The organism is Psychrobacter sp. FME5 (assembly GCF_014861375.1).
In the GTDB taxonomy this organism is placed as follows: domain Bacteria; phylum Pseudomonadota; class Gammaproteobacteria; order Pseudomonadales; family Moraxellaceae; genus Psychrobacter.
Map to the genome: position 1 here is coordinate 1 of NZ_RRYX01000014.1, position 45,160 is coordinate 45,160.

The following is a 45,160-nucleotide window of genomic DNA, read 5'->3' on the forward strand; positions in this document are numbered from 1 at the left end:
ATGATAAGCTTAAAGCCAGCTATGAGGCTGCCGTAATTCTCGCTTGTGTCTTTATCTGGCTGCCGCTGATTTGAATTCTATACAGCCCCTAGTGTTTAATGGTTTTCTTTGGCATGGTTAAGGGTATATTTAGGAATCTCGATGGTTAAATCGTCTTCATCAAGCATTACCTGACAAGATAGGCGTGAGTCAGGCTCTAATCCCCAAGCGCGATCCAATAAATCTGCTTCGATATCGTCCATCTCTTCTAGGCTATTGAAACCCTTACGTACTACCACATGGCAAGTAGTACAAGCCTTTGACATCTCACAAGCATGTTCAATTTTGATGCCTTTTTCTAGCAGCGCTTTACAAAGGTTCTCACCAGACTCTAGCTCAACTTCGGTGCCTTCAGGGCAAATTTCGTGATGGGGTAGTACGGTAATCTTTGGCATAAATATTTTATCCGATGCTAATCAATTTAAAAAATGAAAAATCAGCTTAGTAAAGGTGCTAAGCGGTAATTTTAACGTATTTGTTACCAGTCTTGGGCGCTAGTACCTGCCATGCTGGTTTTGACGCTTTGATTCATAATACGAGCGGCAAAAGCATCACTATGGGGTTTAAGCTTGGCTTGCTGTGCTTCGATAAGCGCTAAGTCATCAGTGCTGAGTACGGTTTGTAGCGCTTGTATTTGCTCTGCTAATGCTTGCTGCTCTTCAGGCGATATTAATGAGGCAAACTCTTTAAGGGCAGACTGTAGTGCCAATACTTCGCGCTCAGCCTCTACTTTGGTCTCGATTAAAGAGCGTGCATTTTTATCTTCTTCTGCATGCTTGAATCCTGCCACCAGTAATTGTTCTTTTTGCTCATCTGATAAACCATAAGCAGGTACAATTTCAATTTTGCTTTCTGTCTTGGTGGTGGTCTCTTGAGCACTGACGGTAAGCTGCCCATTAGCATCAATACTAAAAGTCACTTCAATGCGCGCAAATCCAGCCTTCATTGGCGGGATGCCATATAGCTCAAAACGCCCAAGTGAACGGCAGTTTTCCACGGTTTCGCGCTCGCCCTGTACTACATGAATCACCATACCTGTTTGACCATCTTGATAGGTCGTAAATACTTGGCGTTTTTTGACAGGGATTGGAGTGTTGCGTGGGATAAGCACTTCAACCAGACCGCCCATCGTTTCAAGACCTAGCGATAGTGGTGTTACATCTAATAATAGTAGATTGTTGTCACTGTCGCCATTGATCAATTGATGCGCCGTTTGAGCAGCGCCTAAAGCGACTACTTCATCTGGATTAAGACGACAAAGTGGTTCTTTGCCAAAAAAGTCTGTCACGACTTGCTGTACAGCAGGCATGCGTGTAGAGCCACCAACCAAAATGACTTCATCTAGCTCTTCAGCAGATAGTTTGGCGTCACGTAGCACTTGTTCGCATACGCTTAGCGTACGGCGGCTAACTGGTTCTGCGATAGCCAGTAAATCTTTGCGGTGTAATACACCTTGAAAAGATTGCTCATTGACAGTGATGTTGATAGCAACTTGCTCAGCATCAGTCAATGCTTGTTTATAAGCTTTGGCTTGTTGCGCAAGTATCGATTTGTCATGACGACTCACGTCTTTAGGGTCGATGTTTAATTGTTTGATAAGCCAGTTGGTCATAAGACGGTCTATATCATCACCACCCAATGCACTGTTACCGCCGGTCGCCAATACTTCAAAGACGCCATCAGTCAGCTTTAAAATAGACACATCAAAGGTACCGCCACCCAAATCATAGATTAAATAATAGCTTTCTAACTCATTGCTTTGTGTTGTCTGGTCGAGACCGTAGGCAACGGCAGCAGCAGTGGGCTCATTCAAGAGACGTAAAACATTGATACCTGCCGCTTGCGCCGCATCTTTTGTCGCTTGACGTTGAGCTTCATCAAAATAGGCTGGAACGGTAATGACCGCGCCTTCGATGCTATCTGCAGGCAATGCACTTGCAGCACGTTGCTCAAGCGCTGCTAATATACGTGCTGAGACTTCGACCGGAGAAACATCCCCTTGGCTGGTCACGAATGCTGGCATATCGTCTTTGTTGCCACTCAACTCATAAGGGTGAGAGAACTTAATATCCGCTTGACTACGGCCCATAAACCGCTTAGCCGAGACGATCGTATTTTTTGGATCATCCGCTAAATGGGCTAGGGCATCATAGCCAACAAGAGGCTTGCCTGTACTGGGGTAATAAACAACAGAAGGGAGTAAGGTATCTGTACTTGTGCCTGCTTCTAAGACCTGCGCTTTGCCTGAACGTACCACTGCCACTAATGAGCGTGTGGTACCAAGATCGATTCCCAGACCAAAATGATGCTGGTGAGGTTGAGCGCTTTGATTGGGTTCGGCAATTTGCAATAAAGACATAAGATAACTCAGAGATAAAATGAATAAGTGAAATGGAGCAAATACAACATACGCACTACCGCAGCTATCTTACTATAGAAACAGAAAAGCCGATCGGTTAAGAGTGCTTAAAATAAAATATTAAACGTATAAATCATCGTCATCTGAATGTTCAGTAGTAGCCACTTCATCAAGTCCTGTGGTTACGTCAGCATTCAATTTTACTAAAAACTTGAGTTTTTGGGTCGCATCGATCGCTGTTTGCCAGTCTTGATTTTGGTAGGCACTACTAAAGCGTTGAGACTGTTTAGCCAGACGTTCAGTAATCTGTGGATGTAGCTGTTGTAAGGTTGAACGATTTTTATCGTCAATGGCTTCATCTAAATCAATCCGCATCTGCATCGCATCTTCTAAAAAATCTAAGTCTGCGATAGAGTGCTCCACATTCTGTGCTTGGCCTGCCATATCTAATAGGTAGCTTGCCCGGCTATCGGGGGCGCTTAATGCTTGATACGCTTGGTTGATTAGCGCAGAAGCTTGCTCAGATTGCTGTTTCGCTTGTGCAGCATCTGTGCCGTTTTTGACGACATTGTCAGGGTGATAACGTTTTTGTAGCAGACGTAAATGTTGGTCGAGGTTGTCTTGATTGACTTCAAATTGTACAGGCTGCTCAAATAGGGCAAAGAAGTTATCAAACTGTGCTTCTTGAGTAATATTTGTCATGTCATGCGCCTTACTTTTTTATTTGTTTTTTAAGTTTTTCAGACTAAGGACTTGTTTACGACTGGGTTCATTATACCGTTGTAGCTGTAATAGTTCATCGCTTGAGCTTAAATTACCAGCTAAGCTTAAACACAAAGTACGAAAGCCCTAGACTGTAAAGGACTCACCGCAACCACATTCACCCTTTTGATTGGGGTTAGTGAACTTAAAACCTTCGTTTAAACCTTCTTTTTCATAGTCCATTAGTAGCCCGTCTAAATATACTAGGCTTTTAGGATCAATAAAGATACTAACATCGCGGCTTTCATAGCGCGTGTCATTTTCGTCAGGCGTATCGACGAACTCTAAAACATAGGCTAAGCCTGAACAGCCAGCCGTACGAATGCCCACTCGAATGCCTTCACCTTTGCCGCGGTTGTCCAAAAAATCTCGAACATGCTGGGCGGCGCGTTCTGTCATTTCAATCATGCCAACTCCCATTGATTATCAATAATAGAGGTATTAACTTAATTAAGAAGCCATTAATAAAAAAAATATGTATTATAAAATGGTGCCGAGATAGATTCTATCTAAACTGACAATATAAAGTAAAAGGTGACAATTGCATAAGCGTCATTGTCACCTTTTTAGCGTCAGTCGCTTTCAGTAATTCGTTAACACTGTACTACCATAAAGATATAGCGCACAGGCTAAACGATTTAGCTGGTAGCTTCTTCTGTAACAGCGTCAGCTGCTGCACTATGCTTACCTTTATAGTCGCTGATAGCGGCTTTAATGGCATCTTCTGCTAGTACAGAGCAATGCACTTTTACTGGTGGCAATGCCAATTCTTCAGCGATATCGTTGTTCTTGATTTCGCCAGCTTGATCCAAGCTCTTGCCTTTAAGCCACTCGGTAACGAGCGAGCTTGATGCAATTGCTGAACCGCAGCCATAAGTCTTAAAGCGTGCATCTTCGATAACACCGTTGTCATCGACTTGGATTTGTAGACGCATCACGTCGCCACAAGCTGGGGCACCAACCATACCAGTACCGATATTTTTGGCGTTTTTATCAAAATTACCAACGTTGCGTGGGTTTTCGTAATGATCAATAACTTGGTCACTATAGGCCATGAGGTTTTCTCCTAGTTAGATGATGAGCAATAACTGATTAGTTTGAAGTGTTATTTGCTCATCGATAATTGGGGTCAAACACGTAATTTAATTGTCTGATCAATCGTTTGATGGCTACATTTAATAGCCATGTTTATATTCTCAATAATTTTAGTGCTCAGCCCATTCGACTGAGTTTAAATCAACACCTTCTTGGTACATATCCCAAAGTGGTGATAGCGCGCGTAATTTATCAACGGCTTCATGCATTTGCTTAATAACAGTTTCGATATCTTCTTCAGTGGTATAGCGACCGAAGCTGAAACGTATCGAGCTGTGTGCCAATTCATCTGGGCGACCAATAGCACGTAGTACATAGGATGGTTCAAGTGTCGCTGACGTACAGGCCGAACCTGATGAGACAGCTAAGTCTTTTAGCGACATCATTAATGACTCGCCTTCGACAAAGTTAAAGCTGATATTTACGATATTAGGTACACTGTTCTCTAAATCACCGTTAAGGTAGATCTCTTCGATATCTTGTAGACCGTCCCACAGTTTTTGACGTAGTTTCGCTGCGTGAGCATGGTCTTCTTGGTAACGCTCATTGGCTAAGGCAAATGCGGCACCAATACCAACGATTTGATGGGTTGGCAAGGTACCAGAACGCATACCACGCTCATGACCACCACCGTGTTGTTCGGCTTTCAAACGAATACGAGGCTTACGGCGAACAAATAGCGCACCGATACCTTTAGGACCGTATGCTTTGTGACCTGAAAAACTCATTAAGTCGATTTTCATCTCTTCGAGATTAATCAGCACTTTACCTACAGACTGTGCGCCATCGACATGGAAAACCACACCGGCTTCACGAGTGATATCGCCAATAGCAGCCACATCAGTAATCGTACCAAGTTCGTTGTTTACCATCATCAGTGAGACTAAGATAGTGTCTTCACGCAAAGCATCTTTAACTTGTTCTGGTAAAATCAAACCAGTGCTTGGCTGTGGCTCAAGATAAGTAATGTCAAAACCTTCTTGCTCAAGCTCACGGCAAGTATCTAATACTGCTTTGTGTTCAATTTTACTGGTAATGATGTGTTTGCCACGAGACTGATAGAAATGAGCTGCGCCTTTAATGGCTAAGTTATCAGACTCTGTTGCACCAGAAGTGAAGACGATTTCGCGTGGATCAGCGTGGATCACTTCAGCCACTTGCTGACGCGCTGTTTCTACCGCTTCTTCTGCTTGCCAGCCATAGCCGTGCGAGCGCGAGGCTGGATTACCAAAGATGCCATCTACAGTCAGATACTCGCTCATTTTAGCAGCTACTGACTTTGCAACTGGCGTGGTGGCGGCATAATCTAAGTATATAAGGTTGTTATGTTGGCTCATGCTGGGTTTGCCTCGCTGTTCGATAGGGTAATAGTATTGATATCTTTTATAGAAATACTTTTAGTGGGTGTGTGCTGACGTTCTGAGACTAATTGCACATTTTCCATGTCTAGTAATTGCGCTAATGTTATATTTTTCAAGTACTGTTCGATATGATTGGACAATGCACACCATAAATCATGGGTTAGACACATTGTACCACCTTGACAGTCACCGCGTCCTTCGCACTGCATTGCATCAACTGATTCGTCGACAGCAGAGATGATGCTCATGACATCTATCTCGTGCAATGGTTTTGCGAGGTGATAGCCACCTGCTGCACCGCGAATACTAGTAACGAGACCACGTTTACGTAGTTTAGAGAATAGTTGCTCCAGATACGAGATAGAAATCGATTGCCGTTTGGCAATATCAGATAATGATACTGCACTGTCTTGTTGACTGGTTTGTAGTGCCAAATCCAATAATGCAGTAACGGCGTATCTGCCTCGGGTAGTCAAACGCATGTGTTATCTCCAAACTTTTATGTTTTTTATATTTAACAACGATCTTAACGAGAGGGTATCTGTAGGCACTATTGAAATAACATGAGAGTGGCCTATCAGAGTATCTACATATCTACCGCTAAATTGTGTTCTATCGTCATTAAACAACAGATGGTGCACCCGATGTGTGTAACGATTAATCCAATTATACTTAATCCCGAGTAATTTAGTCAAGATTAAAATGTGGTTGAATGGTTAATGCAGCTTATAACTGTGATTGATAAAAACAATGTGATCAATAGTGTTAATAATAAGGGCAATAAAAGAGGGGGCAGTGCGAGAGGAATGTTGATGTTTAGAGCAATTGGCATATGAGTATAAAAGCCGAACAAAGCGTTTAATATCTTATTACAGGCATTAAGCGCTCAATTCATCAAACAATATAATAGTTGCAGTTAAATGTATTTTTAGTATTGCCGAACTCGGCATTGCCTAAACTAATTCATTAATAATGTGATGATTGATCCAACCATAACAACGAGCGCGACCACCGTCACGATCATGAATGTTTTTTGCTTGCTTTGTAATTCTTTAACCGTGGTTTCAAGTTCGCGGTTTTTGATGGTCAAGGTATTGATTTGAGTTTGTTGTTCTTTAATGCGTAGCTTATAGCTTTCCTTCTTATCTGCCATTTCAGCTTCTGTAGGTTTGGATTTGCCTTTGCCACCTTTTATCTTTTTAATCAAGCCTTGGATTAAGCTACCAAGACCGAGTTGCATAATAAACTGCTTGACTAGCTGTACCTGAACGGACTCCCCACGCATCTGTAGCTTTTCCGTGGTTTCGCTATCGTGAGTGGTAATCGCGTTGATTACTTGAAGACTATAAGCATTGATGACGACGTCAGGCTCGCTACGCCCGATGGGTAAATTGGAATCGAGCAACACACCTTTGGTACTAAAAGTGGCGAAAACCTCTACATGTGGTAAATATAAGCGCAGAGCCACGACAGTACCTTGCTTGGCAAGTGGATAAGCGGCTTTACGTAGCTCGGGGTCTAGACGTAACAGTAGGGTCAGCGCCGACTCGATGAACACCAGAATAATATTGAAAAAAGAGTGAGACAACGTAGAACGCTTCATGTAAGTAATCCGTTTTTTATTTGGCAAATCAGAGGCAAAAGACAAACAAGAGTCGAAACCCATCCAAGATGTGCAGTGATATTTTGCTTATATTAACGTCTTTATAATAAAAAGTAACGCTAGTTTCTATTAATTCGCTACCAGTGGGTAAATTATTACCTTACAATTCGGCAGTCGATAAAGACACTGGTATTAATGACTGGTAATGTATTAATATTGCCTGGCAACGGCTGAAAACCATAAATCGACACAGTTCGGCTACGTAAGCCGAACTCATAGTAAGCTAAAGTGATGAGTAGTTAGAACCGTTGCAGATGTTTTGCGTAACATTGAGTGTCAAATACGTAGTACAGTACACAAAAATATGTAAAATCGCTTGCGCTCCCTATGCTGCCTTGATATAAAGACGATAACAAAGTGAAACTCGTTAATATGTGGGTCAGGTAGTTTTTATTGCTTAAGTGCTATGAGAGCGTTACAATACTTGGCGTGAGCATTTATTATCCCCTTAAACTTGAAGGAAATTTTATGAATAAGTCAGAATTAATTGATAGCATCGCAGACAAAAGTGGTCTAAATAAAACCCAAGCTGGTGATGCATTGAATGCTGTTATGGAAAGTGTTGGTGAAGCGTTAGAAGCTGGTGATAGTATCTCATTGGTTGGCTTTGGTACTTTTAGCGTAAAAGACCGTAAAGCCCGTACAGGCCGTAACCCTAAGACTGGTGAAGAGCTTAGTATTCCAGCAAGCAAAGTACCAAGCTTCAAAGCTGGCAAAAACTTAAAAGAGCGCTTAAACTAAGAAAGTTTATTTCTATTATAGATAAGCGCTATATAATGAACGTGATATACGAATAAAAATAGCGTTTGTTAGCAGTAAAATAATAGACAGTCGCTCATAGCGTAGTTCACAATAGAAGCGATAAAAAAGCACCTAATATTTAGGTGCTTTTTTAGTGCTATAGTTTGCATCATATAACGTGAATATTTTGAGTCTGCATTAAAAATCACGTATCATAGGGCGCGCGATAGACGCATTGTCAAAATCAGGTTGCTGCAACACAACCTATATAACATGTACATGTTCTTACTCTTACCATTGCCTGCTTAGATAGCATCGATATTAATAATAGTATTACAATGGTTTTTCATCAATATAGGTTAATAAAGTAGAGATAACTATGGATAAATTGCGCGATTTTTTAAAAAGCTGGCCAGGTCGCATTTTATTGATTTTATGCCTATCGCCACTCGCTCTATTGGGTGTCGAAAGCTATTTTGGCGGTGGCGTTGATCCCAACCAAGTTGCTCAGGTGGGTGATGCAAGTATTGGGCTGTCAGAGTATCAGACTGCCGTGAATAACCGTCGTACCGAAATATTAGAGCAGGTTGATGATGCCAGTCTATTAAATGAAGATGTACTGCATGAGCAAGTATTAAAAGGGCTCATTGATCGTACCTTATTAGAGCAGCAAGCGGGCAAGCTTGGTATGACCGTTTCTGATGACACGATTAATCGTCTGCTGCGTCAAGAAGAGATATTTAAAGATGCAGAAGGCAACTTCTCTAACGATCAGTTTTCGAACTTTTTACGTCAGCGCAATATGACAAAAGATCAGCTGTTTGCTGAATTTCGTAATCAATTAAGTCTCGACCAGCTCAATGCCAGTATCGTTGGTACCGCTATTTATCCGATGCAAGCGGTCAGTCAATTAATCGATCTACAGCTTGAGTCGCGCAACATCTGGCTACATCGCTTTAATTGGCAAGACTATCAAGACAAAGTGAAATTGAGCAAAAATGACATGCAAGCGTATTATGATAGTAATAAAGAAACGCTAAAAAGTGCAGCAATGGTCGATTTGGCTTATCTGCAACTGAGTCCGCAAACCATTGAGGTGAGCGACGTTACTAAAGAAGATTTACAGCAGCAATATGAAGCATATAAGCAAGGTCTTGCGATCACTGACGAGCGTAAAGTTAGCCAAATCCTATTAACTGGTGATAACGCTAAGGCTCGCGCTGATAAAGTGAAAGCGCGCCTAGATAAAGGTGAATCATTTGCCAAGCTTGCTAAAGCAGAGTCTGATGATCCATCAGGAGAAACGGGCGGCGATATCGGTCGCTTTAACGCGGCAGTATTTGGTAATGACGCCACTGCTGTTGAAAAGGCCCTAGAGGGTCTAAATGTTGGTGATGTCACGGCACCTATTAAGACCAGCTTTGGCTATCAAATATTTACGGTCACCGAAGACAATGGTAGCAAAACGCCAAGCCTAGAAAGCATGCGTGACGAGTTGACAGTTAAAGCAAAAGAATATAAGCGTCAGGAAATATATGCCGATAAAGTGACGTCGATTAATGACTTGGCCGCAGATGGTTTTAGTATCGAAGATATTGCTCAGCAAGAGAACGTGACGCTCAAGCATATCAAAGATTACCGTAAAGAAAACAACCAATCGGTACTGTCTCAACCAGCAGTAATCAAGCAAGCGTTTGATGAATTTACGATTCAAGATCAAGCAGTAACTGCAGGTATAAAAGTTGGGAATGGTACGGTATGGGTACAGCCGAGTAATTATCGACCGACTAAAGTATTAACCTTATCAGCGGCTACACCGATAATCACTCAAGTATTACGTCAACAAAAAGCCACGGCGTTGGCGCTAAAAGATGCTCAAGCAGTTGCTGCTGGGATTAAAACCACTGCTGATATCAGTAAGCAACCAGTCAGCTTTCAAGCTTTGGGTGATGTGAACCGTCAGACCACAGTATTGACAGAAAAAGAGCGTGGGCTAGCGTTCAGTAAGCAAGCGGCTGAAAATGCTGTCGTGGCCGTTGCTAGCGAATCTGAGATGGGTGCGACGGTATTGGTGGGCGATCGTATTAAGACGGAGCAGCAATCACCATTGTCTGATATGCAAAGAGCACAAACCGCGACCATTATTCGTGATAACTTAGGTCAAGACCAGCTACAAGATTATTTAGATTATCTACGTTTGGTGTATAAAGTTGAGATTAATGACTCTAATATGGCCAGTGCGCAGGGACGTTAAGCGTTTGGCTGGTCTTTAAACTTAAACAGCCATAAATATTTGATATGAAAAAGCCACTGTAACTATAGTTACAGTGGCTTTTTTCAATACTTAGATTAACACATGAAGTGCTGTTTAGAGCATATCAATGACGGAAATGACGCATGCCAGTGAATACCATGGCGATACCATGCTCATTTGCCGCAGCGATGGTCTCATCATCACGCATAGAGCCGCCTGGCTGAATGATAGCAGCGATACCTACTTCAGCTGCATTATCAATGCCATCACGGAACGGGAAGAAAGCATCAGATGCCATTACCGCGCCTTCAGTGGCAAGTCCTGCATGCTCAGCCTTGATAGCAGCGATACGGGCTGAGTTAATACGGCTCATTTGACCCGCACCCACACCGATAGTGCGCTGACCTTTGGCATAAACGATGGCGTTGGATTTGACGTATTTTGCCACATTCCAGCTAAACAGTAGGTCAGCAATTTGTGCTTCAGTCGGCTGCACGTCAGTGACAATTTTTAGATCATCTGCTGTAATTAGACCAAGATCTTGTTCTTGAACAAGCAAACCACCGTTGACACGTTTATAGTCAAGCTGGCCATCGCGCTGATCTGGTGTTGGTAACTCACCGCATACCAATACGCGGACATTTTTCTTTGACGCAGTCGCTTCAAGAACACCGTCTTCAATGCTAGGGGCAATAATAACTTCTACAAACTGATTGTCGATAATGGCTTTAGCAGCCACCAACGTCAAGGGGCGGTTAAAGGCAATGATGCCACCAAAAGAAGACTCAGGGTCAGTGCTAAAGGCAGTGCGATAAGCGGCTACTTGATCGTTATCCACTGCAACGCCGCAAGGGTTGGCGTGCTTAACGATAACGCAGGCAGGCGTACTAAAGGCTTTAACGCATTCAAGCGCTGCATCAGTATCGGCAATATTATTGTACGATAACGCTTTACCTTGCAACTGCTTAGCGGTCGCAATAGAGGCTTGTTGGCTTTTTAACGGCTGATTTTCAGTATAAAAAGCGGCGTTTTGATGCGGGTTTTCGCCATAACGTAGGTCTTGAACTTTTTCAAGCTGAACATTAAATGTACGCGAAAAATTCTCAGGTTCTTGATTTTCATTAACACGGCTGCCTAAGAAATTGGCAATCATACCGTCGTATTGGGCAGTATGTTCAAATGCCTTGACCGCTAAGTCGTAGCGTAGGGCCGTTGTCAACTCAGTGCCATCCCCTAAGGCTGCAAGTATGCGCTGATAATCTGCTGGATCGGTAACGATACCTACGTGAGCATGGTTTTTTGCCGCCGAACGCACCATCGTAGGACCGCCAATATCGATGTTTTCGATGGCATCATTCATGGTAACGTCGCTACGAGCAATGGTTTGAGCAAAAGGATATAGATTTACTACAACCAAATCAATACGCTCAATCGCGTGCTCATTCATCACTGCATCATCGGTACCACGGCGGCCTAAGATACCACCATGAATTTTCGGATGCAGCGTTTTAACACGGCCATCCATCATTTCAGGAAAGCCAGTGTAATCTGACACTTCGGTCACATCGACATTGTTTTCTGTGAGTAGCCGATAAGTACCGCCAGTAGACAATAAGCCAAAACCTGCTTTAATGAGGCCTTGAGCAAATTCAACGATATTAGATTTATCGGAAACTGATAATAGAGCAAGTGGGGTTGTACTCATAAAAAAACTTCCATAAAAAAAGCCTGACATTGATGTCTGGCAAGGTGATAGCGACAATCATTGCAGACATGGTCACCATGGATAAAGTCACGATAGATAAGGTCATGAATAATGAATGGCCATGCATAAGAATTGTCAGTGAAAATAGGTAGACTCATATAGCCGGTGCTACATTAAATCATAAGTTTTGAGTTTTTTGCGTAAGGTGCCGCGATTGAGACCTAAAATTTGCGCACATTTGGTTTGATTGCCCCGAGTTTTTTCAAGGACGACGGATAGCAGGGGTTCTTCGACTTGTCTTAAGATAAGCTCGTATAGGTCGGTGGGCATCTCATCGCCTAGCATCGAAAAATACTGGCGTACCACACGCTCAACATGTACCCGCAGAGGCTCTTGCGCATGACTATTATGGTTGTCTGGAGCGTACTCAACATCTTGAGTGGGGTGAAGGCAGTTTTCTTTAGTATAGTCGGCAGGATGCTCAGAGCTTTTGGCAAAATGATTGGCATTATGCTGTACATGAGGTGCCATAAGATAATGTCCTTTGGGTTAGAAAGAGTCAAACCGTAAGATGTTAAGGCATTATATCAAATTAACATCGTCTAGCACCGAAAGATTGGTCACTATCTTAGCATTACCGTTGATTTGCCTCTTGTCTGGATTAGACTTTGATGAATTAGGGCGTAACCTCAAACTGAACGAAAGCGAGTAAATGGGCTAGAGATATTATAGCCTATCCAAAAAGTATAAATAAAAATAGGCTTAATACAGAGCATTTAAGGTCACTTCGCGAATTTGTGCATTAGCAACAGGTATTGTAAACAGTAGTTTTCTGTCACTATTAGCGGCTAATTGATTCTGCTTGCTCAATAGATAATCGTCTGGTGCCGCGATAAATTCACCAATCAGATTGTCTGCGCCGTAAACGCTGACCTTAACATTAGGGTATAGCTGCGCGGTTGCGCTCTGATTACTCAATGTGGCGCTGACATCGCTAAACCTGCCGGTTTGATTGATTTGACTGGGTTTGTGACTGGGGTTGTTAATAGTAAATGCCATTAGATCTGCACTGGGTAAACTACAAGCCGCGATCGAACATATGGCTTGAAGGCGCTCTGCATGAGCGGGGGTTTTTACCAAGGTTTCTAAGTTGAAAATGACATATTGTGCAAAAAGCAACATGGCTAATACCAAGCATCCGAGTATCCACAGTAACGATGCGACCGAGCGCCTTTCAGGAGTTGAGCTGTGATGGGCTGGTGGTTTTTTTACAGCCCCTCTATTTACAGTCCCGTTAGTAGCAGCACTGTCTTCATGTTTGAGTGGCACACCCATATCGAGTAATAACTGCGATAAATCTGTATCATCTTGCGGTATGTTTTGGTCTATATTTTGGTCTTTAAGGAGTTTTTCGAGCCAGGCGTTGTCAGTGGCAGCATCAACGTTTGCACGAATATCATTAGCGGCTGCCGAACTTAGTGCAACCTGTGCGGATGATGAGTGGTTTGTTACAGTGTTAGAAGTTGATTTCACCAATGAATTGGCGTTTTTATCAGACGTTTTAGCGCGGCTCTTTGAGGGGGTGTTCGTTGTTGTAGAGCTAAGACTGGCTTGAGTCAACCAAGCATCCATACTATCTAAAGAGTCATACTCCAAACCGCTCTCTTTTGACTCATCGATATCCATATCATCATAAATCAAGTCGTCATGAATCAATGTATCGGATGGGAAGTCTTTTGATGACCGTGTTTTAGGTTGAGTAGAGTCGATATCTGCTTGAATAGTAGTGTCATTGGGGGAGTTAGGAGTGACGATTAGATGCTTATTGACCAAAAAATTTCGCTGGCATTGATCACAGCTAACAGTGGCGTTGACTTTATTTAACTGAGTTTGTTTTACTTTAAAGCAAGCTTGGCAATGAGGGCACTGGGTTTTTATTGGGGTGGTCATAGGGTTGAATCCAAGAAAGTATGGTTATCACTACCGCTGAGCCACTCACTAAAAGCTGCCTATGGTGCTAATACTGCCATTTAAAAGCTCTAAAATTCTATGAGTCATGGACAGAGTGGCGTCAAACACATAACATTTGACTGCCCTCTATCGTAACAGATGTAATTAAATGTTGCTAGCCTGTAAATATACCAGATAAACGCTGCCAATGTTGGTCTTCTTGTGCCGTAAAAGCATGTTTTGCATCAAGCGTAAAATAAGGTTGGTAAGCCGCCGTTACTTGTTCGGTTTGCGACTCGATTAAGCCTGCCAATACAATGCGACCTTTCGGTGCGATTAAGGTGGCGAAATAAGGGGCTAAGCCGATAAGTGGTTTGGCCAAAATGTTGGCGATGATAGCTTCTACAGGTAAGACATCATTTTGCGAGCAGTAATCAGTGAAGTCTTCTGGCAAAAACGCTTGTAGACGATCACCAACATGGTTGCGTGCTGCATTTTGATTGGTTGCGAGCACTGCTTGGGGATCAATATCGACTGCGTAAACTTGGCGTGCACCCAATAACAAAGCGGCGATGCCTAAAATACCTGAACCGCAACCGTAATCAATCACGACTTTGTCTTTTAAGTCTTGTTCTGTTAACCAGTCGAGGCATAAGCGTGTGGTGGCGTGATAGCCAGTACCAAAGGCTAAGCCAGGATCCATAATAATGTTAGTCGCGTCAGGATTGGGCGGCGTTAGCCAGTTAGGCACAATCCACAAGTTATTGGCACATTCTATTGGGTGATAGTTGCTCATCCATTCGCGCTCCCAGTCTTTGTCATCGACAGCACTTAGCCAAAGTCGGGTGGCTTGTACTTGTGCGGCGATGTCATGACTTAGCTGCTCGATGGCCTGACGATTACCAGCATCGGTAGTGGCATCAAATAATCCTGTTAGGATGACCTCATCCCACAGTGGTGACTCACCAGGAAGTGGCTCAAACAAAGGTTGATCACCTGCGTCGTCTAAGGCTATTGATAATGCGCCTGCCTCTAGTAGCAGCGCCTCAGCCAAATCGACGTTTGCTTTTTCACATTGTAAATGCAGTTGTTGCCATGCCATAACGATAACCTTAAGCTAAAATAAAAATGAATGTATGATTTGGATAAATAATGAGGGTGCAGAATAGAAAAAGTGAGTATAGTCAGTTGGAGATTAAAGTCGACACATTAATAACCATGCACTACTGGAGTAAGTTTTTCTGGCTTGCTGTGCCTACGCCGACAGAGGCTGCGAAAAATTTACTCCAGTAGCGCTTGTATCTATTCTAAAGTGATTTAACTATAGATTACAAAGTTATAAACTTAGTATCGATTCACTTCGATATGTCTTGATATTAACGCAATGCTTGTTTGGCTTCACTGACCACACGCGAGTTGCCTTGTGCTTGTCCTGACTGCAAAATTATTTGCCATAACGCACGCCTGCGATTAGCATCTTGAGAAACGCTCAGTCCACGGCGTGCCATGGCTTCTGCCTTGCGAGGTTGGTTCTTTTTCAGTGCTACTTGGGCCAAATAAAAATAAACCGCAGACGACTTGGGTGCCATGCGTTGAGCACGGGTAAAACTGTTTTCAGCATTGGTTAGTTGGCCAGATTTTAGCTGACTGATTCCCGCTTGCATCAAATTGCGAAATGCTGGTAGATTGCTGTTATTAATGACTGGTTGCTGGGATTTTTGTTGTGAGTTTTTTCTGGCACGCTCCAACAGCTCATTATGTGAAGGCGCTGATGGCTCAGAGATTATATAGTCTTCACGAGAAGGCGCTATTATAGTCGTGTCAGGCTGGGTCGACATTGGATTAGACGGTGCGAATACAGGCGTTTCTTGCGTCAATGGATTTGTTGACTCAGATGTAGGGTATGGCTCGATGGGATGATTGTTTTCGTTATCTGTTCTAACCATATCTGTATTAACAATGGGCGCTTGAGTGACCGTCGTTGTGGACGTTTTTGGGGTTTGTGAGGATGGCACCGTTTGAACGGTCGAGGTTTTCATCGCAGTGGGCGTACTTGGTGCAGTTTGACAAGCACTCAAACTTAGCATGCCAATCACAGCACTGGCTACGAGTAACGTATTGGCTGCTGTGTATTTTTTTAACGGGTTAATAATAGCTTCTTTAACCGATACAGTTTGTTGTAGAGGTAACACCATCTCGAGATCCTTTTTGATTTTTAATAGCAATTTTAGAACCATTCAACTGCGCGGTCGTACCAAGTGTCAGCACGATTGGGTGTGTCACCATTTTGCTCGGCACTATCGTCATCGTCTGTTTCAACGGCGTCACCATTTGGATTTTCTAAGTTTTCACGGCGGCGTTGCTGATCGGTCGCGCCCCTCTGATTTTGCCACTGCATCTGCTCACGAGCACGCTCTTGTTGGTATAAGCCAATGGCACAGCTGCTGGCCTCTTCTGGTAAATGTGCTGACATCACTGGCAGATAGCGGGCGTCGGCACAGCGCTCATTAGAGAGTTTGCCTGAGTTGTTCTCTAACCATAACCATTCGATACCCTCAGGCTCTGGTAGTGCCACAGGTGTCAGTTTTAAGCGCTTCATATAATCAACCCAAACTGGCAACGCGCCAGTGCCACCGCTTAGACCAATCGGCTTGTTATCATCACGGCCCACCCAAACCACGCTGACATAGTTGCCACTGTAACCGGCAAACCAAGCATCACGATAATCGTTCGTGGTGCCTGTTTTACCTGCCAAGTTTAAGTTACTACCAAGTGATTGTACCCGTCTAGCAGTACCGTTTGAGACCACTTGTTGTAGCGCATAGTTTGTCAAAAAGTTTGTCTCAGGTGGAATGCTGCGCTGAGTATTTAGGCCAGTACGCTGCAATATGCGGCCACGATCATCGATTACGGTACGGATACTATGAATAGGTGTGCGGAAGCCACCGGTGGCAAAGACTTGGTAGACACCGAGCATATCCATTGGGCTAAGATTGACAGAGCCTAATAAAGCCGAAGGATAGGGTGGTATTTTTTCTTTGACCCCCATGCGTTGTAACTGTTTGGCAAAGGTGTTGACCCCAAACTCCATACCCAAGCGTACCGCACTATGGTTATAAGATTTAGACAGGGCCGTGGTAAAGGGTACATAGCCATGGTCACGGTTGTCGTAGTTTCTTGGATTCCATTTTGTACCGTCGCTTAGATTGACAGTAATCGGCGAATCATCTACTGAACTGGCTAGATTATAGCGTCCGCTTTCAAGCGCGGTCATATAAATAATGGGCTTCAATAATGAACCTACTTGGCGTTTGGCATCGACGGCACGGTTGAAGCCAGTAAATTCACTGCCGCTACCTACCACAGAGACCAGCTCGCCAGTTTCTGGATTGGCACTCACCAATGCACCTTGTAGATCTTTGGTTTTGCTACCTTTACGACGTAGTTCACCTAATTTCTTATCAACGGCTTTGTCTGCGGCCAATTGCGCGATAGGGTCCAAGGTACTGATGATAATCAAGCCTTCATTTTTGAGGTCATCAGAATAGTAGACGGTGTTTAATTCGCGTTTGACGATATCCAAAAAGTCGGGGAACTGACTCTTGCCTTCAACAGGCTTATCGACGATACCTAGCGGCTCTTCTAAGGCTTTGTCGTAGTCTTCTTGGCTAAGTGAGCCAACGGCTAGCATATTGCTAAGCACCACGTCACGGCGTGCTTTTGAATCATTTGGATGGCGACGCGGGTTATAAACACTAGGACCTTTTGCCATACCGACCAGCATCGCTTGCTGATCTAAGCGCAACTCTTTTAAAGGTTTGTCAAAATAAAACTGTGAGGCCAAACCGAAACCGTTAATAGAACGGTTGCCATTTTGCCCTAAGTAAATCTCGTTTAGATACGTTTGTAAAATTTCATCTTTGCTATAATGTAGCTCAAGTAGTACCGCCATAAATGCTTCGTTGGCTTTGCGTTTTAGGGTACGGTCTGAATTGAGATAGAAATTTTTGATCAGCTGCTGAGTGATGGTCGAACCGCCTTGTCTAGAGCCACCAGAAAAGTTGTTCAGTACGGCGCGAGCAATACCGCGTATAGAGACCCCTTTGTGCTCATAAAACGCGCGGTCTTCAGTAGCGATTAGCGCATCAATCAACGGCTGCGGCACGTCATCTAATGAGACGACCATACGGTCTTCATTGCTGTCTGGATAAATACCACCAATATTGACAGGCTCTAAACGAATAATACCGCTTTTGGCAGGCAAGGTGCTTTGTACCGACTCAATTTTATTGCCGGCAATGGTCATTTTGATGACTTGCTCTTTGTCCACATCGTTGGCGCTATAACTAAAACCGCGAGTGTGGATAAAGTAGGTGTTGCCTGATTTGTGATAGGTGCCCGTGCGATCATAGGCTTTATTGCTTTGATAATTAAGCAATTCCAGCCAGGTCTTCATCGTATCTTTATCAACACTAGCACCTTGGTATAACTCAAGCGGCTGTGAGTATACTTTGGCAGGAATATCCCAGCGTTTACCCTCAAACTTATGAGTAATGGTGCGATCAAGTTTGATTAAATATAGCGCCAATAGCACCATACCAGCGATAATAACAATTAATATCAGACTACTAAATACCAAGCCACGCTGCTGTGAAGGTAGCGTGTGTTTAACAGACTTAGATGACTGTGATAATTTGGTATTTGGTAACTTAGAATTGGATTTTTGCACTGATGTCGCACCATTTTGGGATAAAAAACTGCCTCATAATGACGCAAATTGATAAATTTTTCAATCTATCATCGTCAATGTGGGCATTCATTGGTATTCAACTATGAGTGGTTATCCTGCTCACAGCACTGGCGTATAGTATAATGGTTATTAATACGAAAGCCTTAAAAGCTTTTAATTGGCCTAATAAGTGCCATATAGCATAGATATTCACGATAGCAGTTTAAGATTGCTATCATGATGTGTTTTTTATAAATTAGCGGTTGTTGTCTTTTACCTTGTTTGAAGACACGCCCTAGCTATTTTAAATAATCATTGAGCAGTATTAACGGTAGCCAGTTTACTCAAAGCGAATAGGGTTTGAGCAAACCTGTCTAAAGGAAATAAGTGCGATTATGTCCAGTGTCCCATCACCCATGGCATCAACCTCCAGTCATCACTACGAAGACAACTCCATCACTGACGGTTTAGTACTGCCACTTGCTGGTCATTGCTTTCATTGCGGTGATCCAGTCCCACAACCGCCGTTTCATGCTGAAATACTAGGCAAGTCTCGTGAGATGTGCTGTATGGGCTGTCAGTTAGCGTCAGAGAGTATCGTAGAGGCTGGGCTTGAGCAGTATTATCTGGACCGCTCAGAAATTAACCGCACGGCCAGCTTACCGACGCAGTTGACTCGTCTTGAAGCTTATGACCATGACGAAATAAAATCACAGTTCGTCTATGCGCAAGACGGCATGTCAGTTGCAGAGTTGTCTGTCAATAACTTACGTTGTGCGGCCTGTACTTGGTTGATTGAATCGCGGTTAGATGAGCTGGATGGTATCAGTCAATGTCAGGTCAATTTAACCAATCAGCGTATGCGCGTGATTTGGGATGAGAGCAAACTGCCTATTAGCCGTATTCTCGCGGTTATTAATGAGATTGGCTATGAAGCCAAGCCTTATCGGCAGGATACCCACGAAGCCATGCTGGCGCGGCATAACAACCAAATGCTAGTTCGTTTAGGCATCGCCGCATTGGGTTCGATGCAGGCAATGATGTATGCAGTGCCGATGTATTTTGGCGCGAGCAGCGATATGTTGATATTTCAACGTGATTTTCTGCGCTGGGTATCGTTATTTGTCAGTACACCGGTATTCTTTTATGCTGGCGTGCCTTTCTTCACCTCAGCATGGTCAGCGGTTCGTGCGCGTCAAGTCAATATGGATGTGCCGGTTAGTATTGCTTTGATTGTAACATTCTTTGCCAGTCTTTATGCCACTATCACTGGACAAGGGGAAACCTATTATGAATCGGTCAGCATGTTTATATTCTTCTTACTGGCTGGACGCTATATCGAGCACAATGCGCGCCTAAAAGCAGCCAGTATGGCCAATGACTTGGTGGTGGTTGAGCCAGTACTGGTACAAAAGATTGCAGAAGATAAAGAAGCTGCTGAGCGTATTTTGCAGCGACTAGAACAAAATGTCCTTAAGCAACAAGCCTTTGATAAGCAGTCTGAACAAACCATTAATCAGGCGGAGGGTTTGGCTGTTGATAAAGTAACTACTACTGTTTCATCAAAGTCTGTGCCTGACTTTATGCAGAGTATGGATAGCAATATCCATCAGTTGACATCGGATATCGCCCAAAAATGGCAGCGAACGAAAAATCAACCAGCAGACTTCTCAAAACCAGCCGACCTCTCAAAACTAGATGCGCTCTCAAATGTAGAAGGCGACGCGGAAGAAAAGAAAATGGTAACCGCTCATAGCTTACAGGTGGGTGACATCATTTTGGTTGAGGCTGGCTCGGAAATTATCAGTGATGGTATTTTGCTGAGTCAGGCTGCCACAGTATCGCAAAGCTTGCTAACGGGCGAGGGCGATTTAATCATTAAGTCGCAAGGGGATTATATCGTTGGCGGGGCGCAAAATGATAGCCAACCGTTTGAGATGTTGGTGACAGCGCTGCCAGAAGACAGCCAAATTGGTCTGATTGATCGGCTGATGAACCGTGCCATGAGCGAAAAACCCAAACTGGCACAGCAAGCAGATAAGCTGGCACGTTGGTTTGTTGCACGGATTTTAGTGCTGTCAGCCTTGGTGTTTATTGGCTGGTACATTGTCGATCCAAGCCAAGCGATTTGGGCAACCGTTGCTGTATTGGTTGCGACATGTCCTTGTGCGCTGTCTTTGGCGACACCGATTGCGCTCACGGTGGCGACCAATCGACTGGCAAGCTATGGGTTTTTGACCACGCGTGGACATACGCTACAAACTTTAGCAGAAATCACCCATGTGGCTTTTGATAAAACAGGTACGCTGACTTATGGCAAGCCTAATTTATTGAATATTGCGCTAGTAGAACCTATAGAGCAACATAAAGCTTATGAGGTGAACGATTTTGGAAATGCCGAACCATCTGAGCAAAAAGATCATCTATTAGCAATTGCCGCGGCACTAGAGGTAGGCAGTCGGCATCCGATTGCGCATGCCTTGCTAACCGCTGCCTATCAGCTGCATCTACCAGCCACGCAAGCATTACAGCACTATCCAGCTGGTGGCGTTGAAGCTATGATTGATGGGGTGTTATATCGCATCGGTCATGTGGATTTTGCCTTAGACAGCACTAGTAATCCCACTGCAAGCAATGATTTTACGATTGACTTGGCCGCTGAGCGAGCAAGCTCAGCAGTGGTACTATCTTGTCAGAAAACTTGTCAGAAAAATGAATCAGCCACTTGGCAAGCGCTGGCGTGTTTTTATTTTAATGACAAGGTGCGTGATAGCGCCAAATCGATGCTCGATACACTAAAAGGGCTGGGGATTGAATCGGTGATGCTGACAGGTGACCCAAGCCCGCAAGCAATGGTAATGGCGGAAACTTTAGGTATGCAGTCCGCTTATAATGGTCTATCACCAACAGACAAGGTTAACCATATTCAGCAGCTGCAAGCTAACGGTGCAGTGGTGCTGATGGTCGGCGATGGTATCAATGACGCACCCGTATTGGCAGCAGCAGATGTCTCAACCTCGATTGCTGGCGCGGCAGATTTGGCGCAAGTATCGAGTGACAGTATTATTTTAAACGGACAGATTGAGGCCATTACTGCGGCCAAGCGTATCGCTAATAAAACGGAGCGCATTATCAAGCAAAACTTCCGCTGGGCACTTATTTATAATGGCAGTGTATTAATACCAGCGGCTTTAGGTTATGTACCACCTTGGCTCGCTGCTATTGGTATGTCGCTAAGTTCATTGTTTGTGGTGCTAAATGCGCTGCGCTTAAAACGTGCTTAATAGCATTTTTAGGTGTATGGACACTTTTTATATGATAGTTAAAGTACTTTAAGAACGCTACGATACTGCTTGTATAGTTTTTTTGCAGCCCCTGTCTGCGAAGGCACAGCAAGCAAGAAAAAACTATACAAGCGGTATGTGGTGTATCGACACTACTTTTTACTGATTATATTTAACTTTACCCATAAAAAAACCGTCTTAACTATATATAAATAGTTAAGACGGTTTTAGTTTTTATGCAGAATTTTTATTGATTGGCTTATTAACTTAGTCTTGTAAGTAGCTAAGCAAGCGCATAAATTCGATATACATCCAGACTAGTGTTGCAAGTATACCAATACTGAATAACCATTCATAGTCCTCAGAGACACCCATGGCAACGCCGCGATCAATGTTGTCAAAATCTAACAAGAGCGTGAAAGAGGCGATAACGATCACAAATAAGCTAAAACCGATAGCAATAGCGCCACCTTCAAACAAGAAAGGCAGGCTTGAACTAAACACCAAAGAAAGTACCCACTGTGCCACATAAACGAGCATGATAGCAATCAATGCTGAGGTTACAATGGAGCGGAATTTTTCGGTAACCTTAACCAGACCTGAGCGATATAACCCTAGCATGACCGCTGCAGTCACAAAGGTTGCACACATAGCGGTGACCGGTACGGTTGGATACATTCTCATAAAGAACAGTGAGATACCACCTAAAAATATACCTTCTAAGAGGGCGTAAGGTACCGCGAAAGTTTTGGCTTTCTGTGGTTTAAAGGTAATAAAGATGGCGAGACCAAAAGCGGCAAACATACTACCAAAGGCTGCCATGGTGATAAAACCTTGCGATAGACCAGCCATTAGTGCGTAAAAGAAAAAACCCACACCAGTGATTGCTGATAATCCAAGTAATAGACTGGTCTTTTGAATCACGCCCTTGACCGTCATTGGATTACCGCCGATCGCAAGTTCTGCGCGACTGACAATAGGATTGGCCATACATGTGTCCTTAATAATAAAATATAAGTAATATAGATGTCAGCTACTTTAGCAAAACCGCCATTATTGTCAACTGTGTTTACGTGACAGCCATCAAGGCTTCGCGTCACTCAACAACCATCTAAATAGCCGATTGGCTCATAGATAAAACGACCTTGTGTAGCCAAACAAACACGTTTGAAAATAGCGTGTGATGGCTTGTATATTGGGTCGATTACGACAGTTAACAACGATAAATCATAAACATGCTAGTCTAAGCGCTCATTTATCGCTATCATTACTCTGTATTTTACCGTTATACCGAGTCGTTTTATGGAAAACTCAGCGCAGTCTGCGAGATTGCCACATTTACATGAGTCAGAGCTGTTCCACGCTATCAAAAACCCCGCTTTTAGGCGCATTGGGCTGATGGGGCGCGCCGGCAAGCGCAGTGTCACTCAAAGTTTGGTACAAATTGCGCAAACCATCAATGAGATGAATCTCACATTGATTATGGATGTGCAAACAGCTAATTTGCCCACACTGAATTTTACTGAGATTGAAAAAGTCAAAATCGTTAAACGTAGCCTAATTGGTGAGATTTGCGATTTAGTCATCGTCGTTGGCGGTGATGGTTCGATATTGCACGCCGCTGAAGCACTGGCGCGTTACCGTGTACCCGTACTCGGCGTCAACCGTGGTCGTTTGGGGTTTTTAGCCGATGTAAAGCCTGATGAAGCTGAGTTTAAACTACGCCAAGTATTGATGGGTGATTACCAGTTGGATCATCGGTTTTTATTGACCATGGAGATACGAGAAGGGCGCAATATCATCCATGAAGACATGGCGCTCAACGATGTGGTGTTGCATGCTGGTAAATCCGTGCATATGATTGATTTTCAGATGAAAATTGACGGTCAAGATGTCTATCGTCAGCATAGTGATGGTTTAATCGCTGCCACGCCTACTGGCTCGACCGCTTATGCATTGTCTGGCGGTGGCCCTATCATTCATCCGAGCATGGATGCCATTTGTCTAGTGCCTATGCATCCACACACCTTGTCTAGTAGGCCAATCGTGGTCAGTGGTAATAGTGAAGTGTGTATCCGCATCCATGAAGACAATCGTACACAGCCGATGGTCAGTGCAGATGGCAAGCCAAGTGTGCCACTTGAGCAAGAGCAAAGGCTCTACATACGCAAGCATCCTGATAAATTAACCTTGTTGCATCCGCCAGGGTTTGATTTTTATGAGGCGTGCCGCACAAAGCTGCACTGGAACGTCCATGCCGAAGAATTCAGTCTGGATGTCGATGATGATATTATGGATGATGAATAAGCGTGGCTGTTATATAAAAACATTATATGGAATATATGATAGAAAACAATGGTGGAGAGTAGGCAAGATGGATAAACAAACGATATTAGCAAGCTTAACGCCAGAAGTGGTTAAAAAATTTCGTCTGGCAATTGAGCTTGGCAAGTGGCCTGATGGTCGCAAATTAACCGCTGAACAGCGTGACACTTGTATGCAAGCGGTAATGGTGTGGGAGCATGAGCATCTACCACCTGTCGAACGTACTGGCTACATTCATAAACCCGTAAAAGATGATGGTTCTATCGTTGGCGCTGAATGTGATGTCGAACATGAGCATCATTACCCGAATATGCCCAATCCTAAAGGTGCGGTGCAACCCGTCAAGTTTCGTAATAAATAGACTTCCGAATAAAGTCAGCCCCAAAAAAATCCACGCTATGATAGCGTGGATTTTTTGTTATTCGATTAAAAATTAAAGCGCGGTAGTATCAACACTTGGACGTACGGTTAATGGGTTTTTTTCCATCAAAAACCCTTGCCAGCCCCAATGTAAAAAATTGCGGATATTGGCATGATCCGTACCCTTAGGGGTGGCTTGAATTTTGGTGTAATGTTCACCAAATAGTTTTAGCGTATCTAATTGATTAAGACCATGGTGCTTGGCAAAGCCAAAAATCTTCGCACTGTCTTCGTTTTCACCCGCTGCATTATGTACCATGCCGTTGACAAAAGGGGCAGGTGCATAGCGATAAAAATCATCAATAAAACTGATGACATCATTGAATCCAATGGCTTTTTTATTTAAACCATTAAGTAGAGCCGATACATCTGATTGGCGGATACTCATAAATAAATGACCTCAGAGCAGATTAATAAAGCAAAATATAATACGTATAAAAATACAGTATTATAAAAGTAACATGCTTCTATATGCTCAATAATTATTAGTAATTAAGCGTTAAGTCTTACAGCTTAGCGATTAAAGTAGTCTTCGTCATCAAATGAAGGCGCAAAGTTGCCTTGCTCAAGATGCTGCATTTGCGACTGTACAGACCGCTCATGCTGAATACGTTGATAAATCTCTTCGCGGTGTACGGCAATATCTTTTGGTGCATTTACACCAATACGTACTTGATTGCCTTTGACACCTAGGACAGTCACACTGACCTCATCACCAATCATTAGCGTTTCGCCCACGCGGCGTGTCAAAATTAACATGCGTCACACTCCTTATGTCGCATCAAAAAATTATTACTCATCTGATTACTTCTCAATTGCAGGACATCACCGCAGCACTAAATATGCATTATATTCATAAAACACATTGCTAGACGCTATGCCTAAACTTGTACCAATAGCGGCAATGATAGGTAGATTCATTTAGCCCAAATGAAAGCCTCATTATAGGCGGCATAACAGATGCTGTCACGAGTTTTCACAAAACTATTGGGTTAATACTTACCCTAGCAATAATAAAAAATAAAAATAGGATCTAAAAAGACCCTATTTTATTGATATTTTGTTGATAGTAGCTCTGTATCGTTTTAAAGTAAATCCGCTATATCATAGACCAGGGATTGTGCTATCACCGTCTTCACGATCCAGCCCAAAGGCGGTGTGTAATGACTTAACCGCTTTTTCTAGGTGTTGGTCTTGAATAAGGACAGATACTTTGATTTCACTGGTTGATATCATTTGGATATTGATATTGTGTTCGGCAAGGGTCTGGAACATGAGGCTAGCAACGCCTGCATGTGAGCGCATGCCAACACCTACTAACGAGACTTTGACAACTTCGCTATTACCCAATATTTCTTTGGCACCAATCTCATCTTTGACTTCGTCGTTGAGCACTTTCATGGTCTTGTCTAAATCAGTGCGATTGACAGTAAAAGTAAAGTCTGTGGTGCCATTGTCCGATAAGTTTTGCACGATCATATCGATTTCGATATTGGCGCGACCAATGGGGCTTAAGATAGCAGAGGCAATACCAGGGTGATCAGGTACGCCGCGTACTACAATTTTTGCTTCGTCTCGGTTAAACGCGATACCTGAGATAATTGCCTGTTCCATACTGTCTCCTTCGTCTATCGTAATTAGGGTGCCGACATTGTCTTGAAAGTCTTGGTCAAAGCTGCCATCGGTATTTTCATCAAAGCTAGATAACACACGCAGCGGTACACCATACTTACCCGCGAACTCTACTGAGCGAATCTGTAAAATCTTAGAGCCAAGGCTTGCCATCTCAAGCATCTCTTCAAAGGTGATTTTTTCAAGCTTTTTGGCTTTTGAAGTGACGCGAGGGTCCGTGGTATACACGCCATCGACATCGGTGTAGATTTGACATTCATCCGCACCCAAAGCTGCGGCAACCGCGACACCTGTAGTATCAGAACCGCCACGACCTAATGTGGTTGCATTGCCTTGCTCGTCGATACCCTGAAAACCGGCCACGATAACGACATTGCCTGCATCTAATTGCTCACGGATATTTTTGTCGTCAATGCTTTCGATACGTGCTTTATTATGCTCACCATCGGTTTTGATAGCCACCTGACGGCCAGTCAATGAGCGAGCACCAACACCAAGCTCTTTAATCGCCATCGCAAGCAATGAGATAGAAACTTGCTCACCCGTTGAGACCATTTGATCGTATTCACGTGGATCAGGTTGAGTGCTAATTTGGCGAGCCAGATCAATCAAACGGTTGGTTTCTCCGCTCATAGCAGAAACCACAACGACCACTTGATGACCGTTGTCATGCCAGCGTTTGACTCGTTTGGCGACGTTTTTTATGCGGTCGATACTACCCATCGAGGTGCCGCCGTATTTCTGTACTATTAACGCCATAAAAATCTACCTATTATTCATTAATGGACTTTTTTATCATCAAAAAGAATCAATGTGCGGATGTGACCCTCAATCAATGTTTGCATAGATAAAGCCGTATTATAAGAGTTGCGCTCTATGCTTTTTTTATCCAGTGTTGCTTGCTATTAATTTAACACAGAAATGATGCGTTCAAGCGTTGACCTTTATACCATATCTGCATCACAACGTTAAGTACTAGAGCTGCTTAGATGTATGGCGATTGGTTATAAGCGTTATAACCAATCGCGTATTTTATCTATGATAAAACGGCATGAACTCAGTTTAATGGTTAGCCGAGCTGGTCTGCTATCCAAGCAGGTAAGGCTGCGATAACAGCCGCACTGTTACCTGATTTTGGCGCGCCGCCTTGGGCATAGTCGGGCTTACCACCGCCTTTACCGCCAAGCTCGCTTGCCAAATGACGAATGATATCCCCGGCTTTTACTTTAGCCGTCACCGACTTTGCCACACTGGCTGCTAGGGCTAACTGCTCGTCTTTATCGCCAATCAAAACGATCACGCTATCAGGCAGTTTGGATTTGATATCATCCATTAGCGTACGGATTGATTTGCCATCGATACCGCTTAGCGTACTGATGAGCACGGGAGTGCCAGCGATAGTCTGAACGTCGTCTAGCAAACTTGCTGCTTGGGCGCTGGCCATTTTTTGTTGCAAACGCTCTAGTTGTTTTTCTAAATCGCGCTGCTTGTCAGCCATGGTGCGTACACGCTGTGCAACGTTAGGGCGTTTTACTTTTAAATGACTGGCCAGCTCACTTAACTGTTGCTCGCTTTGTTGAATATTTTTTATCGCGTTCATGCCAGTGACCGCTTCAATGCGGCGGATACCAGCAGCGATACCTGATTCGCTAGTGATTTTCAAAACACCAATATCACCAGTACGCTGCACATGAAGACCGCCGCACAGCTCGATAGAGAAAGGCTTACGTTGACCATCTATGATGCTGTCTGTGCCCATAGTCAGCACACGCACGTCACTGCCATACTTTTCACCAAACAATGCCATAGCACCCTGATTCATGGCCTCATCGATAGACATGTGCTCGATGCGGGTAGGGGTATTGGCTTGGATTTGCTCATTGACCAGACGTTCAATACGGCTAATCTCAGCGCCGCTGACTGGCTTGTCGTAAGAGAAGTCAAAACGCAATACGTCGCTTGATACTAGCGAGCCTTTTTGCGTGACTTCTTCCCCTAGTACTTCTCTTAATGCCGCATGTAATAGATGCGTGGCAGAGTGATTTTTGGCGCTAGCAGCACGGATGCTCGATAGTACTTGTGCTTCTGCCGTCTGATTGGGTGTGATTTCACCCATGGTAATGACACCATAGTGAATAATGGCTTGACCAGATTTTTTGGTGTCTTGAACTTCAAAGACGCCCGTCTCGGTACGAATTTCGCCCAGTTCACCAACCTGACCACCGCCTTCAGCATAAAATGGTGTACGGTCAAGAACAATAACGCCTTCCATACCTTCGTTTAAGCTTTTAGCTGGATTGCCGTCTTGATATAACGCATCAATCGTCACACCTTCTGCTGCAAGCTGCTCATAGCCAACAAACGTCGTTGGGTTTTCTACTTGAATGACACTACTATAGTCAACATCGAATTTACCCGCATCACGCGCGCGTTCACGCTGCGCTTGCATATGCTCATCGAATTCAGTCTCATCGATGACAATACCGCGCTCACGAGTGATATCAGCGGTCAAATCAAGCGGAAAGCCATAAGTATCATATAGCTTAAATGCTGCCGCACCAGAGAGCACATCGCCATCTTGCAAATCCTCAAGCTCACTGGCGAGTAAACGTAACCCTTGCGCTAAGGTTTTAGCAAACTGTGCTTCTTCTTTTTGAATGGCGTTTTCGATGACGCTTTGTTTGTCTTTTAGCTCAGGGTAGGCCGAGCCCATCTCAGCGACCAGTGGCGCGACCATTTTATAAAAGAAGTCGCTGTCTGCGCCAAGCTTATTACCATGACGTACCGCACGGCGAATCACGCGGCGCAGCACATAACCACGACCCTCATTACTTGGTGTAACACCATCAGCGATTAAAAATGCCACCGCACGAATATGGTCGGCAATCACCTTTAACGAGGATTGTTGCTGGTTTTCAATACCTAAAATCTGAGCGGCAGCATCCATCAAATGCACAAATAAATCTATCTCATAGTTGCCATGCACGCCTTGCATGATGGCGCTAATACGCTCAAGCCCCATACCAGTATCGACACTTGGCGCTGGTAGCGGTAGCATCGAGCCATCTTTTTGACGATTAAACTGCATAAACACACAGTTCCAAATCTCGATATAGCGATCGCCGTCTTCTTCAGGTGTGCCCGGTAGACCGCCTTCGACGTCTGCACCGTGGTCATAAAACACTTCGGTACAAGGACCACAAGGACCGGTATCACCCATGGTCCAAAAGTTATCAGACGCATAAGGTGCGCCTTTATTATCACCAATACGGATAATGCGCTCAGCTGGGATGCCGATGTCCTTATTCCAAATCTCAAACGCTTCGTCATCGGTTTCGTAAATGGTCACATATAAGCGGTTTTTATCAATTGCTAACCACTGATCCGAGGTCAAAAACTCCCAGATATATTCAATACCTGCTTGTTTAAAGTAATCACCAAAAGAGAAGTTGCCGAGCATCTCAAAGAAGGTATGATGACGTGCAGTGTAGCCGACATTATCCAAGTCATTGTGCTTGCCGCCAGCACGTACGCATTTTTGCGACGTTACAGCGCGGGTATAGTCACGTGGCTCCATACCCAAAAAGGTCTCTTTGAACTGATTCATACCGGCATTGGTAAACAACAATGTCGGGTCATTGTGTGGAATCAAACTAGACGATGAGACTGGGGTATGCTGTTTGCTTATGAAAAAATCGAAAAAAGCTTGGCGAATATCGGCTGAGCGAAATGGCTGGCTCACAGCGGCTCCTTACTGACGGATAGGATTGAGTAGGTTAAGTAAAATAATTTTGCAAGCGATTTTAGCATAAACGCCCAAGCTCTTGGTACAAGAGTTACAACAGCTAGGTTGTTCTATGGATACAGCCTATATTTTAATTAACCAAAAAACATATATTAAAGCAAGGATCAGTTGGTGAAACAAAGGCTAATTGGTTAAAATCGCTGCATCCGTCTTGTCCAGTTTGTCTTGTATCAATGGATTGGATTCAATCACCTGTACTGGCAAGTAGCGTAGTTGCAGTTTAATCGGAAGGTAGTCAGGAAAATTCTCGGTCATATCTTGGGTAATAATCATTTCAATCTGCTGGACATCATAGGAACTGGGCGTGGTTTCACCGCGAATAACCGCACGTACCACTTGATTCTCATCGCCGGTGTCGAATTGCGTATTGGTCAGCACGTTGCCCTTATCGTTAAAGTAACTATTGATGGCTTCTTTTACGCTACTCTCGAACACTTGCTGCTTGGCGTTGGTTTGCAAATTAATGGTCAAATAGGCTCCTAATCCACCCAACAGTAATAAGGTCACTGCATTGCGACGCAAAAAGGTTAAGTAGGTGCTTGATTTATAATCGTCATCGACCAAGCGGCGAAAGCCCAACAACCAAAGTACTAAAGCATTGGTAAACTGAATAGCAATAATATTGGTTAAGGCCAGTAGCAATGCACCGAGGCCAAGCTGCATCTCGCCATTGGCAAATAAAATTCCACTAGCGGCAAGAGGCGGTACTAAAGCAGTGGCTACTGCTACGCCGACAACAGCAACCGAAAGGTGCGGCGAAACCATCGCATAAGCACCAGCAGTGCCACCTGCGAGAGCAATCATTAAGTCCATAGAGGTTGGCTGGGTGCGCGACAATATTTCTGCTGTCAATGGCTGGTCTTTGTGTAGCCATCCGACGATAAAGCCTACCACTACCACCAATGATATGCCGATAATAACGGTAATAAGTGACTTGCGCAGCAGTGGCATACGGTGATCAATAATCGCTAAAGCGATTCCAGTGATAGGGCCTAACATCATGGCGACCAACATGGCCCCAATAACCACTGCTGCTGAGTTGGTCACTAAGCCATAGCTGGCGATGATGGCAGAAAGTATATTCATAATGAAATACATTTTACTAGGCAGAGCATTGGCTTCAATTCTTACCCGCACTTCTGGATAGTCTACTTTTTGGTTGCTAAACTGTTCGGCGACAAACTGTTTATAAGACTCAAGTTTGGCTTCTTTTTGTTCTTGAACTTCCTCTTCTTGCTTCTCCTGCTCGTCCAACTTACCTTTTACTGTAGTGTCATTATTTTGCTCAGTAACAGAAAGCTCCTCTTCAGAAGCTACATTTTCTTGCTCACTTGTATTTTCTAACTTTAAGGACTCTTGAGGACCTTCGTCTAAATTATTATGAGAAGGAATGGCGGCGTCAACTGACGACTCCTGAGCCTGTATAGTAGGCGAGCCTTGTTGCGTAGAAGGTTGAGTGTTAGCAGTGTCAGTACTATCTATTTCTACACTGCTCTCGGTACTAGCACCCATTTCGGTAGCAGTAACCGTTTTTTTCTGAAAGAATGATTCCTTAGACCTTAAGGTTTCGTATTCTGCGTTTTCGTTAGTAGGTTGAGCTTCGGGTTTAGACGTCTCTAATGTTGCAACCACTTCATCAGGACCGAGTGATTCTATCGCTATTGTCGTCTCAGGTGGTTGAGCACCAGCCATTTCCTCGTCCAACTCACTGTCGAACTCACTCTCATCATCAGTCTCTGGATGTTCTAAGGCATCAGCATTGTCTAATATAGCCTTGCCTTGCTTTTGGGTAGGGTGGTCAGCGTTCACTAAAGCAGCTTGCTGGTCTGAATAGTCGGTAATGCCTGATGAGCCCTTGGAATGTGGAGGCTCATTAGAGTGGTTTTTTTCGGGTGAGGTCATAGCGGATAGCTTTCTTAACGAATAACAGAAAGTCATTATTGTAATGATAAATAAGAAGCGATGTATGAGTTTTTTGCGGATAAACGAAGAGAGCTGTCGTTGCAATACAATCGTCGAAAATTGAATATAAGTATATTAAAAATTGAATATAAAGGTCGTAAACGAGGCAGTAAAAACGTCATTATAAAACCATAACTATAGCATGGTTTATGTGTGTAGTCTCCTAATATAACTGGCTTGAGGGTCTAAAAGAAAAGGCTTACTATTTGTGTGGGTTTAGTGTATAAAGTACTTATACCCACACAAAAAATGAGGAATACATCATGAACTGGCCACTATTCTCTGTTATCTATTCAATTGCCGCAACCGTCACCATCGGTGTATTCATGATTGGCGCTTTGGTTACAGGATTTAACCAAATTCCGCATATTCAAATGGCGGTAGCAGCAGGCTTTGTATTGTCTATTCCGGCAGCATTATTTTTCACCAAAAAAGTCGGTAGTATTACTGGCAAAGAAGAAGGGTATAAAGCCTAAGACAGAAAATAAATAGTATAAAATCTATATTTGGCCATAAAAAAAGACCTTGATAATCAAGGTCTTTTTTTGTCTCTCGTTTATGATGAATTATTTAAGCTCAACAGTTGCGCCATTTTCGATATTGGCATAAACCTCTAACACATCCCAGTTGGTCAAACGCACACAACCTGCTGACGCTTGGCGACTGATGCCCTCAGGCTTCGGTGAGCCATGTAGGCCATACGACGGTTTAGACAAGCCCATCCATACGACGCCGACAGGGTTGTTTGGACCTGGTGGTAGCATATGCACTTTTTTATCCGCGCCATTACCAACGGTTGCTTTATACCAAGGCATTTTTACTTTATTGACAATTTTAAAGCTGCCTTGCGGGGATGGCGTAGCATCACTACCGACAGTGGTCGGATAAGTAGCCACTAGTTGGTTATCATTATAAGCATATAAGGTTTTATCTGCTTTGTTAGCGACGACACGGTTTATGCGTTGGTTGAGCGGAGCACGGGTATTAAGCACCGTAATGGTCTCACCCGCTTTATAGTTTTTATTTGTATTTAGCTTATCTAGGTAGCGCACATCCATATGGAAGCGTTCGGCTAGCATCTCTTTGATGTCTTGATAATACAGCCCTTTCATTTTTGACTTCGCTTCTGAGCCAGCAGGAGTGGTCGCAAAGTTGGTTTTTATATCGTCTTCGGTTAGGGTATAAGTCACTAACACCGGCTTATCGGTAGGAATTTTTTTAATCAATGCATCCCACGTTTTTTGATCCATCTTACCAGTGGCTGGCAAGCCTTTCATGGTCTGAAAGTTGATAAGGGCTTTTTTGCTATTCATACCCCAGCCACCATCAATAGGGCCAGGAGAAGCATGGTTCCAGTCGAGCAAAGCCTGCATCTTAATAGTCATCGCTGAGTTGACTTTCATATTCGGTGACCAAGCTGCATCATTAACTTGTTTGGCATAGCTTGACAAGTTTAGCGTGGTGTATCTTTTACCATTTTTGTCTTCGATATTTTTGATGGTAGGGTCATCACTAAAGTCTTGACGTTTTTCGTTGTCAGGTAATTCAAAAGCCAGCGGGTCAGATGAGTCGATAGAGGAGACATCGCTAGGGGCTGCGACGGCTTGACCGTCACTAATATCATCAGTGCTGTCAGATTGCTCATCTTTGCGAGTCAGTTCTTCTGCGCTCATGTTATCAGCGGTCGTCGCTGTTGGCTCGGTCTTTGACTGCGCATCTTGCTTGGCATCGATCAGCTGTGTCATACGATCAGCTGGTTTGGTTTTTTCAGTATTTGGCTTTTCAGCATTTGATTTGTCAGAACTTGGCTTGACAGCAGGACGAGCATCGATTGAGCTACTACGGTTTTCTTCCACATTAAGGCTAACTTTCTTAGCGAGGTTAGGCATTGTATCCGCGGTGCGCACTGGCAATGTGCGGGTATCGTCGGTGGGGGCGGCAAGCGCGCTAACACTGGCACTAACGACAGCGATAGATATAGCGGTAATAAGAGGCTTTATTTTCATCATATTGAATCACTTGTGGTGGCTACTAATGCGGCTATTATGCGCATAATTTGGAAGCTTCGCAAACTTTTGATACATCTTTTTTCAACTAAAACACCCCAAACGTCAACTGTTGACGTATTCACTACAGTTGGGCAATAACTTAGCGAAGGTGTGTATAGGATGCTATTCGATTTATACCAAAAACGTTTAGGGGTGTTGAACATACGACCCTGGCATTGACAGTGGCTATTTGTGAATGTTCAATACATTTTAATCTTTATGATCTAACTTCTATAATATTTTTTTGGCACAAAAACGCAAATATTGGCGCAACTTAGCGTTTGCGTCTATAATGTATAAAGAGTTTTTTATTTAATAGATCAGCTTTTAACCCAAAGCGATTTAACCCACCCACATGTAATCAGCAAGCATGCAGTCAGCAAGGTGCGATATGTCAGACGACCAAACAATGAGCGCAGAAGAATTTCAAAATCAATACTTCAATGATGATGAGTCACAAGGTTTAGACAGTGATAAGGCGTTCGATTTGGAGGCGGGGTTTCTTGGTGAAGACGAGCAATTTGTCAACTTGCATGCAGAGTTAGAAGAAGCACGCGAGCAACTGGTTAGTATTCGTGATTTCATTCGTTTTTCGGTCACCCAATTGCGCAACTATGACGTGGTCGTCGCTCAAGGAACCACCGATGAGTTCGCTGAAGCCTCTGCCATCGTTTTGCACTCTCTATCATTAGATTGGTCAGCCAATGAGCAGATTCTTGATTGTCGCTTGACCACATCAGAGAAGCAATTGGTACTCAGTCTGCTAGAAGAGCGTATCGCTGAGCGCAAGCCGTTAAGCTACTTAATTAACTTGTCTTACTTCTGTGATTTGCCATTCTATGTCGATGAGCGCGTGCTTATCCCGCGCTCACCTATCGCCGAATTGATACGTCAGCAGTTCCATCCGTACTTCGATGTCAATGAGTTGGCAAAGCCACTCGGCATTAGCATCAATGAGCAAGCAGCCGCATTTTACGATCACGGTTTAGAGGTCAAGCAACTGTCACAGCCTGAGCGCATTTTGGACTTATGTACTGGCTCTGGTTGTATTGCTATTGCCTTGGCAACGCGCTTCGTTGATGCGCTGGTCGATGCGGTTGATATTGATAAAGGTGCGCTACAAGTGGCGATGGTTAACGTCGACCATCATGACCTTGGCCATCAGGTCAATGTGATTGAGTCAGATTTATTTGCCAAGATTCCTGCCGAAAACCAATACGAGCTTATCGTTACCAATCCGCCGTATGTCGATGCGGCTATTATGGCAGACCTACCACCTGAGTTTTTGTACGAGCCTGAGCACGCACTAGCCGCGGGTCAAGATGGCCTAGATTTGGTTCATCGTATTTTATTTGAAGCACCAGACTATCTAAGCCCAGAAGGTTTGCTGATCTGTGAAGTGGGCGATAGCGAATGGGCATTAAAACAAGCCTATCCTGAAATCCAGTTCGATTGGCTGAAATTTGCTCATGGTGGTCATGGTGTCTTTGCGATTACTTATGATGAACTCGTGACACATCGCCAGCTGTTTGCCGCTTATGTACAGTTATTAGATAGCATTCAATAGAACCATCGAGATTAGCGCTATCATCAATCAAAAATTGACTTCATTTGTTTAAGGATAAATATGGCAGGCAATAGCATTGGGCAAGTATTCACGGTCACCACGTGCGGCGAGTCGCATGGGGCAGGCCTCATGGCCATCGTCGATGGCGTGCCACCCGGCTTGGCATTATGTGAAGATGACTTGCAAATAGATTTGGATCGCCGCAAGCCAGGGTCGTCTAAGTACTCGACTCAGCGCCGCGAATCTGATGAAGTTGAGATTATCTCTGGTGTATTTGAAGGTAAAACCACGGGCACGTCTATCGGTCTGTTGATTCGCAATACCAATCAAAAATCCAAAGACTATAGCGAAATCAAAGATACGTTTCGCCCCGGTCATGCTGATTATACTTATAGTATGAAGTATGGCTTTCGTGACTACCGTGGCGGTGGTCGCTCATCAGCACGTGAAACTGCCATGCGCGTCGCAGCTGGCGCTATCGCTAAGAAATACTTGCAAGACCGCTTAGGTGTGCAAGTCCGAGGTCATGTTACGCAAATTGGTTCTGAATATAGTGAAGTGCTAAATCCAAGTCAAATCGACTGGGATTTCGTCAATAGCAATCCGTTCTTCTGTGCAGATAAAGAAGCGGTTGCCCGTTTTGAGATATTGATCGACAGCTTGCGCCGTGAAGGTACTAGCTGCGGGGCGCGTTTAGAAGTAATCGCCAGCGGCGTACCTGTTGGATTGGGTGAGCCGGTATTTGATCGCTTAGATGCTGATATTGCCCATGCGATGATGAGTATCAATGCTGTCAAAGGCGTTGAGGTTGGTGACGGTATGGCGGTGGCTGGGCAGTTCGGTCATAGTTCCCGTGATGAGCTGACCCCAGACGGTTTCACTGCCAATCATGCCGGCGGTATATTGGGCGGTATCTCGTCAGGGCAAGATATTCGTGTCAGTATCGCGCTTAAGCCAACCTCTAGTATTACGACGGCTGGCAAGAGTATCAATACGCAAGGCGAGTCGGTCGATATGCTCACCAAAGGTCGTCATGACCCTTGCGTGGGGGTACGAGCAACGCCTATCGCAGAAGCTATGCTGGCTATCGTTTTGCTCGATCATTATTTGCGCCATCGCGGTCAAAATGCGGATGTAGTAGCGCCGGTTGAGTCGATTACTTAGGTGAATAGTTAAAAAGCTATATTGTAAAACTAACAGCCCTTTATCGCTTCTAATTAAATATCATTAGCAGCGACAAAGGGCTTTTTTATGGCTAATTGATGACATGCCCTAGAAAGTTAATAACTTAATCGATAGAGTTTAACCCGTAAATGATGAAAAGCCTTAAGCCGCTATTTGGTAATAGTCAACCGCCACACATTGCTGATGACGAAATATCAATAGCAGATGTTGACTAGGAATGGCTAGCCAATGTCCAAACTCAAGACTGTCGATGCCTTGATTTGATAAATTTTGCGTACAATCGTGACGGCTATATCCTAAGTAGTTTTCTATGATTTGGTTTTGAGCAAGAAGGTTTGGCATGGCTTTTCTATCCTTAATATTAATGATAAATTTGAATAACAGCATCATAAAATAAAGAGATAGAAAACCTGTGTAGGAATGATGAAAATTCTATGGATTATCATAATTTTTTATTCTTTAGCCAAAGGTAGGGTTAAGCTAACCATGACACCAGAACGCTGATTCTCATCAGTACCAATTTTATCGTTATTAGCATTGACGTTATTAATAGTTACCTGACCTCCATGATGTTCAATCACTTGCTTCACTAAAGTTAAACCAAGTCCCGAGCCTTTTTTGAGGGTGCTACTAGCCATGCTAGGTGGCGCTTGCTTAACGCCTTGTGCTGAATCCTCATTTGACGAATATTCTGATAAATGATTTGATGGATTATAAGCAGGTTGGCTCTGATGCGATAAGCTGAAATAACGGTCAAACGCTTTGTCAACGGCATAGTTAGGCAGCAATTTACCATCGTTAAAGATGTCAATGGTCACATTTCGCGCGGTACTATTTTGCGCTGAACTATGTTGCGTAATGCTGTGCAGATAAATAACGACTTTGCTATCAGCAAAATGGATGGCATTATCCAATACATTTTGCAGTACTTGTACCAACCAAAACTGGTCAGCGAAAACGCTGGTATTTGCCAAGATATCTGGTGATAAAAGGGTTGTTTCAGTAACCTGCTTTTCGTCAAGATAGATATCGATAGCTGGCAAGTGTTGCTGTTGCAACTTAGCAGCGTTGTCTTTTGCGAGGGTCCGTAATAATGGTAATAAAGGCGTCAGCTGCCGATTCAGCTTAAAGGTTGGTTGCTCAACCTTAGCAAGCAGCAGTAATCGATCAATTAGCTGCTGCATTTTGATACTTTGTTCACCGATGGATTGGATCAGCATCTGTTGATCTTCTTCATCAAGTCCGTCATCTTCTAGCAACTCACTACTAGCGCGAATGGCGGTTAAGGGACTTTTGAGCTCATGGGTAAGCGTATGGACATAATCGGTGACATAAGCGCGGTTTTCCAATCGATGCTTCATAGATTCAATGGTATCTGTCAGGCTATTGAGTTCATGACCTAAGTAAAAATACGGCTTTTTGGTATCTTCTGCTAGCGCACTGGTGTATTGGGTCACTAAACTGATGCTTTGCTTGAGCCACCATGCGACCAATCCTGCTAATATAAGAGCGGCAATACTCATGAATAGCGCTGTGATAAGCATACGATTGCGCGTATTGTCCAAATAAGGCAACACGCTAGCAATAGGTTTACCGACGCTGACCACACCAATCAGATGACCAGTTTCATCCTTGATTGGCTGCGCCACATACATAATTGTACCATCGCGCTGATTATAATCTCGCGTGGTACTTCTCGCGCCATACTGACCTTTTAAGGTTAAGTACACATCATTCCAGCGACTGTAATCTCGCCCTTCGTCATTGTCAGGCTCGGGTAAAGAGTCGTATATGACCAGGCCTGTATCATCCGTTACGTATATCCGAAAGCTACTATAGCTTTTGTTTTTATATTCTGGGTCTTGAGTTTTACCAACCGCTGGCATGCCAATAAATGCCGTATCAAGTCTTGCTTGATAAGCGTTATCGTATAGCTGCCCTGAAGATAGTGGCATTTGCAAACTTGCTGCCAGTAATTTACTGGTATCTAATAAGGTATCTTCCATGACTTGCTGTGCTGTCGGTTTGATATAACCAAACAGCTGAGTAAAGACGACCATACCGCAAATGATGAGTACGAGGGCAACTGCTAACCAAATCCTAAAAAATATACTCAAATTGAGTAGTCGTTTTGGCTCTGTTATTTGCTGTGCGGTGCCAATAGGATGCAATTTTGCATACCAGTTACTTTGGCTAACATGCTCGTTAATACGGTTATGGGTGTTTTGATTCATATTATTAGGCGTGTTCTTTGACGTTATAGAAGGTCAGTTTTAATCAAAATACGACTATGGGCATGCAGCTAGGCGGGGCACAATGCATAACCGAGGCCACGATGCGTATGTATCACCTCAATACTAGGGTCGATGGTCGCTAGCTGCTTACGAATTGACTTAACATGGCTATCTATCGTCCGCGCTAAGCGATGATCGGGATAATCGCTGACAGCATTGAGTAGCTGTTCACGGCTGAACACTTGGTTGGGCGCTTTTAATAAGGTTAATAAGATTTTGCGCTCTGTGTTACTCAGCTCTAGCTTTTGCTCCTGCCACATTAACGAGTAATTAAGCGGTTGGTAGTGCCAGATGCCAGATTGGCATTCAAAGGTTAACGCTTGCCCTGACATATTATGCGAAGAGGCTGGATTTGCTGTATCGTTTGTCTCTATGGTAGTAGTCTGCTGAGACAATAATTGCTCACGTCGCCAAATGGCTTTTAGACGGGCAACCAATTCTCGTGGGCTAAAAGGCTTGGCACAATAGTCATCGCCGCCCATCTCTAAGCCTAAAATACGATCGACCTCATCGCTACGCGCCGTCAAAAATACGATAGGGATATCCTTTAAAGTATCAATATCGGCTGTATGACGTATTTGTTGGCAGAGGCTAAGACCATCACCATCTGGTAACCCAACATCCAATATGATCGCTGATAAATCTTTTGCCTCATCGCTATGTAGCATCGGTAGGACGCTACTGGCATTATCTAGCCACGTAATGTGCCAACCTTCACGCTTGCAAGTGACTTTAAGCGACATCGCAATAGCAGGGTCATCCTCTACCAATAAAATATGGGTCATAGGTTTTATATCACTATATAAGATAAGAAAATGGCTTAAGATAAATAACTCATTTATGTCTAACCATTATACGAACATTGAAAAACAAGAGTAGGGCGTCATACAATGGTTAACGTATTGAGTATAAACCTACTGAATGATCGTAGCATAAAAGCCGTTCTAGCTTTTGGACCCAGTAAGTAAATGATGTGAAAAATTGATGAAAATTGGGGTTGTTAGCGAATAGTTTTTCTGACTGGCGGTTTTGTTTAAAGGCTGTAGAATAATCAGCAGTTTGAAAATAATACCAAGATAAAATATGTTGCAACGATATATCTCGTTAAGAATATAGAGTTGTTATGACTATAAAGGAAATTAGGCTATATGAGCAATTATTTAGATGCTGTGATTGTTGAGCATAATCCATCGCAAAAAAAAATAGATAGAGCCGTTATTTGGTTGCATGGCTTAGGTGCAAGCGGTCATGACTTTGAGCCAATCGTTCCGCAGTTAGGGCTGGCTGATAATATGGCCGTACGTTTTATCTTTCCACATGCGCCTAAGCGTGCAGTGACCGTCAATGGTGGAATGGTAATGCCGGCGTGGTATGACATTATAGAGATGAGCCTTGAGCGTAAAATTGATGTTACTCAGATTGAAGAGTCTTCTCAGCAAATAAGAGAATTAATCAGCCGTGAGCTAGAGCGTGGCGTGTCACCTGAGCATATTGTTATTGCAGGATTTTCACAGGGCGGAGCAGTGGCTTATCATGTCGCGCTCAGCTATCCAGAGCGCTTGGCTGGATTGATGACGCTATCTACTTATCTAGCGACTAATGACAATATCAACTATAGTACTGCTAATAAAAACATACCAATATTGATTGAGCATGGTACGCATGACCCCGTCGTTCCTTCTGTTTTGGGTGAACAGGCGCAGCAGCTACTATCAGAGAAGGGCTATAATGTTGTTTATCATACTTATCCGATGGCACATCAGGTTTGTATGCCGCAGATTCAAAATATCGGTAAGTGGCTAAATAAAGTTTTAGCTTAGCCCAATAGGCTGTAACGTAATGTAATAGGGGCTTATTACAGCTTGAAACCTGAGCTATATATCGTATATAATAGCCAGTCTTATTGGGGATGTTCTGGCTTCGACGCTGGTGATGAAACTCAATGATGCATGTCGAGAGTATATGTCCTCTCGTTAATCCAACATATATTGTTATAGTCGCAAACGACGAAACTTACGCTCTAGCAGCTTAAACCCTGCTTACTTGGTTGCTGATCACCTACAGTTGGTCAACTAAGTTGAAGCGTCCGCATGTAGGCTCGCCACAAGTGATTGTCTCAATTGCTTGGGTTCAAAAGTAGAGAATCGTCCAATCCATCCTGACTGTCGGATCGGTGCGGACTAAAACTAAAGACAGAAACTAAACATGTAGATTCATGAGCGTAATGCTGGCGGACGCGGGTTCAACTCCCGCCATCTCCACCAAATATTGTTAAAGAAGTCAGTCACTTAGGTGGCTGGCTTTTTTTTGGTTTAATCTTTCTATTAGCTACTATAGTCAAAGTATATAATGAAAGCTTTTGCCTCGGGCTAGTTTGGTATAGGTGTCAAATCACGCTTATCGATCCAACCAAATTTAGTACCATTTTTATAAGATACTTGTACCCAATCTTCATTTTGGTTGACGGCTTCAATCGAATCACCTTTAATATAGTAATTTGGTGATGATCTAGACTCAAAATCCTCTGTTAGTATCTCTGCTTTCTCTGATATGACAGTATATTTAGTAGGAGGCGAAGGACATTGACCAAGGATATCATTTTCGGAATTTTGAACCTCTAAATCTTCTGGCTCAGCGGTAGGGCTAGATACATTATAATCCGTTAGATGTTCGCAATAAAACGCATTATTACCCATATACCCCTTCACTATTACTTTTGCAATCTTCCATTCATCATTATCTAATGTAAAGTAATAGTCTTTATATGGGTAGCCTCGACTACCAAAATATGTTGATAAAATAAAGCCTGTACTATTAGTGCGCGGGGAAAGGCTGCTGAAGTAAAATAACCCATCTTCAGTATAATTAATACTATTTAAACTCAGCATATATTTATCATTAGGCACTCCTAAATATACGACCAAGTCGTTTCCTTGATAGCCACTTCCGCTTGAATTTAATTTATTAATATGAGTAATAACTTTATCATCAATGCCATCTCCATTGATATCAAAAGTGAAGATCTTATGTGTTTTTTTCTCATGCTTTTCTACAATATCTGTAAAAGAAAATGATTTAGGATCTTCCTTTATGTACTCCCCATCAATCAGATAAATATGGGTGCTACAACTCTTACCTGTATTATCTATAACTTTAATGGCGTTAGCGTCGGCTTTAGTATTTGCAGTTATCGACTCAATACCCCCACAATGCCATTCAGCTATTTCAAACATATAAGTGTGTAAAAATCCACTATCATCAAACAGAATAGCGTTGTATGTCAGATATTCTTCTGTTGTCGCAGGTAATATCAAAATTTGCCTATTAGCATCATTAGAGAAAACACTAATTCTCTTTAATGCACTTTTTAAATCTACTTCATAAGTATAATTAAAACGCCCATCAAACCCTTTGCTGACAACGCTACCATTCATTATTAAGGTTAAATCAGACTCATCATCACCAAATAGGTTGATAGAGATGGCAGTATTATCATGTCTAATGTCAATTTTATCCTGACTATTATCATAGACTATGGATGGATTTATTTTATTAAAAATAAGCGGGTTACTGTTATCCTCTAAGAGAGAGCTGTTTTCAATATTCGTTATGACTGTATTGTCATTTTTAATATCAGTTTTATTGATAGCATCATCGTTTGTATTAGTATCACCGTAGTTATTTGTGCATGATACTAATACAAAAATGAAAAAAAGAGTGATTATTATTCTCACTGTAGATCCCTTGTATTTAAGATACATTAGGTATGCCTGATTTTTGCTGTACTTTGTTGCAACCTTCTTTCTTCTTCAGACATCTCGTCATAAGTCTTTGAACCGCCCCGGGATTGTCGGAGACTTAATATTCTGAGAGAATACGACAATGAAAAAACAAACCTACACTCCTGAGATGAAAGAACGCGCCGTTCTCATGCTGATTGAAGCGTCGAGCGATTACCCCTCCACATGGTCAGCCATTTAAGCCATTGCCCCTAAGATTGGCTGCACACCTGAAACCTTACGATCATGGCATAAAAAGCACATCGATCAAACTATTCCTGCCTCAGTGCAAGCGCAAAGTGACAAAGAGCGCATCAAAGCGCTTGAACGCGAGAATAAAGAGCTTAAACAAGCTAATGAAATTATACGCAAGGCTGCGGCTTTTTTCGCCCAGGCGGAGACGGGCCGCTGACTAAAACCATGATTCAATTCATCGACGACAATAAACATCTTTATGGGATCGAGCCAATTTGTAGAGTATTACCGATTGCCCCGTCAACCTATTATCGTGCTAAAGACTTGGAGAGCTGCCCTGAAAAGCGCTCATTACGCAGTCAACATGACGACTATTATATCAGTGAGATTAAACGCATCTGGCAGGACAGTAAATGCCGTTATGGTGTCCGTAAGGTATGGCAGCAGATGAAATCTGACGGGTTAAAGGTTGCTCGTTGCACCGTAGAGCGTTTAATGAGGCAGCATGGCTTACAAGGCGTTTGGCGTGGTAAGGGTAAGACTACCACCAACAGCCGTGACGATCAGAAGCGCGCTGATGACTTGGTTAATCGCAACTTCAATGCGCATCGCCCTAATCAGCTATGGGTGGCTGACTTTACCTATATCAAGACGACAAGCGGCTGGGTATATACCGCTTTTATCATTGATGTGTTTGCTCGCACTATCGTCGGCTGGAAAGTATCGAGTCGCATGAATACCGATATGGTGATGGCAGCATTAAATCAAGCGATAACAGATAGAAACAATCCCAAAGATGTCATTCATCACAGTGATCGCGGGGTTCAGTACTTATCCATTCGCTACACAGATAAGATGAAGGACTCTGGCATCATTGCCTCGGTCGGCACCACAGGCGATTCATACGACAATGCCTTAGCTGAAACGGTCAATGGTCTGTATAAGTCCGAGGTGATTGAGTATCTACAAGAGCAATGGCACGGTGTGAACGATGCTGAACTGGCAACCCTTGAGTGGGTAGACTGGTTTAATAAAACCCGTTTACATGGCACGATTGGATATGTGTCACCCTTTGAGTTTGAAAAGCGGTATTATGATAGTTTAATCCTGTCAGGCATCGCTGCCTGACTCAAGTAAATCACTCTCCGATAAAGTCGGGGCGGTTCATTGTTGTGGTAAACAAGAGTGTAAGGCGTTGCTTATTTTTTTCAACTATTTCCCAATTCTATACAGCCCCTAATATAAGCGACCCCAGTATGGGCAAAAGCGTCAATTTTACCACGGTGTCTACCTTTACTCCAAACACCATAATGCCAACCAAAATCCCAAACTGGAGATCCAGTTCTTGCACTATTGTATGCATCTGGATTAGTTAAGCTCTGCACGCCTGGGTGCGTAGTTCCTTTAACCGATTTAATCAGTTTCTCCCCTAACATTAAATGAATCTTAGATTAACACATGAAGTGCAATATCAAATGCGAGGTGAAAAAAAGACCTAGATGCGCTAGCATCAAAGTTTTTATCCACCGACCAAAGTGAGATTGCAACCATGAACTATACACATCTAAGCCTAGGGGAACGATACCAGATTTATGCCCTTATAGGGGCAGAACATAGTATTAAATTTATAGCTGACACATTAGGAAGAAGTCCTAGCACCATATCAAGAGAGATCAGACGCAATAAAAGTCTTCGAGGTTACCGAGCTAATCATGCTAATAACAAGGCTTGTGACAGACGCTCTAACAATGCTTTCACTATCATCGCTGATGTATGGGATTGGGTCACAGACAAGCTAAAAGACAGCTGGAGTCCTGAACAAATAGCCGGAATTCATGGTGGTATTAGTCACATGAGCATCTATCGCTATATCTGGAGGGACAAGCTTAAGGGCGGCAGGTTATGGCAGTGTCTCAGACGCAAAGCCAAACCTTACCGTAAGCGACTAACCGCTGAGACCCGAGGCCGTATCAACGACAGAGTCTCGATTCATGAGCGCCCTTGTA

Annotated in this window: 34 protein-coding genes, 1 other RNA gene, 2 pseudogenes and 1 other annotated feature; of the genes and pseudogenes, 12 read left to right on the forward strand and 25 right to left on the reverse strand. The window is 43.4% G+C overall.

Features of this window, described 5'->3' with window-relative positions:
- Window positions 1-95: 95 nt before the first annotated feature.
- From fdx to EI161_RS03645, 8 genes are all read right to left on the reverse strand, one after another.
- The gene (fdx, locus tag EI161_RS03610; RefSeq protein WP_192522487.1) at window positions 96-434 is read right to left on the reverse strand and encodes an ISC system 2Fe-2S type ferredoxin; all 339 of its coding nucleotides are present in this window, start codon (window positions 432-434) and stop codon (window positions 96-98) included.
- 83 nt (window positions 435-517) lie between these two features.
- The gene (gene hscA / locus EI161_RS03615) at window positions 518-2,398 is read right to left on the reverse strand and encodes a Fe-S protein assembly chaperone HscA (RefSeq protein WP_192529006.1); all 1,881 of its coding nucleotides are present in this window, start codon (window positions 2,396-2,398) and stop codon (window positions 518-520) included.
- A 120-nt stretch (window positions 2,399-2,518) separates the two neighbouring features.
- A complete protein-coding gene (gene hscB, locus EI161_RS03620; protein WP_192522489.1) occupies window positions 2,519-3,100 on the reverse strand; it encodes a Fe-S protein assembly co-chaperone HscB in 582 nt (193 codons plus the stop codon).
- Window positions 3,101-3,247: 147 nt separating this feature from the next.
- Window positions 3,248-3,568 carry an iron-sulfur cluster assembly protein IscA gene (gene iscA, locus EI161_RS03625; RefSeq protein WP_025653020.1) on the reverse strand — a complete coding sequence of 107 codons (321 nt, stop codon included), beginning with the start codon at window positions 3,566-3,568 and terminating at the stop codon, window positions 3,248-3,250.
- 230 nt (window positions 3,569-3,798) lie between these two features.
- Window positions 3,799-4,215: a Fe-S cluster assembly scaffold IscU gene (gene iscU / locus EI161_RS03630; RefSeq protein WP_192529007.1), complete on the reverse strand. Its 417-nt coding sequence runs from the start codon at window positions 4,213-4,215 to the stop codon at window positions 3,799-3,801.
- Window positions 4,216-4,365: 150 nt separating this feature from the next.
- Complete coding sequence (locus EI161_RS03635; protein ID WP_192522491.1) at window positions 4,366-5,592, reverse strand: IscS subfamily cysteine desulfurase; 1,227 nt, start codon at window positions 5,590-5,592, stop codon at window positions 4,366-4,368.
- A complete protein-coding gene (locus tag EI161_RS03640; RefSeq protein WP_192522492.1) occupies window positions 5,589-6,098 on the reverse strand; it encodes an Rrf2 family transcriptional regulator in 510 nt (169 codons plus the stop codon). Before EI161_RS03640 ends, EI161_RS03635 begins: the two co-directional genes overlap by 4 nt.
- Before the next feature lie 476 nt (window positions 6,099-6,574).
- Window positions 6,575-7,219 (reverse strand): hypothetical protein, encoded by a 645-nt coding sequence (locus tag EI161_RS03645; protein WP_192529008.1) that lies wholly within the window; start codon window positions 7,217-7,219, stop codon window positions 6,575-6,577.
- Window positions 7,220-7,747: 528 nt separating this feature from the next.
- Between EI161_RS03645 and EI161_RS03650 the strand changes: the two genes are divergently transcribed.
- Window positions 7,748-8,020 (forward strand): HU family DNA-binding protein, encoded by a 273-nt coding sequence (locus EI161_RS03650; RefSeq protein ID WP_045445077.1) that lies wholly within the window; start codon window positions 7,748-7,750, stop codon window positions 8,018-8,020.
- A gap of 379 nt (window positions 8,021-8,399) precedes the next feature.
- Entirely contained in the window at window positions 8,400-10,274 is a 1,875-nt protein-coding gene (locus EI161_RS03655) for a SurA N-terminal domain-containing protein (RefSeq protein ID WP_192529009.1), read from the forward strand.
- 124 nt (window positions 10,275-10,398) lie between these two features.
- On the opposite strand, the gene purH is transcribed toward EI161_RS03655, so the two are convergent.
- The 6 genes from purH to mrcB form a co-directional block, all read right to left on the reverse strand.
- Window positions 10,399-11,979 (reverse strand): bifunctional phosphoribosylaminoimidazolecarboxamide formyltransferase/IMP cyclohydrolase, encoded by a 1,581-nt coding sequence (gene purH / locus EI161_RS03660; protein ID WP_192529010.1) that lies wholly within the window; start codon window positions 11,977-11,979, stop codon window positions 10,399-10,401.
- A gap of 168 nt (window positions 11,980-12,147) precedes the next feature.
- Window positions 12,148-12,510: a DNA-binding transcriptional regulator Fis gene (gene fis / locus EI161_RS14940; protein WP_192522496.1), complete on the reverse strand. Its 363-nt coding sequence runs from the start codon at window positions 12,508-12,510 to the stop codon at window positions 12,148-12,150.
- Window positions 12,511-12,741: 231 nt separating this feature from the next.
- Window positions 12,742-13,929: a zinc-ribbon and DUF3426 domain-containing protein gene (locus EI161_RS03670; protein ID WP_192529011.1), complete on the reverse strand. Its 1,188-nt coding sequence runs from the start codon at window positions 13,927-13,929 to the stop codon at window positions 12,742-12,744.
- Between the two features lie 175 nt (window positions 13,930-14,104).
- Window positions 14,105-15,031 (reverse strand): 50S ribosomal protein L11 methyltransferase, encoded by a 927-nt coding sequence (gene prmA, locus EI161_RS03675; RefSeq protein ID WP_192522498.1) that lies wholly within the window; start codon window positions 15,029-15,031, stop codon window positions 14,105-14,107.
- A 274-nt stretch (window positions 15,032-15,305) separates the two neighbouring features.
- Window positions 15,306-16,124 (reverse strand): tetratricopeptide repeat protein, encoded by an 819-nt coding sequence (locus EI161_RS03680; protein WP_192522499.1) that lies wholly within the window; start codon window positions 16,122-16,124, stop codon window positions 15,306-15,308.
- A gap of 32 nt (window positions 16,125-16,156) precedes the next feature.
- Window positions 16,157-18,658 (reverse strand): penicillin-binding protein 1B, encoded by a 2,502-nt coding sequence (gene mrcB / locus EI161_RS03685; protein ID WP_192529012.1) that lies wholly within the window; start codon window positions 18,656-18,658, stop codon window positions 16,157-16,159.
- 395 nt (window positions 18,659-19,053) lie between these two features.
- On the opposite strand from mrcB, the gene EI161_RS03690 reads away from it, so the two are divergent.
- Entirely contained in the window at window positions 19,054-21,942 is a 2,889-nt protein-coding gene (locus tag EI161_RS03690; protein WP_192529013.1) for a heavy metal translocating P-type ATPase, read from the forward strand.
- A 267-nt stretch (window positions 21,943-22,209) separates the two neighbouring features.
- Here EI161_RS03690 and EI161_RS03695 read toward each other — a convergent pair whose 3' ends face one another.
- Window positions 22,210-22,932: a Bax inhibitor-1/YccA family membrane protein gene (locus EI161_RS03695; protein ID WP_192522502.1), complete on the reverse strand. Its 723-nt coding sequence runs from the start codon at window positions 22,930-22,932 to the stop codon at window positions 22,210-22,212.
- A 312-nt stretch (window positions 22,933-23,244) separates the two neighbouring features.
- On the opposite strand from EI161_RS03695, the gene EI161_RS03700 reads away from it, so the two are divergent.
- Together EI161_RS03700 and EI161_RS03705 are read left to right on the forward strand one after the other, a co-directional pair.
- Window positions 23,245-24,249, forward strand: coding sequence for an NAD(+) kinase (locus EI161_RS03700; RefSeq protein WP_192522503.1), 1,005 nt, complete (start codon window positions 23,245-23,247; stop codon window positions 24,247-24,249).
- A gap of 67 nt (window positions 24,250-24,316) precedes the next feature.
- Window positions 24,317-24,628 carry a YeaC family protein gene (locus EI161_RS03705; protein ID WP_192529014.1) on the forward strand — a complete coding sequence of 104 codons (312 nt, stop codon included), beginning with the start codon at window positions 24,317-24,319 and terminating at the stop codon, window positions 24,626-24,628.
- A 72-nt stretch (window positions 24,629-24,700) separates the two neighbouring features.
- Here EI161_RS03705 and EI161_RS03710 read toward each other — a convergent pair whose 3' ends face one another.
- From EI161_RS03710 to EI161_RS03730, 5 genes and pseudogenes are all read right to left on the reverse strand, one after another.
- On the reverse strand, window positions 24,701-25,075 hold the full coding sequence (locus EI161_RS03710) for a HopJ type III effector protein (protein WP_192522505.1): 375 nt from the start codon (window positions 25,073-25,075) through the stop codon (window positions 24,701-24,703).
- 203 nt (window positions 25,076-25,278) lie between these two features.
- A pseudogene (gene csrA, locus EI161_RS03715) lies at window positions 25,279-25,446 on the reverse strand (carbon storage regulator CsrA); the annotation flags it as partial.
- 345 nt (window positions 25,447-25,791) lie between these two features.
- The gene (locus EI161_RS03720) at window positions 25,792-27,078 is read right to left on the reverse strand and encodes an aspartate kinase (RefSeq protein WP_192522506.1); all 1,287 of its coding nucleotides are present in this window, start codon (window positions 27,076-27,078) and stop codon (window positions 25,792-25,794) included.
- A 310-nt stretch (window positions 27,079-27,388) separates the two neighbouring features.
- Complete coding sequence (gene alaS / locus EI161_RS03725; RefSeq protein ID WP_192529015.1) at window positions 27,389-30,061, reverse strand: alanine--tRNA ligase; 2,673 nt, start codon at window positions 30,059-30,061, stop codon at window positions 27,389-27,391.
- Between the two features lie 186 nt (window positions 30,062-30,247).
- The gene (locus tag EI161_RS03730) at window positions 30,248-32,026 is read right to left on the reverse strand and encodes a DUF389 domain-containing protein (RefSeq protein WP_225735207.1); all 1,779 of its coding nucleotides are present in this window, start codon (window positions 32,024-32,026) and stop codon (window positions 30,248-30,250) included.
- A gap of 323 nt (window positions 32,027-32,349) precedes the next feature.
- Between EI161_RS03730 and EI161_RS03735 the strand changes: the two genes are divergently transcribed.
- Complete coding sequence (locus EI161_RS03735) at window positions 32,350-32,562, forward strand: hypothetical protein (RefSeq protein ID WP_192522508.1); 213 nt, start codon at window positions 32,350-32,352, stop codon at window positions 32,560-32,562.
- A 90-nt stretch (window positions 32,563-32,652) separates the two neighbouring features.
- On the opposite strand, the gene EI161_RS03740 is transcribed toward EI161_RS03735, so the two are convergent.
- On the reverse strand, window positions 32,653-34,095 hold the full coding sequence (locus EI161_RS03740) for a L,D-transpeptidase family protein (protein ID WP_225735208.1): 1,443 nt from the start codon (window positions 34,093-34,095) through the stop codon (window positions 32,653-32,655).
- A 430-nt stretch (window positions 34,096-34,525) separates the two neighbouring features.
- Between EI161_RS03740 and prmB the strand changes: the two genes are divergently transcribed.
- Together prmB and aroC are read left to right on the forward strand one after the other, a co-directional pair.
- Window positions 34,526-35,701 (forward strand): 50S ribosomal protein L3 N(5)-glutamine methyltransferase, encoded by a 1,176-nt coding sequence (gene prmB, locus EI161_RS03745; protein WP_192529017.1) that lies wholly within the window; start codon window positions 34,526-34,528, stop codon window positions 35,699-35,701.
- A gap of 60 nt (window positions 35,702-35,761) precedes the next feature.
- Window positions 35,762-36,865, forward strand: coding sequence for a chorismate synthase (aroC, locus tag EI161_RS03750; RefSeq protein WP_192529018.1), 1,104 nt, complete (start codon window positions 35,762-35,764; stop codon window positions 36,863-36,865).
- 162 nt (window positions 36,866-37,027) lie between these two features.
- Here aroC and EI161_RS03755 read toward each other — a convergent pair whose 3' ends face one another.
- From EI161_RS03755 to EI161_RS03765, 3 genes are all read right to left on the reverse strand, one after another.
- Window positions 37,028-37,228, reverse strand: coding sequence for a hypothetical protein (locus EI161_RS03755; RefSeq protein WP_192522512.1), 201 nt, complete (start codon window positions 37,226-37,228; stop codon window positions 37,028-37,030).
- 110 nt (window positions 37,229-37,338) lie between these two features.
- Window positions 37,339-39,120 (reverse strand): two-component system sensor histidine kinase CreC, encoded by a 1,782-nt coding sequence (gene creC / locus EI161_RS03760; protein ID WP_192529019.1) that lies wholly within the window; start codon window positions 39,118-39,120, stop codon window positions 37,339-37,341.
- A 68-nt stretch (window positions 39,121-39,188) separates the two neighbouring features.
- Window positions 39,189-39,965, reverse strand: coding sequence for a response regulator (locus EI161_RS03765; protein ID WP_192529020.1), 777 nt, complete (start codon window positions 39,963-39,965; stop codon window positions 39,189-39,191).
- Window positions 39,966-40,328: 363 nt separating this feature from the next.
- Here EI161_RS03765 and EI161_RS03770 point away from each other — a divergent pair, with 363 nt between their 5' ends.
- Together EI161_RS03770 and ssrA are read left to right on the forward strand one after the other, a co-directional pair.
- Window positions 40,329-41,000: an alpha/beta hydrolase gene (locus EI161_RS03770; RefSeq protein ID WP_192522515.1), complete on the forward strand. Its 672-nt coding sequence runs from the start codon at window positions 40,329-40,331 to the stop codon at window positions 40,998-41,000.
- 85 nt (window positions 41,001-41,085) lie between these two features.
- Window positions 41,086-41,444, forward strand: a transfer-messenger RNA (tmRNA) gene (ssrA, locus tag EI161_RS03775).
- Window positions 41,445-41,549: 105 nt separating this feature from the next.
- Here ssrA and EI161_RS15015 read toward each other — a convergent pair.
- On the reverse strand, window positions 41,550-42,914 hold the full coding sequence (locus tag EI161_RS15015; RefSeq protein ID WP_318779279.1) for a GW dipeptide domain-containing protein: 1,365 nt from the start codon (window positions 42,912-42,914) through the stop codon (window positions 41,550-41,552).
- Between the two features lie 148 nt (window positions 42,915-43,062).
- Between EI161_RS15015 and EI161_RS03790 the strand changes: the two are divergent.
- Both EI161_RS03790 and EI161_RS03795 read left to right on the forward strand, forming a co-directional pair.
- Window positions 43,063-44,282 (forward strand): annotated as a pseudogene (locus EI161_RS03790) (IS3 family transposase).
- Window positions 43,338-43,454 (forward strand) — a sequence feature (AL1L pseudoknot). It overlaps the preceding pseudogene by 117 nt.
- Window positions 44,283-44,703: 421 nt before the next feature.
- On the forward strand, window positions 44,704-45,160 hold a 457-nt coding region (locus tag EI161_RS03795), incomplete at its 3' end, for an IS30 family transposase (RefSeq protein ID WP_192529021.1).

Coding starts and splice junctions, on each gene's coding strand:
- fdx (WP_192522487.1), bottom strand. CDS start 434: ATGCCAAAGATTACCGTACTACCCCATCACGAAATTTGCCCTGAAGGC.
- hscA (WP_192529006.1), bottom strand. CDS start 2,398: ATGTCTTTATTGCAAATTGCCGAACCCAATCAAAGCGCTCAACCTCAC.
- hscB (WP_192522489.1), bottom strand. CDS start 3,100: ATGACAAATATTACTCAAGAAGCACAGTTTGATAACTTCTTTGCCCTA.
- iscA (WP_025653020.1), bottom strand. CDS start 3,568: ATGATTGAAATGACAGAACGCGCCGCCCAGCATGTTCGAGATTTTTTG.
- iscU (WP_192529007.1), bottom strand. CDS start 4,215: ATGGCCTATAGTGACCAAGTTATTGATCATTACGAAAACCCACGCAAC.
- EI161_RS03635 (WP_192522491.1), bottom strand. CDS start 5,592: ATGAGCCAACATAACAACCTTATATACTTAGATTATGCCGCCACCACG.
- EI161_RS03640 (WP_192522492.1), bottom strand. CDS start 6,098: ATGCGTTTGACTACCCGAGGCAGATACGCCGTTACTGCATTATTGGAT.
- EI161_RS03645 (WP_192529008.1), bottom strand. CDS start 7,219: ATGAAGCGTTCTACGTTGTCTCACTCTTTTTTCAATATTATTCTGGTG.
- EI161_RS03650 (WP_045445077.1), top strand. CDS start 7,748: ATGAATAAGTCAGAATTAATTGATAGCATCGCAGACAAAAGTGGTCTA.
- EI161_RS03655 (WP_192529009.1), top strand. CDS start 8,400: ATGGATAAATTGCGCGATTTTTTAAAAAGCTGGCCAGGTCGCATTTTA.
- purH (WP_192529010.1), bottom strand. CDS start 11,979: ATGAGTACAACCCCACTTGCTCTATTATCAGTTTCCGATAAATCTAAT.
- fis (WP_192522496.1), bottom strand. CDS start 12,510: ATGGCACCTCATGTACAGCATAATGCCAATCATTTTGCCAAAAGCTCT.
- EI161_RS03670 (WP_192529011.1), bottom strand. CDS start 13,929: ATGACCACCCCAATAAAAACCCAGTGCCCTCATTGCCAAGCTTGCTTT.
- prmA (WP_192522498.1), bottom strand. CDS start 15,031: ATGGCATGGCAACAACTGCATTTACAATGTGAAAAAGCAAACGTCGAT.
- EI161_RS03680 (WP_192522499.1), bottom strand. CDS start 16,124: ATGGTGTTACCTCTACAACAAACTGTATCGGTTAAAGAAGCTATTATT.
- EI161_RS03690 (WP_192529013.1), top strand. CDS start 19,054: ATGTCCAGTGTCCCATCACCCATGGCATCAACCTCCAGTCATCACTAC.
- EI161_RS03695 (WP_192522502.1), bottom strand. CDS start 22,932: ATGGCCAATCCTATTGTCAGTCGCGCAGAACTTGCGATCGGCGGTAAT.
- EI161_RS03700 (WP_192522503.1), top strand. CDS start 23,245: ATGGAAAACTCAGCGCAGTCTGCGAGATTGCCACATTTACATGAGTCA.
- EI161_RS03705 (WP_192529014.1), top strand. CDS start 24,317: ATGGATAAACAAACGATATTAGCAAGCTTAACGCCAGAAGTGGTTAAA.
- EI161_RS03710 (WP_192522505.1), bottom strand. CDS start 25,075: ATGAGTATCCGCCAATCAGATGTATCGGCTCTACTTAATGGTTTAAAT.
- EI161_RS03720 (WP_192522506.1), bottom strand. CDS start 27,078: ATGGCGTTAATAGTACAGAAATACGGCGGCACCTCGATGGGTAGTATC.
- EI161_RS03730 (WP_225735207.1), bottom strand. CDS start 32,026: ATGACCTCACCCGAAAAAAACCACTCTAATGAGCCTCCACATTCCAAG.
- EI161_RS03735 (WP_192522508.1), top strand. CDS start 32,350: ATGAACTGGCCACTATTCTCTGTTATCTATTCAATTGCCGCAACCGTC.
- EI161_RS03740 (WP_225735208.1), bottom strand. CDS start 34,095: ATGATGAAAATAAAGCCTCTTATTACCGCTATATCTATCGCTGTCGTT.
- prmB (WP_192529017.1), top strand. CDS start 34,526: ATGTCAGACGACCAAACAATGAGCGCAGAAGAATTTCAAAATCAATAC.
- aroC (WP_192529018.1), top strand. CDS start 35,762: ATGGCAGGCAATAGCATTGGGCAAGTATTCACGGTCACCACGTGCGGC.
- EI161_RS03755 (WP_192522512.1), bottom strand. CDS start 37,228: ATGCCAAACCTTCTTGCTCAAAACCAAATCATAGAAAACTACTTAGGA.
- creC (WP_192529019.1), bottom strand. CDS start 39,120: ATGAATCAAAACACCCATAACCGTATTAACGAGCATGTTAGCCAAAGT.
- EI161_RS03765 (WP_192529020.1), bottom strand. CDS start 39,965: ATGACCCATATTTTATTGGTAGAGGATGACCCTGCTATTGCGATGTCG.
- EI161_RS03770 (WP_192522515.1), top strand. CDS start 40,329: ATGAGCAATTATTTAGATGCTGTGATTGTTGAGCATAATCCATCGCAA.